Source organism: Polymorphospora sp. NPDC050346 (assembly GCF_040655695.1).
Taxonomy (GTDB): domain Bacteria; phylum Actinomycetota; class Actinomycetes; order Mycobacteriales; family Micromonosporaceae; genus Polymorphospora; species Polymorphospora lycopeni.
Genome location: NZ_JBFAKM010000033.1, coordinates 43229 through 91693, shown reverse-complemented (window position 1 = coordinate 91693; position 48465 = coordinate 43229). Strand labels below are relative to the sequence as shown.

At 73.0% G+C, this 48465-nt stretch carries 38 protein-coding genes and 1 pseudogene; 14 read left to right on the top strand and 25 right to left on the bottom strand.

Annotated features, from left to right (window positions below):
* A partial coding sequence (locus AB0I42_RS28045) for an SseB family protein (RefSeq protein ID WP_357541757.1) occupies positions 1-677 on the bottom strand: 677 nt, incomplete at its 3' end.
* Positions 674-1657: an SMI1/KNR4 family protein gene (locus tag AB0I42_RS28040; RefSeq protein WP_357541755.1), complete on the bottom strand. Its 984-nt coding sequence runs from the start codon at positions 1655-1657 to the stop codon at positions 674-676. The genes AB0I42_RS28040 and AB0I42_RS28045, both read right to left, overlap by 4 nt.
* Before the next feature lie 110 nt (positions 1658-1767).
* Here AB0I42_RS28040 and AB0I42_RS28035 point away from each other — a divergent pair, with 110 nt between their 5' ends.
* Entirely contained in the window at positions 1768-2157 is a 390-nt protein-coding gene (locus AB0I42_RS28035) for a hypothetical protein (RefSeq protein WP_357541753.1), read from the top strand.
* On the opposite strand, the gene AB0I42_RS28030 is transcribed toward AB0I42_RS28035, so the two are convergent.
* Genes AB0I42_RS28030 through AB0I42_RS28020 form a run of 3 tightly spaced genes read right to left on the bottom strand, consistent with a single transcriptional unit; the run spans position 2151 to position 3474 of the window.
* Positions 2151-2708, bottom strand: a complete 558-nt coding sequence (locus AB0I42_RS28030; RefSeq protein ID WP_357541751.1) for a hypothetical protein — start codon at positions 2706-2708, stop codon at positions 2151-2153. The genes AB0I42_RS28035 and AB0I42_RS28030 overlap by 7 nt on opposite strands.
* On the bottom strand, positions 2705-3244 hold the full coding sequence (locus AB0I42_RS28025; RefSeq protein WP_357541749.1) for a hypothetical protein: 540 nt from the start codon (positions 3242-3244) through the stop codon (positions 2705-2707). The genes AB0I42_RS28030 and AB0I42_RS28025 overlap by 4 nt, the downstream gene beginning before the upstream one ends.
* A 5-nt stretch (positions 3245-3249) precedes the next feature.
* Complete coding sequence (locus tag AB0I42_RS28020) at positions 3250-3474, bottom strand: hypothetical protein (protein ID WP_357541747.1); 225 nt, start codon at positions 3472-3474, stop codon at positions 3250-3252.
* Positions 3475-3680: 206 nt separating this feature from the next.
* On the opposite strand from AB0I42_RS28020, the gene AB0I42_RS28015 reads away from it, so the two are divergent.
* Entirely contained in the window at positions 3681-4043 is a 363-nt protein-coding gene (locus AB0I42_RS28015; RefSeq protein ID WP_357541746.1) for a hypothetical protein, read from the top strand.
* Positions 4044-4077: 34 nt separating this feature from the next.
* Here AB0I42_RS28015 and AB0I42_RS28010 read toward each other — a convergent pair whose 3' ends face one another.
* The 7 genes from AB0I42_RS28010 to AB0I42_RS27980 form a co-directional block, all read right to left on the bottom strand.
* On the bottom strand, positions 4078-4809 hold the full coding sequence (locus tag AB0I42_RS28010; RefSeq protein ID WP_357541744.1) for a hypothetical protein: 732 nt from the start codon (positions 4807-4809) through the stop codon (positions 4078-4080).
* A 61-nt stretch (positions 4810-4870) separates the two neighbouring features.
* Positions 4871-5308 carry a hypothetical protein gene (locus tag AB0I42_RS28005; RefSeq protein WP_357541742.1) on the bottom strand — a complete coding sequence of 146 codons (438 nt, stop codon included), beginning with the start codon at positions 5306-5308 and terminating at the stop codon, positions 4871-4873.
* Entirely contained in the window at positions 5305-15399 is a 10095-nt protein-coding gene (locus tag AB0I42_RS28000) for a glycosyltransferase (protein ID WP_357541740.1), read from the bottom strand. The genes AB0I42_RS28005 and AB0I42_RS28000 overlap by 4 nt, the downstream gene beginning before the upstream one ends.
* Before the next feature lie 37 nt (positions 15400-15436).
* Positions 15437-15805, bottom strand: a complete 369-nt coding sequence (locus AB0I42_RS27995) for a hypothetical protein (protein WP_357541738.1) — start codon at positions 15803-15805, stop codon at positions 15437-15439.
* On the bottom strand, positions 15798-16202 hold the full coding sequence (locus AB0I42_RS27990; protein WP_357541736.1) for a YbaB/EbfC family nucleoid-associated protein: 405 nt from the start codon (positions 16200-16202) through the stop codon (positions 15798-15800). Before AB0I42_RS27990 ends, AB0I42_RS27995 begins: the two co-directional genes overlap by 8 nt.
* A gap of 86 nt (positions 16203-16288) precedes the next feature.
* Entirely contained in the window at positions 16289-16600 is a 312-nt protein-coding gene (locus AB0I42_RS27985) for a WXG100 family type VII secretion target (RefSeq protein WP_357541734.1), read from the bottom strand.
* A 46-nt stretch (positions 16601-16646) separates the two neighbouring features.
* Positions 16647-17006 (bottom strand): WXG100 family type VII secretion target, encoded by a 360-nt coding sequence (locus tag AB0I42_RS27980; RefSeq protein WP_246567731.1) that lies wholly within the window; start codon positions 17004-17006, stop codon positions 16647-16649.
* A 297-nt stretch (positions 17007-17303) separates the two neighbouring features.
* On the opposite strand from AB0I42_RS27980, the gene AB0I42_RS27975 reads away from it, so the two are divergent.
* A complete protein-coding gene (locus AB0I42_RS27975) occupies positions 17304-18353 on the top strand; it encodes a hypothetical protein (protein ID WP_357541732.1) in 1050 nt (349 codons plus the stop codon).
* A 30-nt stretch (positions 18354-18383) separates the two neighbouring features.
* Entirely contained in the window at positions 18384-20351 is a 1968-nt protein-coding gene (locus tag AB0I42_RS27970) for a hypothetical protein (RefSeq protein WP_357541730.1), read from the top strand.
* Positions 20352-20424: 73 nt separating this feature from the next.
* Here AB0I42_RS27970 and htpG read toward each other — a convergent pair whose 3' ends face one another.
* A complete protein-coding gene (htpG, locus tag AB0I42_RS27965; protein ID WP_357541728.1) occupies positions 20425-22362 on the bottom strand; it encodes a molecular chaperone HtpG in 1938 nt (645 codons plus the stop codon).
* A gap of 249 nt (positions 22363-22611) precedes the next feature.
* Between htpG and AB0I42_RS27960 the strand changes: the two genes are divergently transcribed.
* On the top strand, positions 22612-23364 hold the full coding sequence (locus AB0I42_RS27960; protein ID WP_357541726.1) for a helix-turn-helix domain-containing protein: 753 nt from the start codon (positions 22612-22614) through the stop codon (positions 23362-23364).
* On the opposite strand, the gene AB0I42_RS27955 is transcribed toward AB0I42_RS27960, so the two are convergent.
* On the bottom strand, positions 23324-23671 hold the full coding sequence (locus AB0I42_RS27955; protein ID WP_357541724.1) for a hypothetical protein: 348 nt from the start codon (positions 23669-23671) through the stop codon (positions 23324-23326). The two genes, AB0I42_RS27960 and AB0I42_RS27955, sit on opposite strands and share 41 nt — an antisense overlap.
* Before the next feature lie 125 nt (positions 23672-23796).
* Between AB0I42_RS27955 and AB0I42_RS27950 the strand changes: the two genes are divergently transcribed.
* Positions 23797-24105, top strand: a complete 309-nt coding sequence (locus tag AB0I42_RS27950; protein WP_357541722.1) for a hypothetical protein — start codon at positions 23797-23799, stop codon at positions 24103-24105.
* 311 nt (positions 24106-24416) lie between these two features.
* On the opposite strand, the gene AB0I42_RS27945 is transcribed toward AB0I42_RS27950, so the two are convergent.
* From AB0I42_RS27945 to AB0I42_RS27930, 4 genes are all read right to left on the bottom strand, one after another.
* The gene (locus AB0I42_RS27945) at positions 24417-29939 is read right to left on the bottom strand and encodes an amino acid adenylation domain-containing protein (protein ID WP_357541720.1); all 5523 of its coding nucleotides are present in this window, start codon (positions 29937-29939) and stop codon (positions 24417-24419) included.
* Entirely contained in the window at positions 29936-33091 is a 3156-nt protein-coding gene (locus AB0I42_RS27940) for an amino acid adenylation domain-containing protein (RefSeq protein ID WP_357541718.1), read from the bottom strand. The genes AB0I42_RS27945 and AB0I42_RS27940 overlap by 4 nt, the downstream gene beginning before the upstream one ends.
* Before the next feature lie 106 nt (positions 33092-33197).
* A complete protein-coding gene (locus AB0I42_RS27935) occupies positions 33198-34613 on the bottom strand; it encodes a condensation domain-containing protein (RefSeq protein ID WP_357541716.1) in 1416 nt (471 codons plus the stop codon).
* Positions 34614-34775: 162 nt separating this feature from the next.
* The gene (locus tag AB0I42_RS27930) at positions 34776-35717 is read right to left on the bottom strand and encodes an EamA family transporter (protein WP_357541714.1); all 942 of its coding nucleotides are present in this window, start codon (positions 35715-35717) and stop codon (positions 34776-34778) included.
* Between the two features lie 38 nt (positions 35718-35755).
* On the opposite strand from AB0I42_RS27930, the gene AB0I42_RS27925 reads away from it, so the two are divergent.
* From AB0I42_RS27925 to AB0I42_RS27905, 5 genes are all read left to right on the top strand, one after another.
* Complete coding sequence (locus AB0I42_RS27925) at positions 35756-36256, top strand: MarR family transcriptional regulator (protein ID WP_357541711.1); 501 nt, start codon at positions 35756-35758, stop codon at positions 36254-36256.
* A 468-nt stretch (positions 36257-36724) separates the two neighbouring features.
* The gene (locus AB0I42_RS27920) at positions 36725-37726 is read left to right on the top strand and encodes an amino acid ABC transporter permease (protein ID WP_357541709.1); all 1002 of its coding nucleotides are present in this window, start codon (positions 36725-36727) and stop codon (positions 37724-37726) included.
* Positions 37727-37743: 17 nt separating this feature from the next.
* Positions 37744-38496 carry an amino acid ABC transporter ATP-binding protein gene (locus AB0I42_RS27915; protein WP_357541763.1) on the top strand — a complete coding sequence of 251 codons (753 nt, stop codon included), beginning with the start codon at positions 37744-37746 and terminating at the stop codon, positions 38494-38496.
* A gap of 29 nt (positions 38497-38525) precedes the next feature.
* Positions 38526-39500 (top strand): ABC transporter substrate-binding protein, encoded by a 975-nt coding sequence (locus tag AB0I42_RS27910; RefSeq protein WP_357541707.1) that lies wholly within the window; start codon positions 38526-38528, stop codon positions 39498-39500.
* Between the two features lies 1 nt (position 39501).
* Positions 39502-40014, top strand: coding sequence for a GNAT family N-acetyltransferase (locus AB0I42_RS27905; RefSeq protein ID WP_357541705.1), 513 nt, complete (start codon positions 39502-39504; stop codon positions 40012-40014).
* 39 nt (positions 40015-40053) lie between these two features.
* Here the strand turns inward: AB0I42_RS27905 and AB0I42_RS27900 are convergent, their stop codons facing one another.
* Positions 40054-40635, bottom strand: coding sequence for a hypothetical protein (locus AB0I42_RS27900; protein WP_357541703.1), 582 nt, complete (start codon positions 40633-40635; stop codon positions 40054-40056).
* A 52-nt stretch (positions 40636-40687) separates the two neighbouring features.
* Here AB0I42_RS27900 and AB0I42_RS27895 point away from each other — a divergent pair, with 52 nt between their 5' ends.
* Positions 40688-41596, top strand: a complete 909-nt coding sequence (locus AB0I42_RS27895; RefSeq protein WP_357541701.1) for an SDR family oxidoreductase — start codon at positions 40688-40690, stop codon at positions 41594-41596.
* 12 nt (positions 41597-41608) lie between these two features.
* Here AB0I42_RS27895 and AB0I42_RS27890 read toward each other — a convergent pair whose 3' ends face one another.
* The gene (locus AB0I42_RS27890) at positions 41609-42211 is read right to left on the bottom strand and encodes a sugar O-acetyltransferase (RefSeq protein WP_357541699.1); all 603 of its coding nucleotides are present in this window, start codon (positions 42209-42211) and stop codon (positions 41609-41611) included.
* Between the two features lie 28 nt (positions 42212-42239).
* The gene (locus AB0I42_RS27885) at positions 42240-43403 is read right to left on the bottom strand and encodes a maltose acetyltransferase domain-containing protein (RefSeq protein WP_357541697.1); all 1164 of its coding nucleotides are present in this window, start codon (positions 43401-43403) and stop codon (positions 42240-42242) included.
* Positions 43404-43484: 81 nt separating this feature from the next.
* On the opposite strand from AB0I42_RS27885, the pseudogene AB0I42_RS27880 reads away from it, so the two are divergent.
* Positions 43485-43766: pseudogene (locus tag AB0I42_RS27880) on the top strand (MerR family transcriptional regulator); the annotation flags it as partial.
* A 186-nt stretch (positions 43767-43952) separates the two neighbouring features.
* Positions 43953-44525: a cob(I)yrinic acid a,c-diamide adenosyltransferase gene (locus AB0I42_RS27875; RefSeq protein ID WP_357541761.1), complete on the top strand. Its 573-nt coding sequence runs from the start codon at positions 43953-43955 to the stop codon at positions 44523-44525.
* Between the two features lie 14 nt (positions 44526-44539).
* Here the strand turns inward: AB0I42_RS27875 and AB0I42_RS27870 are convergent, their stop codons facing one another.
* From AB0I42_RS27870 to AB0I42_RS27855, 4 genes are read right to left on the bottom strand one after another with little or no spacing between them, the layout of a single operon-like run.
* Positions 44540-46009 carry an FGGY family carbohydrate kinase gene (locus AB0I42_RS27870; RefSeq protein ID WP_357541695.1) on the bottom strand — a complete coding sequence of 490 codons (1470 nt, stop codon included), beginning with the start codon at positions 46007-46009 and terminating at the stop codon, positions 44540-44542.
* Positions 45999-46520, bottom strand: a complete 522-nt coding sequence (locus AB0I42_RS27865) for a PPC domain-containing DNA-binding protein (protein WP_357541693.1) — start codon at positions 46518-46520, stop codon at positions 45999-46001. Before AB0I42_RS27865 ends, AB0I42_RS27870 begins: the two co-directional genes overlap by 11 nt.
* A gap of 20 nt (positions 46521-46540) precedes the next feature.
* On the bottom strand, positions 46541-47425 hold the full coding sequence (locus AB0I42_RS27860; RefSeq protein WP_357541691.1) for a carbohydrate ABC transporter permease: 885 nt from the start codon (positions 47423-47425) through the stop codon (positions 46541-46543).
* Between the two features lie 4 nt (positions 47426-47429).
* Positions 47430-48377, bottom strand: a complete 948-nt coding sequence (locus tag AB0I42_RS27855; RefSeq protein WP_357541689.1) for a sugar ABC transporter permease — start codon at positions 48375-48377, stop codon at positions 47430-47432.
* Positions 48378-48465: the final 88 nt, after the last annotated feature.

Genomic DNA, 48465 nt, shown 5'->3' with positions numbered 1-48465 from the left:
GTGGCGATCCGCAACCAGGGCACGGTCGCCTCCACCGGCGGCGCGCACGGCATCACTCTGACCGTGCTCAACGACGCCGGCACGGTCGTCCGCACGCGCCCGGCGGCCGCCCGCAGCAGCGCGTCGGTGTCCGGGGCCGGGCCGGGGGTGCCGGCCGTCGCCGCCCCGAAGTCGGCGAGCAGGCCGTCCGGGGTGTCCAGGCGCCGTTCGACGGAAACGCGGTCGGCGTCGTCCATCTCGGCGAGCGCGTCCTCCTCGGCCACCCCTTGGAGCGCCTCGGCAGCGTCGGGAACGGTCGCCCGGCCGGCCGCGGCCTCCTCGACCGTCTCGACGGCGACGTACGCGTCGAGCGGGGTGCCCGGGTTGACGGCGAGCCGCCACGCCGGCGACGGCCACTTCTCGCGCAGTTCGGCGTAGTCGGTGACGGTGTAGGCGTCGGCGATGCCGGTCACCTGCGGCAGCATCGCCTCCATCGAGGTGAAGACGGGCAGGAAGGTCTGCCCGAAGAGGTCGGCGGTGACGAACGTCTGCGCGCCGGGCTCGTCGCGGGCGATGGCGCTCTGCGGCAGGTAGAGCGTGGTCTCGGCGACGACCCGGAAGAAGCCGGCCCGGTCGTCGGCGGCGAGGGCCCGCGCCATCTCCCGTTCGCTGTCGTTCGCGGGCTGCCATCCGGTCACGCGGCCGGCCCCCCGGTCAGCGGGCCGCGGCGGGCGGGCGGCAACGCCGTCCCGATGCCGGGCGCCGGGTGCGGGGCGGCAGCACCGGCGCGTACATCGGATTCGGCGCGGCCGGTCAGTGTCGCCGGCGGTTCCCGCAGCGCCTGCCAGAAGGTGGTGAAGTCGTCGGCGCAGCGGTGCAGCAGCCGGGCCGGGGGGTCGTCGTCGGTGTCCCGGTGGTCGTCGTCGTCGAGATACCACACCGAGCCGTCCGCCACCCGGAGCGCGATCAGTCCACCCTGGACGTAGCCGATGGCGAGATGACCGGGGAGGAGTTCGGCGTCGAGCGAGTTGACGTAGACCAGGTCGTGCAGCCAGTCCGGCCGGGACACGCCCAGCATCGGCTGGTCGACGACGAACCCGAACCCCGGGTGTACGGCGGGCCGCACCGGCCAGCCACCGTTGGTGCCGGCGAGGAACTCGCGGTAGTCGGCCGGCAACGCGTGCCCGAGGCGCTCCCGCACGACGGCGAGCGCGTCGTCGGCGAGCCGGGCCGACCGGCCGATCCGCGGCGGGCCGCCGGTGGTGCCGGGCACGCCGAGGCCGCGGCGCGGGGCGGTCAGCGTGCTGATCCCGCCCAGGTGCCGGAACGACGCGTGCAGTTCGACCGGAACCAGCGCGACCAGCCGGGTCCGGGCCAGGAAGGCCCAGGTCCAACCGGCCGGCGTGGCCACCGGTCCGTCCGGTGCCGAACCGGCCGGCCACAACGGGTCGCCGGAGCCGGCCAGCACGAGGTTCGCCGTCAGCACCCCGAGCACGCGTGCCTCGTCGAGGCCCATCCCGTCCGGTACGTCGGGCAGCCGCACCACGGCGCGGGCGTACGGCATCCAGTCGGGGAAGCCGTACGGGTCGACCGGCACGCCCGCCCGGTAGCGCACGCGCAGCATCGACGAACCGGGTCGACGGACCTGGAACGCGTGCCGGGTGCCGGCGATGGCCATGTCGTGCGCCTCTCCCCCTGTCGAGAACCTCGACGGCCGCCGGGGCCGGGCTCCGGCGCCGGGACGGCCAGGCCATAGGCTACCGGGCAGGTCGATCAGGGGAGGAAACCGTGCGCCGTGCCACCGCGCTTGTCGCCGTCGTCCTGCTGCTCAGCGGGTGCGGACTGGTCCGGGAGGAGAAGGTGACGCACACGATCGACTACGCGCTGACGCTGGAGGGCGACGGCGCGCTCTGGGGCATCGAGTTCCACTACCGCGACAACGGCAACCGGATCGAAGAACGGGTCTCGCTGCCGGCCTGGGAGCACCGGGTCGTCATGGAAAGCCCGCCGGCGCGGGTGGCCGAGTTGATGGGCCAGCCGGAGCTGCGCGAGTTCATGCGCAATCAGCCGGGGCGGCCGCCCACGCCGCGGACCACCTGCACCATCCACGTCGACGGAGTCAAGGTCGCCGAGCACACCGGCACGGCCGCGCACTGCCAGGTGCTCGTCGGTCAGTGACCGCCGGCCCGGTCCACCTGCCGCAACACGCGGGCGTACGCGTCGCGTACGGCGCGTAGCCGGGCGACCGTGAACCGGCCCGGCTCCCGGTCCCGGACCGCCCGGCCCCGCGCGGTCCAGAAGGCGTCCGGCGGCACCGCCGGGTCCGTACCGGCGAACTTCAGCACCTCGTCGACGGCGGCCAGGGCCTGGGCGAGCCGGGCCCGGGCCGTCGCCCTGGCGGTGGCCGGCAGGGTGCGCGGGTCGGCGGGTACGGCTTGCGCGTAACGGTCGGCGACCCAGAGCCATTCGCCGGCGTCGAGCAGTTGCGACGGGCCGGCGTCGCCGTAGCGGGGCTCGGCCGTCGGCGGCTCGGCCTGCGCGGGCAGCCGGAACAGGAACTCGCGTTCGCGGCCGCAGGCGCAGGCGCCGGCGTAGCGGCTGCCGAGGTCGCCGTCCGGCAGCAAAACCACGCTGCTGGCCCGGTCGAACGCGGTCGCCCCGCAGGCACACGGCCGCAGGTCCATGTAGAGGTGCGCCTCGTGGTTGGTGCGCGCCAGCATCGGCGTCATCGGGGCCCGATCCGGTCCAGCGCGTCCCGGTAGGCGTCCCGGACGATTTCCAGCCGGCGCCGCCGGAACCGGCCCGGCTCCTGACGGTAGACGGTGCGGCCACGCTCGGTACGGAACAGGTCGGCGGGTACGGCGTCGGCGCCCGCCGGCACGAACTTGAGGATCTCGACCATGGCGGCCAGTGCGATACCGGTCGACTCGGCGGCCTCGGCCGGGTCGGCCGCCGCCGCGCCGGCCTCGGCGGTCAGGTCGGCGACCAGCAGCCACTCTCCGGGGTCGAGCAGCTCCGACGGCTGCGACCCACCGAAGTGGACGGTGCCGGGCCGGGTGCCGGCGGCGTGCTCCGGCAGCGCGAAGAGGTATTCGCGCCCGGTGCCGCAGTCGTCGCAGATCCCGGCGTAGCGCCGGGCGGGGATCCCGTCCACGCTGGTCAGGGTGCTGTCCCAGCTGGTGGAGACGCTCAGGCACCGGTCGCACGGGTGCAGGTCGAGGTAGAGGTGCGCCTCGTCGCGGGTGCGGGCCGCCGGCAGGACCACGGCGCTCAGTCCCGGTAGTGGCCGGTCTCGGGGTCGAGCCCCATGACCGCGCGGGACCGGGCCATCAGCTCCCGCTCCGCCTCGGGAGACGGGGTACGGCGACGGGTCGAATCGGCCCCGTCGGGCGTGAAGTCGGCGTCGTCGACCCCGTGCGCGGCCTGCCACCGGTCGTGCACCCGGGCCAGTTCCTGGAGCCGGCGCCGCCGGGCGGGGTCCATCCGTAATGCCATCGGACCTCCCTGTCGACCGCCTCCGCCGGCCCCGAATTCTAGCCGGTCGGGCCGACACCGGGCCGACCGCACCGGGCCGACCGCACCGGCCACACCGAGACGCCCGGCACTCCTGCCACTCCTGCGGCCGTCGACGTGAGCGGGACACTTATTGTCTCAGTTGGGACGTTACGCCGGTCGTGAGCCCGGCGGCAGGAGGGAACCACATGGTCGCCGACGAATCCACCATCACCCTGCTCGACCACCCGATGGACGCCGAAGGCTGGTCGTCCGAGCGGGTGACGTTGCGGCTGACCGGTGACGGTGCGCTGGCGCTGCGCGTGGACACCGGTGGCCGCGCGGTGCAGCTGCAGTTCGGCGACGACGTCTCGCTCTACCGCCGGGAGTACGCGGTCACCGACCTCGACGCGGTGACCCGGGCGCTGCCCCCGGGCGACCCGCTCGACCGGCTACGCCAGGTCCTCGACGTACGCGACGGCGACGAGGGAACCACGGTCATCGACCGCTTCCTGGCCTGGCTGGACCGGCACGGCATCGGCTACGCCGAGACCGAGCGCACCGACCTGTGACGGCCGGGACACCGGTCACCGCGACAGCCCGGCACTAGCCGGTCGGTTCCGGGTCGGGCCGCTCGTGCAGCCAGGGGCGGACCGCCAGGTCGGACTCGACCACCTGGCGGTCCCAGTGCGCGGGCGCATCAGCCGGCAACCGCACCGTCCACCGATAGATGTCGATTCCCGACACCGCGTGGTGGATCACGTAGTTGTGGCTGTGGAACTCGACCGACGGCGGATCCGGACGCACGACCGGCGGCGCGACCAGCCCGGGGTCCACCTCCGGGTAGCGCCGGCGGAACCCGTCCACGTCCCGGATCAGCCAGCCGGCCCGGTAGGCCGTCGTGGCGGCCATCGGCGTCAGGCGCGGCCCGGCGATGTCCGCCGTCGAGCCGAGTTCGGCCAGCAGTTCCGCGTACGACAGCGGGTCGACCGGCCCGCCGAGCCGCCGTTGCAGGTCACGCAGCACGGCCACGTCGTTGAGCAGGAGCGCCTCCTCGCCGGGTGGCACCAGAAGACCATAGGTGATGACGAAGTTGTCCATCATCCGGTCGACGACGACCCGGAAGACCGCCTCGACACCCGGGTGCGCGGCGATGGACCAGTCGGCCCGCCGGGCGTAGTAGGTCCACCCCGTGGTCTGCACGGTGACCAGCTCCGGATGCTCGATGTGCCGCACGACCGTCTCGTCCCGCCGCGCGACGTGTCGCTGGACCGCCGCCGCGATCCGCTCCCCCAGCATCCCCGTGGCCTCCAGCCCGTCGGTCGTGTCGGCGGTCATTGTCGCACCGGCCGGCGTTCCCGCCGCGGACCGCACCTGGTCCGGGCCGCCGGGAAGCCGGTCAGTCCCGGCCGAGCGAGGGGTCGGCGCCGGGGCTGCCCGCCCGCCGCAACTCCTCCTCGAACATCATGTACGTCTCACGCGACAACCCGGCCAGCAACGCCCGCTCCTGAAGCGTGAACGGGCGGTCCTCCCGCTCGACGGCGTCGGTGATCGCCCGCCTCGTCTCGTACAGCGCGTAGACCGGTCCCGTCCCCTGCAGGTATCGGGCCCGGGTCTCCTCGCACAGTTCGACGAACTCCTGCTGCGACACCCGGTCGACCTCGCCACCCCGGGCGAAGAGGACCTTGTCGATCAGGTGGTTGGCCGGCTCCCAATCGCCGGTCTCGATCGACATACGCCACGCCGCCATACCGCCGTCCGGCGTGGAGACCATCTTCAACGGCGCCGCGTAGTACTCGTAGTATCCGGGCAACCGCAGCCCAGGCTGGTACGTCACTCTCCGCCCTCTCCCCGTAGCGCCGTTCGCAGCGCCTCCCAGAATAGGCGCTGCTCCTCGCGGAGGATTCCGTCCCTGATCGCGGTCTCGGCCACGCTCAGTGCCCGCCCCAGTTCCTCGGCCAGGGCGTCCAGATCACGCCTGACCTCGTACAGCGCGTGCTCCCAGGCTGCCACCTCGTCGAGCGAGGTCAGGTGCAGCCGCAACTCCGCCACGTGGCCGTTGGAAACCCGAACCGACATCTGCACGTCCCGGTAGCCGCTGTCCTGAGGATTCTCGAACCGGTCCTTGAACTTGACGATCCTGACCCCCGGCTCGTCGACCAGCCGGGCCAACGCCTGGTAGAGGTCGTCCAACGACCTGAACTCGATCTTCGCGCCGGCCAGGTCGGTCAGCTTCGACACGTCACCGCGATACTCGCGGATCTTGTCTTCGGCCCGTACCCGGTCCTTGGGGCCGCGTCGCCAGCCCGGCTCACCGCCGGTCTCTGCCGCGATCCGAACGACCATCTCGCGCAGCTCGTCCTGGGCGACCGCCGCCTGCTCGTACATCCGGTCGAGGAACGCGGAGCGGTACTCGGCGTCGCCGATCCGCCGGTGGTCGAATCCGGTCTGGTAGCGGCTGCCGAGCACCTCGACGGCCGCGCTGATCGCCCGCTGCTCGGGGGTGAGCGGCGTCGGTTCCGGGACCGGGGTGCCGTCCGCGACGACGGCTTCGGCCCCCCGGGTCCGGATGTCGTCCAGGACCCTTTGCAGCACCTCGATCGCCTGCGGATAGCTCGCCAGGTGCTGCCGGGTCGTCGGTCGGGCGGCCAGCGAGTGGGCCAGTTCCGGCGACGCCCGCAGGATCCGCGCCAGGTCGGAGTGCTCGTCCAGCGCCGGGGCCACCTCGGGCGTGGCGTCGGCCGGCGGGCCGGCATCGGACCGCGGACCCGGCTGGGCCGGCACGGCGGTCTCCCGTACCGGCACCCGGCCAGTGTCATCCGGCCGTGACTCGGCCGTGCCCGGCCGGGTGGCGGCCGTCTCGGGTCCGGCCACGGCCGGCGGCCGGTCGGCGGTACCGTCGGCCATGGTCCGCCGGTCGGCGGTCGGCGCCGACCGGTCCGGGGCCGGCCCGGCACCGTCCGCGACATCCGCCCCACGCGGGCCGGCGCCGTTCGCCGCCCGCTGCTGGGGCGGAGCACCGTCGGCGGCGGGCTCGCCGCGCATCGCCGCGATGAGCCGTTGCGCGGCGTTGCCCGGCGGGAACGTCTCGGCCAGGTAGTCGCGCAGGTCCAGGGCCCGGGCCCGGTGCTCGGACAGGTTCCGCAGCGCCGTGCCGACGTGATCGACCCAGGCCGGCGTCCGCCGCTGGTCGATCTCGTCGAGCACCCGTCGCATCGCGGGCCCGTCCACCACACCGTGCGGGTCCGCGGCGTCGAGCAGCAGTTGCCGCAGCACGTCGACGGTGATGCCGTCGCGTACGGTGGCCGGCTCGCCGAGCCCGGCCGGCACCTGCCCGGGGTCGCCGAAGAAGAGTCCGGCACCGGTGCCCTCGCCGACGACGACCGGTACGCCGGCCCGGGCCGCCTCGCTGGCGACCAGCCCGAAACCCTCGTGGATCGACGGCATCATCACCAGGTCGGCGTCGTAGAGGTCCTGGAGCAGGGCCGCCTGGTCGCGGGTGAACGGCTTGACGACCACCTCGGCACCGGCGAGTTCGGACAGTTGCGCGGCCTGCTCGTCCGCCGCCTTCTGGGTCGGCGCGCCGCGTACGGTCAACCGGACCGGCACGCCCTCCTCGGCCAGCAGCGGCACCAGCCTGGCGGCGAACTCGATGCCCTTGATCGGATCACCGGCCCGCCCCTGCACCGCGATCTCGAAGTGCGTACGGTCCGCCGGACGCGGCGGCGGATCGCCCTCGATACGCGGCATGTCGGAGATGATCCGGTGCACGGTCGGCGGCGGCACCTGTGCCTCCGAGCCGAGCCGGCCCGCCTCCAGCCCGAGCAGCGGGCCGACCCCGGCGGCCACGTCCGCGCCGGACATCAGGATCCGCTCGGTGGCCGCGTGGCCGAGCCCTTCGGCGGGGTTGCCGCGCAGTGCGTCGAGCACCTCCGGCGAGGTGTGCAGCACGTGCACGTAACGGGCGCCGGGATACACCTGCTCGACGAGCAGCCGGGCCACCCCGCCACCGAACCGGGAGTGCCCGACGACGACGTCGACGTGTGCCGGCAGGTTCTGCGGCAGCAGGGTCATCGCGCGGGTGTCCGGCTCGCCCTTGGCGTCGAGCACGCCCCAGACGTGGTCGACGCCGACGACGCGTACGCCGGCGGGTTCGGCCGAGGTGACCGAAAGGTCACCGGAGTCCACCGTGGACACCCGGGCGAAGGTGACGGTGCCGGCGGAGCCGAACGCCTCGGTCAGCTCACGGTTGGCGGTCGGGATGCCGCCACGGCTCGACCACCACTCGGTGCAGACGGTCATCACCCGGGTCGCGCCGTCGGACGGCTCGGCGGCGGCGCTGCGCAGCACCACATCGCGCGGCGAGATCTCCTGCCGCCAGGCGGCCTCGTCGACCCGGGCGACGTTGCCGCCGAGGCGGTGGATCGCGTCGTGCAGGCCGGCGGCCCCGTCCGGGCCGAGCACGTGCACCGGCGGGACGCGGTCGGCGTCGAGGCCGTCGAGCTGGGACCGGATCTCCGTGGCGAGTCGCGGGTCGGCGGTCACGATCAGGTCGGCCCGGGCGAGCACCGCCAGGTGCGCGGCGTCCGGCACGGTGTCGACCACCTGCACGATCCGGGCGTGCGGGTACGCGTCCCGGCGTACGTCGGCGATGCCGGCCGTCTCACCGAAGCCGATCACCACGTCGGCGTCGGCGGGCTGCCCGTCCAGCCGCAGCAGCGGGCTGATCGGCCCGGTGACGCCCGGGATCGGGTCGGCCCCGGACACCCGCGCGCCCGGGCCGAGGTCGCGCGACCCCACCCCCGGCGTACGGACGACGACCCGGTCGCCGCCGGCGCCGAGTTCGGTCGCCAGCCGGGCCGGCAGGTCGCCGCCCCGGCCGCCGTCGTAGGCGATGATCCGCAGGGTACGGGTCGGCGGCGGCCCGCCGTCGGCGCGCAGCGCGGCCCGGCCGGCGTCGCCGAGGTGCGGGCCGATCAGCGCGAAGCGGTCGGCGGCGCCGGGATCGTCGGGGCGCAGCCCGAGGTGGTCGCGCAGCCGGTCCAGTTCGGAACGGGCGTGCGCCGCCGTCGCGGGGTCGTCGAGCAGGTCGGCGAGCACCTCGACCTCGGCCAGTCGGCCCAGGTCGTGCGGGCTGAGGGTGGCGCCGTCGACGTGCTCGCCAGGGCGCAGGACATCCGGCGCCGACAGGTCGAGACCGGCGTCGGCCCGCTGCCGGATCGCCGCGAGTTCGGCGACCTCATGGGCCACGGCGCGGGCGATCGCATGGTCACCGGCCCGGTCGGACAGCTCGATGCGGTATCCGCCGTCCTCGGGCGGGACCCGGCCGGCGGGCAGGTCCACCCCGTCGGCGTCGACCGGCACGCTGCGGGCGACCGCCCGGTCGGGCAGCCGCTCGGCCGGCACGGTGGTCACCTCGATCGGCGTCGTCCGCAGCGGGTGGCCGGCCGGCAGCCGGTGCCGGATCTGGTCGAGGGCGTCGCGGCCGGCCCGGCCGACGGTCTCCGGCTCGGGGGTGTCGCGCAGGTGGCCGTGGAACTGCGAGTCGGGCACCTGCGCGGCGGTGATCGGTCGGACCGGGAGATCGGAGTGCGGTCGTACGGCGGTCTCGGCGGCCGGGTCGCGGGTGAATCGCGGACCGTCGTCGGCGATCGGCTTGACGCCCTTCCAGTCGGCGCCGAGCAGCGCCCGCTTGCCGATCCAGGTGGCGTCCCGGCCGTGCTGGTCGTGCCAGCCGGCCTGGCTGATGTCGAACGGGGTCGGGTAGCCGTCGCTGCCGAACCGGTGCCCGGCGGCCCGGTCGAGGATCTGCTGCCCGGCAGCCCGCTGCCGGTGGGCGTCGGCCGTCATCTCCTCCGGGCCGGTGCCCGGGTAGCGCTGCCGGAGCCGGTCGGCGTCGACGGTGTCGTCGCCGGCCGCCCAGCGGGCGAGCTGGTCCAGGTCGGCGTCGACGTCGCGCAGCTCGGACCGCAGCCGGTCCAGTACGGCGTTGGCCCGGTGCTCGGTGTTCGGCGCCCAGTCGTAGCCGGCCCGGGCCCACGCGTAGCCGCCGACGGTGGAGGCGGCGTGGATCTCGATCCGGTCGACCCCGGAGTAGTGGTACCACTGCTCCAGGTATCGGTTGAACGCACTCGCGAAGCCCCGGCCCTGCGCGCTCTCGTAGAGCTTGAGCGAGACGTGCTCGGCGTAGAGGCTGCCGTCGTGGTCACGGTGGAACGCGCGTACGACCCGGCCGACGACCCCGCGCTCCGGGTCGACGACGTCGGCGCGGATCGTGACGTCGTTGCGGTAGACGCTGACGCTGTGCTCGTCGGTCAGGTCGAACCGCAGCCGCATGCCGGCGAACTCCCGGCCCTCGAACAGGTCGGCGACGGTCTGCCGGATCGTGTCCGCCCACTTCGTCGCCTCGGCGTCGGTCGTCGGCAGGAGTTCGTCGAGCGACGGCGGCCGGTCGTCGCGCCGCCAGGCCGGGTCGGTCCAGACGCCGTCGTTGGTCGCCTCGGTCGACGGCCGCGGATCGGCGCCGAACGGGTCCGGCACCGTCCCGGTTTCGGGTAGCGGGTCCAGCTCCGCCAGCGGATGGCCGAGCCGGGCCAACTCCCGGTCGACGGCGGCGATCTCCTGGCGCAGCCGGGCCTGCTCGTCCGGGTGCCACGACTCGTTCAGCTCGCGCAGCAGGAAACGGCGCTCGCCGAGCCGGGCGCGCGTGTGCGGATCGCCGGCCGGCCGGGTGGCCGGGTCGGTCCCCGGCCCGGTCCGGTACGGGTCGGCGGACGGCCGGGTCGGCGGCTCGGGATGCGGTTCGGTACGGCCGAGGAACCCGCCGATCCGGTTCATGGCCCGGCGCAGCACACCCTGCGGCTGGGCCCGCTCGGCCGTCGCCGTACGTTCCTGCATTGTCTCGGTGATGCTCTGCACCCAGACCCGGGGCAGGTTCTCGGCCGCCACCCGGTTGTTGACCACGGTCCGGTGCGGGTCGTCGGGCGTACCGGCACGCACCGACGTCTCGGCGACGTTCGGCAGGTCCCACCCGACCTCGGGACGGAAGTAGTGCGGCCGGCCGTCGGCGTCCTGCACCCGGACCAGCGGCCCCTCCGGCTGGATCCAGGCGACCGAGCCGGCGAAGTCGTCCGGCGACAGCCGCTGGGTGGCGCCCTGGAGCTCGAACACGGAGACGTCCGGTATGTAGCCGGGACGGCCGTCGGGCACGAACCCGGTGCCCTCGATCGGCGCCGCGGCGTGCGTCGGACCGGGCGAGGTCCGCTCCTCCTGCACCGGCGGGCCGGCCCGATCGCCTCGATCCGGTGGCTCGACCCGGCCGGCGTCGGGTGTGCGGAGCGCGGTGCCGTCGGACCGGGACGCGGTGCCGTCGTCGCGCATCGGCGGCCAGCCCTGGTCGGTCTGCTGACGCTGGATCGCGGCCAGGTCGATGCCGAACTGCTCGACGACCCGGGTGGTCAGCGGTCCGTAGAAGGTCCCCTGGAGCCGTTCCCCCGCGAGCGGATGGGTGCTGTTGGTGATCGCGGTGTCGGCCCGCGCCACCGTCGCCGCCGCGGTCATCTCGGGATAGCGGTCGACGAGGGCCCGGCCGGGGGTGTCGCTCTCGCCGGTCCGGTAGTCGGACCGTACCCGCGCCTCGAGTTCCTCCGGCCGGCTCGCCGCCAGGTTCCGGTAGTCGTCGCTGCGGGGCACCCGGGGATCCGCGGACAGGTCCGCCCCGGCGTGGTGACCGGCGAGGCCGCGCAGGAATGCCTGCTGGACGGTGAAGGCGGCCAGCTCACCGTCGAGCCGGATGTCGGCCAGTGCCCGGGTGGTGACGACGTCGGCGTCCGGCAGCGCGCCGGCCGCCGCCTGCACCGCCGGACCGAGCAGGGCCGAGTTCGGCTGCAGCAGATGCATGCCCTCGTGGACCAGTGTGGCGGCGACCGCGCTGATCGGCCGGGGGCCGTCGGCGGAGTGCGGCGCCACGAAGATCAGCCCGGTCTCGGACATGAAGCCGCCCCGGGCCGACCCGGCGATCCAGCCGCGGAGGTCCTCGTCGAGCAAATGCTCGGGAACAAGGGCGCGGGCCGATTCGGGGTCCTTGGGTACGAGCCGGTCCAGGCTCACGATCGCGTGCTGCTCGAAGCCCGCGCCGAGCACATCACCGATCTTGGCGACCATGATTGCCTGGTCGATGGCGTGGAACCGGTGGGTGGTCGGGTCGACGCTGACCGCCCGGTTCGCCATCTCGACCGAGTTGAGCGGGTCGACGCCGTGCAGGTCGCGCCAGCCGGGATCGGCCAGTTCGCCGTTCCGGTCGAAGTTGCGCCAGTTCGAGTAGCGGTCGCCGTACTCGTCGACCATCCGGCTGAGGTCGCGTACCTCGGTGACCAGGGCCGGCAGGTCGGCCACGCCACGGGTCCGGTCGGCGACCGCCTGCAGGCGGTCGGCCTGGGCGGCGACCGCCTGCAGATCGGCGATCCGCGCGGCGACGACGGATTCGGGGTAGCTGGCGCGCAGCCGCTCGGTGGCCTGGTCGACGAGTTGGTGGACCTGCGCCGGCAGGTCCGCGCCGTAGCGGGTGAGGTGCTCCGGGAAGTTCACGCTCGGCGTGAGCTCCTCCAACCGGGTGACCGACGGATCCGGGCCGTCGCGGTCGACGGAAGGCGGCACCGGCTCCGGGTCGGCCCGGCCGGCCTGGCCGACCGTCTCGTCGGCATCCGTACGGACCGGCTCCGGGGTGGTCAGGCAGGTGGCCTCCTCCTGGAGCCGGCTCAGCGTCTCGGCGATCTCGGCGGCGGACTTCGGCTGGACCGACCCGTCGGGTGTGGTGACCGTGAGGTGCTCGGTGGCCCATCGGACCACCGGCTCCGGCAGTGTGCCGTCGGCCAGGATGGCCCGTACCCGGTCGGAGGTGAGCGGCGGCGGCAGGTCCCGGCCGGCGGGGCCGGCGTCGCGGAAGGTGACCTGGTCCAGCCCGAGCATCGGTACGTCGCCCGGCTGCACGAGGTCGGGAAGCGGCAGCCTGGTGCCGGCCGGGTCGGGTGTGGGTGCCGGCGGCTGGTGCGGCTGAGCCGGCTCCGGCGGCGTCCGATCCAACGGCGTGCGGTCCGGTGGCGTGCGGTCCGGCGCCGGGGCCTGGTCGGTGGCCTCGTCCGGACGGTGGTCCGGCCCCGGTTCGGGGCGTGCGGGCGCCACGGTCGAATCCGGCGCCACGGTGGGATCGGGTGACCCGGTCGGGTCGACCGGCGGGCGTTCCAGGATGCCGTGCAGCTCCTGGTGCAGGGTCCGCCAGCCGGCGGCGAGCTGCCGGTCGACGGCGGCGGCCCGGCCGGCCGGGTCGACCGGCAGGTCACCGGGCAGGACGATGCCGGCCGGACCGGCCTGCGCCCAGCGGCCGTCGACGACCGCCAGGTTGGGCCGGACGACGACCGGCTGCCCCGCCGGCAGCGCCGTGTTGACCTGTATCGCCACCTGGACCGCGAGCCCGTCGGGATAGTGCACGGTCAGGGTGCGGCTGTCCGGGTGCCAGGTGGCCCGGTGCGGCTGGTCGGGTGTGTCCGGTCCACGCCCGTCGAGTAGGCCGCCGATGTGCCCGTCGATGCGGTCGGCGACCACGTCCGGCGCGGGGGTGCCGGGTCCGAACGCCACCGGTTCGGCGGGTACGACCTGGAACGGGTCCCGTTGCGCGTCGGCCGGGATCGCCTCCGGCGCGACGATGGGTCCGGCCGGGCCGTGGTCGGGCGCGTCGGCCGGCCTGGGCGGCCGGTCGCCGGGTCCGTCGGGGGTGGCCGGGGCCGGCGGGGCGGTGTCCACGTGCGGCTCGGGCCCGCGCGGGCCGGGTATAGCCGCGGCGTCGCCCCGGTCGGCGGTCGGTTGCGAAGCACCGCGGTCGGCGCCCGGGTCGGGGCGGTCCGGGGTCGGGTCGGGACCGGAGCGGTCGGCAACCGGGTCGGGGCCGGGTCGGTGAGGGGGCGGGTCGGCGGGTGTCCGGTCGGGAGTCGGGGCGGGGCCCGGCCGGTCGGGGGTCGGGGCGGGGTCGGGGGCAGGCGTCTTCGCGGCCGGCGGCGGACGCTCGATGACGCCGGGGTCCCCGACGGCGGTCCGGGTCGGTTCGGGCACCCGTGGGCCGTCCCCGGTGGCCGGCTGGCGCGGGCCGCCGTCGGGGCCGGGCGGGCGTGGGCCACCGTCGGCGGGGCCGGTCGGGCGCGGTGCGGCGTCACCCGGTCCACGCGGCGCGTCGGCCGGCGGCACCTGCGGCACCCCGGCCGGTACGGATCCGTCGGCCGGTTCCGGCGACGCCGGGGTGAACGTCTCCCGGTCGAGCACGTTGCCCTGCCGGTCGATCGCGCCGGACTCGACCCGTACGCCGTCGGCGTCGACGCGGGCGAACTGCACACCCTTGTCGTTGAACCGCAGTTGGACGCCGGAGTTGCGGTCGACGATGCCGACTTCGCGGGGCAGGGCGAGGGTTTCCTGGCCGATGCGCAGGCCGCCGCTGGGGTGGGCAAGTTCCAGGTGGGTCTGCATGCCGTTGAAGACGCCCTCGATGGCGCCGTCGCGGGCGCCGAGCAGCGCCTGGTCGCGTACCTCCGACCAGCTTCCGCCGGCGAGCAGCGCGGTGCCGCCGCCGATGAGGCCGCCCGCGGTGGTGCCGCCGACGACCTGGCCGGGCAGTCCGCCGAACATGGCCGCGCCGAAGAGGCCGCCCTGGACGGTGCCGGTGACGATCTGGCCGACGTCGAGTTCGGTACGGGTGCCCTGTGCGATCTGCATCAGCTGACCGACCATGTTGCCGCCGCCCATGAAGCCGGCGCCGATCGCGACCCGGGCGCCGACGTACTTGGCGAGTTCGCGGGTGAACGAGACCTCGGCGATCTCGCGGGCGACGTACTGGTTCAGGCTCTGCCGGGAGATCTGTTCGAACGTCTCGTTGACGGCGAGCCGCGCGCCGGTCTGGGCGGCGACGGTCTGCGCGCCGAACCTGGTCAGGAGCTGCTGCTCGAACTCCTTGACCAGTTGTGCCCGGGTGGCGAGCAGCCCCCGGCCGGCCAGGACCCGGGCCTGGTTGCCGAGCTGGCGCTGGAGTTCGCGTTGTACGGCCCGGTTGGTCGCCTGGCGCAGCCACTGGCCGGCCATCCGGTCGGCGACGGTACGGGCGATGACATGGCGTGGCAGCGTGTTGCGGACCAGGGTGGCGCCGGTCTGCCGGGCGACGGTGGTCAGCGCGGTCCGCAGCGGGGGCAGCGAGGCGGCCGCCCGCGGGATCGCGGTGACGACCCGGGGCAGCGTCGTACGCGCGAACGTCGGCACGGTCACCCGCAGCACGCTCGGCGAGACGGCCCGTACGACGGTCGGCACGGCGCGGGCGACGGCGAGGTTGACGGCCCGGATCGCGGCCCGGATCGTGATCGCGCTGATCGCGGAGCGGACCACGGCGGCGGCTGCGGCGAGCGCGCCACGGAAGGTGGCGATCGCGCCGGCGGCGCCGCCCAGCGACAGCCCGCCGGTGGGGATCGCCGCGACGATGAGCATGATCAGCGAGACGATGAGCATGATCAGGCCGAGCAGGGCCATGAACTTCATCAGCTCGATCTGGAGGCCGAAGCTCTGCACGCCCTGCTGCATCGAGCCGAGGGTGCCGACCATCTGCCCCAGTGACTGGAGGTAGTCGGCCCAGGCCCGGTGGAACTCCATGGCGGCACCGTCGCCGGCCCAGTTCTGCAGGATGCCGTCGGCGGCGTGCAGCGCGGTCTCGTACGACTCGGCCAGCGACTCGGCGGCGGCTCCCCAGGCGTCGGCGAGTTCGTAGACGTCGACCGCGCTGGACTTGGGGATCTTGCCGATCAGGACCTCGCCGACCATCGTGTCGATCCCGGGAATCCACTCGATGAGGTCGGCGATCATGTCCATCGCCTCGGCGAAGAACCGGTCGTTATCCGACACCCGGTCCCCCGCGGTGCCCGTCTGGCCGTCCCACCCGTCAGACGCTGGTCGATCCGGCGATGTCGCCGGCGTTGCCGTCGTCGCCCGCGCTGTAGCTCCACATCGCGTTGGTCACGAAGTCACCGAGCGCGACCATCGCCTTGCCGAGTTCGGGGGCGGACGCCTTGATCGCGTCGTTCGCGGGCAGGCTGTTGCCGTCGGACGCCTCGACGGACTTGTGGTAGTGCTCGAGGAACGCGTCGGTGAACTCGTCGCGTGGGAAGGTCTCCGGGCCGCCCTCGAGGTTGGTGATGGTCGACATCGCGGTGGTCATCGTGCTGTCCAACTGCTCGCCGGAGACCTTGATGTTGTTGGCCAGGCCGATGATGTCGGCGATGCTCGACCGGATGTCGACGTAGTTACTCATCGTCGTCCTTCGTCAGGCGCACGTCGGCGTCATGGCTGCCGATGATCCGGGTCAGGCCGGTGCCGTCGGCGCCCGCGACGTCGCGCAGGTCGCGGGGTACGACGTCGTCGAGGATCGCCCGGCTCTGCGCGGCGGCGTCCTCGACGGCGAGCCTGGTGGTGGCGAGGATCGCCGTGGACAGGGCCTTGGAGTCGGGCCGGCGCAGCACCCGCGGGTCGATGTCGAGTTCGAGCAGGTGGCCGCGGGGTCCGACGACGACCCTGATCATGCCGTCGTCGGACCACGCCGTGCCGGTGACCCGCAGCATCCGCTTCTGGGTTTCGTCCATGCCGGACATCGTGCGCCGGAGGTCCTTGAGCATCCCCTCCAGCGCGCCCCAGTTGGGCCTGTCGGTCACCGCCCCTCCCCAGGGTCAGTAGCGTGCGGCCAGCGGTGACCGGGCGCCCACGGTCGGTACCGTGGGCCGACGCCGGTCACCGACGGTCACATTCCGGCGGCGATCTGCCGGTCGATCGCCTGCATCCGGTCGGCCGAGGCGCCGAGCTTGACGCCGACCCGCGACAGCGCCTCCTTGACCTCGGACGCGCCCTGGTTCCACTGCCGCCGCGCCTCGTCGCAGGCCTCGCCCGCGGGGCCCTGCCAGTCGGCGGCGAAGAGCTGGGTGAACTGCGTGTAGAGATCCTGCAGCGATCCGTCCATCGCACCCTGGTAGGTGCCGATCGCGGTCGCCACGTCGGTGATCTGGCCGAAGTTGTAGGTGATGGTGCCGTCGGCACCGTAGCTCGGACCACTCATCGTGTCGTGCCTTCCCCAGTCGAATAGCCGAAGTATGGAGCGGGTCTCAGCCCCGCAGGACGCTCATCACGGTGCTGCTGCCGGTCTCGGCCGCGGCGGCCCGGATGTCGGCGGCCGCCTCCTCGTCGTTGACGCCGTAGAGCGTCGAGGCGTTGCTCATCTTCCCGGAGAGCTCGTCGAGCGCGTTCAGGATCTTCTTCAGACCCTCGTTGAGCTGGACCGACACGTCCTGCAGGGCGGCGTTCGCCGAACCGCGCATGCCGGCTCCGCCGAGCCCTTCGATCCGCCCGACGAGCTGCGCCATGCCGGTCGCCAAGCTCTCCCGGGTCTCCTGGCACTTCTGCGCCATCGCGTCGAGCTGCGCCTGGGTGGCCTGGACCTGGCCCATTCCCGGAGTCGCCGTCATCGTGGTGTCACCCCGCTCCTTTTCACCCGGCTCCCCTGGCGGAGCCAGCCTGTATCGACATATCGGTGCGTCTGGCAGAGATCCGAACGTAGCGTCCTTCGTCCGATCGATCCACCCTGGGTAGCGTACGAGAGGCGGCCAACACGCCGGGTAGGGTGGCTTGCCGGCCGGCACTAGACTCGTTCCGGATCATGGATACCGGTCGGGGACGATCCGGCCGAGGCGCCGGACACCATCGGGCGCGCCGGACGATCGGGCGCCGGACCATCGGGCGCGCCGGACCATTGGGGAGGGTCGGTGGCAGAGGACGGGGGCGGCGGCGTCCACAATCCGTACGGGGAGCAGACCCGGGCCAACACCTCGCGGACCTGGCTCGACGGCCAGGAGCCGCTCGACGTCGACATCGACGGCCTGGTCGACTACGGCAAGGACATGAAGACCATCGAGGAGAACCTCAACGGTCTCACCCCCCGGCTGAACCTTCTCGGCTCGCTGCCGGCGACCGCGTGGACCGGCAACGTCCTGCCCGAGGGCGCGTACGCGATGTCGCAGATGACGGCCAACTACGGTGAACTGCAGCAATACCTGCTGTTCCTCGGCACCGCGCTGAACAACATCGGGATGGCCGCCCAGACCGTGGCCGACGCCTACTCCTCGACCGACGGCTGGTCGGCCGCCTCACTCGACTCGGTGCTGTTCGCGTTCGGCGACTCGCGCGCCGAACGCCCGGCCGGCCTGCCGCCGTGGGTCACCGGCGAGACCTGGTTCGACGCCTACAGCCAGGCCATCCAGGAGGGCACCGGCCAATACACCGCCGGCGAGTCGTTCAACGGCCCGACCGAGATCACCCACAACCCGGACGGCAGCACCACGACCAGCACGGTCGGCTCGGCGGGCACCACCCGCTCGATCACCGAGTTCAACATCCCCGGTGGCGGCACGATGACCACGATCGTCGTCACCGGCGCCAACGGCGAGGTGATCAGCCGCAGTTCGAGCCGGACGAGCGGCTACGCGACCTCCGACGGCTACGTCACGACCCAGACGTCGTACGACGGGAACGGCAACGTGACCGGCAGCGAGACCACCACCAGCCGCTACGGGAGCGACGGCAGCCAGTCGACCACGGTCACCCGGAGCAACGCCGACGGGGCGGTGACCTCGACGAACACCGACTCCACCACCGCCGCCGGGGTGCAGACCATCACCAGCACCGACGGCCAGGGCAACGAGACCCAGCGGGTCGTCATCGGCGAGCAGACCGAGGGTGTCGAGGGCACTCCGGAGTCGCCGGGCGCCGAGGCGCTGGAGGAGATTCAGGACCGCAACTACCTGCCGAGCTGGTAGCGGCACCACCGCGATCCGAGGGGAGACGTCATGGCCGAATACTGGGGCGCCCGGGCCATCTACAGCTCCGGCGGACCCAACGGTGAGGGCACCCGCTACCACCAGCCGGAATCCAACCCCAACCTGTCGTTCACCCCGCCGGCGGGCGACGGCGGCGCCACCATCGAGGTCGTCTACCAGCAGCTCATGGGGCAGCACCCGGAGGACATCTCGGCCCTGGCCGACCAGTGGCACAACGCGTACGCCCTGCTCGCCAGCATCCGTGAGCAACTGCTCACGCAGAGCCGGACGCTGTACGACGAGACGTGGAAGTCGGCCGAGGCCCGCGACGCGTTCATGAAGATGGGGCCGGGTACCACCCTGGCCTACCTCGACGAGTGGATGGACGCCGCGCTCAACAACGAGACCGCGCTGCGCGCCCAGGTCGGCATCGCCCGCCAGTCCCGGACCGACGTGGAAAATCTCTGGAACGAGTACGAGGCGGCGATCGACGACGCGAAGACCGCCAGCGGCGGCACCGCCTTCATGGAGGGCTTCAAGACCGGCATCACCCTCGGCATCTACGACGGGGACGCCGGGCTGAAGGCCGCCGAGTCCGAGGCCGTCAACGAGACCCAGCAGGAATACAACCGCAAGGCGCAGCAGCTCGCCTACCGGGTCGCCGGCGAATACTTCGACACGTTCAGCAAGATGAGCGGCGGGCACGGTCCACCGTTCATGCCGCCGAACGCGGTGATGAACGTCGTCGGGCACCCGCCCTGGCGTACGCCCGGGGGTGGCCCGAACCTGGGTGCTCCGCCGCCGCCCGGGGTGCCGCGCATCACCGTCACCCCGCCGGTCGCGCCACCCGCACCGGTGGTGCCGACCGCACTTACCAACAATCCGACGCGGCCGGCACCGCCCCGGGCGCCCGACCCCAGCCGGGTCACCGATCCACGGGCCGTGCCGACCCGGCCCGACGTGGGCCGGCCGGTCGCACCGGTCATGCCGGCGGTGTCACCGCCGGTCGCCCCGAACCGCACCCCGCCGGCCATGCCGGCACTGCGACCGCCGGCCGCACCCGGGCTGCCGAACGGGCCTAGCGGCAATCCCGGCGGAAACCCGGGCCAGCTCCCGGGCAGCGGTCCGGCGCCCGGCACCGCCCCGGCGGGCGTACCACGGCCGGGTGCGGCGCCACCCGCGTTGCCGCCCAATCCGGCCAGCATGCGCAACGGCGTCCTCCAGGGCCGCGGCCCGGGTGGCATCCCGCAACCGCCGGCGCAGCCGGCGCTCACGTCGCCGGCCGCCCGCACGCCGGGGGCGGTCCCGCCGGGTGGCCGGCTACCCGGTCGCGGCGGCGGCGCCCAGGACGGCACCCAGCTTCGGCAGCAGCCGGGCCGGGACAGCCCGTTCGGCCGCCCGCCGGCCGGGCTCGCGCCGCCGGTCCTGCGCCAGACGCCGACGGCGCAGCCGACGCGCGGCGACCGGATCGGCGGTCCGAACACCCCGGCCCGGCCCGGCACCACCCCGCCGGTTCTCGGGCGTCCGGCGGCGGGCGCCACCCCGCCGCCCGCCACCGGTGACCGGCGCAAGGCGACCGCGCGGGACCGGCGCCGGTCGAACCCGGACGCACAGTGGGTCGGCACCGAGGAGGCCCGGGCCGACACGTCCGCGCCGGTCCTCGACGCGCCCGCGCTGCCGCCGTCCGGCTCGGCGGTGTCCCGGCTCGAAGAGGTACCGAGCTCGCTGCGTCGTGCCCCGACCGGTTCGGCCTTCCCGGCCGGCGGCAACCGCGGCGGCACCGTACCGCCGGAGCTGGCCACCCGGCGGACCAGCGCCGATGGGCAGCCGGTCGACGCCGCCCGCGCCCCGGCCGCCGGTGCCGACGGGGAGCGCCGGATCCTGACCGACGAGGACGTGTTCGTGGTCGAGACGCCCGGTGGCGGCGTGCTCGGCAAGGGCCGGGAGGACACGACGACGTACCGGGCGGAACCGAAGACCGCGCTCGGCGGCGGCTGACCGGCCGGTCAGCCAGACGCCGGGCGCGGCCGTGCTGCCCGGGCCGGGCCCGGCGCCGGGCCCGGGCGACGGGTCAGAGCGCCGTGGTCAGGCGCTCGGAGAGCACGCGGATGAAGCGGGCCGGGTCGCTCAGCTCGCCGCCCTCGGCGAGCAGTGCCATGCCGTAGAGCAGTTCGGCGGTCTGCGCGAGGGTGGCCTCGTCCTTGCCCTCGGCGCGGGCCGTACGCAGGCCGGTCACCAGCGGGTGGCTGGGGTTGAGTTCGAGGATCCGCTTGATCCGCGGCACCTCCTGCCCCATCGCCCGGTACATCTTCTCCAGGGTCGGCGTGACGTCGTGCTCGTCACTGACCACGCAGGACGGCGAGGTGGTGAGGCGGGACGAGAGCCGAACCTCCTTGACGTCGTCCTCCAGCGTCGTGGTCATCCACGACAGCAGGTCGGCGAACTCCTCCTTGCGCTGCTCACGCTCGGCCTCGGCGGCCTTCTTCTCCTCGTCGGTGTCGAGGTCGACCTGCCCCTTGGCGATCGACTGGAACCGCTTGCCGTCGAATTCCGGCACCGACTCCACCCACAGCTCGTCGATCGGGTCGGTGAGCAGCAGCACCTCGTAGCCCTTGGCCCGGAACGCCTCCATGTGCGGAGAGTTCTCGATGACCGACCGCGACTCCCCCGTCACGTAGTAGATGTGCTCCTGGCCGTCCTTCATCCGCTCGACGTACTGCCGCAGCGTGGTCGGCTTGTCGGCGTCGTGGGTCGAGGCGACCGAGGTGATCTCCAGGATCGCGTCCCGGTTGTCGACGTCGCTGAGCAGGCCCTCCTTGACAGCCCGGCCGAACTCCCGCCAGAACGTGTCGTAGCGCTCGGCGTCGGAGGTCAGCAGGTCCTTGATCGACGACAGCACCTTCTTGACCAGGCGGCGCCGCATGAGCTGCACCTGCCGGTCCTGCTGCAGGGTTTCCCGCGACACGTTCAGCGACAGGTCCTGGGCGTCGACGACACCCTTGACGAAGCGCAGGTATTCGGGGACCAGCGGCTCGCAGTCGTCCATGATGAACACACGCTTGACGTAGAGCTGGACGCCGCGCTTCGCCTCGCGGGTGAAGAGGTCGAGCGGCGCGTGCGACGGGATGAACAGCAGCGCCTGGTATTCGAAGGTGCCCTCGGCCCGCAGGTGGATGATGTCGAGCGGGTCGGTCCAGTCGTGGCTGACGTGCTTGTAGAACTCGTGGTATTCGGACTTCTCGACCTCGTCCTTCGGACGGGCCCAGAGCGCCTTCATCGAGTTGACCGTCTCGGTCGCCGGGGCGGTGATCTCGCCCTCGGCCTCGGTGTCGGTCTCACCGGCCGGCGGCTGGTCGACCGGCATCCGGATCGGCCACGCGATGAAGTCCGAGTGCTGCTTGACCAGCTGCCGGATCTTCCAGGGCTTCGTGTAGTCGAAGAGCTGGTCCTCCTCGTCGGCCGGCTTGAGGTGCAGGGTGACCGTCGTACCCTGCGGCGCGTCGTCGACCTGCTCGATCGTGTACGTCCCCTCGCCGGTCGACTCCCAGCGCGTCGCCTGCTGCTCGCCGGCCTTGCGGGTCAGCAGGGTGACCTTGTCGGCGACCATGAAGCTGGAGTAGAAACCGACCCCGAACTGCCCGATCAGGTCCTTCGACGCGGCGGCGTCCTTGGTGTCCTTCAGCTTGCGCAGGAACTCGGCGGTGCCGGACTTGGCGATCGTGCCGACCAGGCTGACCACGTCGTCACGCGACATGCCGATCCCGTTGTCACGGATGGCGAGCGTACGCCGCTCGGCATCGATCTCGATGTCGATGTGCAGGTCGGAGGTGTCGACCTGGAGTTCCTTGTCGAGCAGGGCCTGTAGCCGCAGCTTGTCCAGCGCGTCGGACGCGTTGGAGATCAGTTCCCGCAGGAAGGTGTCCTTGTTCGAATAGATCGAATGGACCATCAGGTGCAGGAGCTGGCGTGCCTCAGCTTGAAACTCAAGAGTCTCGGTCTGGGTACTCATCGAATCCTTCTCCGGCGGCGATTTTCGACAGGAGATGCTACCCCAGCAGCCCTCCTGCCCCACCGTCGTGCGTACCGGTGGAGGACCTTCCGGCGCCGACGGCGGACGCCGACCCGGTCGGGATCGCGACAGCCGCCGGTTCCGGCTGCCGGAACCGGCGTTTTGGCCGGTGAACGGCGTATCAGGCAGAGTTGGACCGGCTTCGCGACCAGCCATCCGACGTAGCCGACCGATAGGTCTGGAGCGGTCATGTCCAGCCTGCCCACCCCACCCGCCGACGCCCGCACCGAGGTCGCCGAACGCCTCGTCACCCTGATGGAACTCGTCGCCACCGGCGGAACGCCGCACACGCTGGCGAACCTGGTCCACCGGGCGGGTCTGCCGAAGACCACCACCTACCGGCTGCTGCGTACGCTCCAGCGCCTCGACGTCGTCCAGCGGCACGGCACCCGCTACCTGGCCGGGCCCCGACTGCTCCGCCTGGTCACCACCGTCACCGCCGACGAGCAGGAACTGCGTCGGGTCCTGATGCCGTACCTGCTCGAACTTGCCTACGACACCGACCAGGTCGTTCGGCTGCTCGTCCTGCGCGGCGACGAGGCGGTCGCCGTCGAACGGCTGTTCACCCGGAGGTACGCCGCCGTCATGCGCGGCTACCCCGACCGGTCCCCCGCCCCGGACAGCGTCGGTGGCCAACTCCTGCTGTCCGGTGCGCCGGACCCGGTCGGGTCGGGTGGTCGTGGCCCGGCCGCCGCCCCTGGCCCGGACGTGGGTGGCGGGCCGGCCGGGCTGGAGGTGGTCGCCGTTCCGGTGCTCGGTCCGGCCGGCCGGCCGGTCGCCGTCATCGAGATCGCCGGCTTCCCGGACCACTTCCTGCGGCCGCGACTGGCCACGGCCGCCCGCCGGGCCGCGAACAACGCCGCCCAGATCCTGCGCCGGCGCCCGCCCCGTCAGTTGCCGGCTACGTCCAGCGCCGCCGTTCCTTCTCGACCTCGTCCATGAACCCGGCCGGCACGGCACCGGTCGCCCGGAGCATCCGCCGCTGCTCCTGGGTCATCCGGCGGGCGACCTCGTCGACCGCACCGGCGTAGTCGGCCATCGTGTCGTTCATCCGCTCGTGGCGTTCGTCGTCACTGACGACGGTGACGCGGCCGCTGTCGGGGCCGCTGTAGGCGAGGTTCTGCAGCGAGTCCCGGTGCGTCAGCGCGTCGATCCAGCCGAGGATGCCCCGACGCTTGGACCGGCGCGCCACCTCGGCGCGTACCGCCAGCCATGCCAACCGCTCGTCGGTGAGCCGGTAATTCTCCACGCCGGAGATGATCGCACCGGGCCGGGCCCACACGCTGCCCGCGATTCCCCTGCGGGGCACGACGAACGGTCGGATCGCCCCGCCGTTTCGGCCGACCGGCAACGGGTACGGACGCCGGCCGCCGGGTGCTGCACGACCTGCTGGCCGACATGAACCTGAGACAGCGGTTCGTCATCGTCGAGCGGCTCGACCGGGAGCCGGCCGGACACCACTACCTGCAGGTCTATCTCAACGACGACCTCAGCTACCAGGTGGAGTACCGGGAGGGCGGCGCCGACCGGCACTTCCAGGCGCAGGTACCGAGGCAGCCCGACGTCATCGGCGTGGAGCCGGTCGCGCGGATCCTCGCCGACTGGGCTTCCGACCGGCCAGGGTGGCGGGACGCGTTGCCGTGGGTTCCGTGGCCGTCAGCAGCGTCCGGGCCGCAGGCGTGACGCCATCAGCTTGGTGACGGGCACCGGTCGGTGTTTCGCTCCACAGCGAACTCGCTGTGGATACGCCGAATTCGCTGTGGAGACCAACAGTGGTACCCCCGCCGCCGCGGCAGTCTCCACCCCGGCCCGCCCGTGACGAGCCGGATGAGCCACGAGTTCGATGCCGCGCTGGCCGCGGTCGGACCACGGCTACGCGAGCTACGCCGCCGCCGCGGGGTCACCCTCACCGCGCTGTCGGAGACCACCGACTTCGACACCCACCTCCCGCGAACGCTGCAACGTCAGGGCCCGCTACCGGCCCGGGAGATCGGTCATACCTTGACCGGCTGGCGCGACTCGGCCGCCGTCACCGGCTCGCCGCCTGCGTCGGCGGCGGTCCGCTCGGCAAAGGTCTGCAGGCCGACCAGGTCGTCCGGTGTCGCGTCGGCGACCTCGTCGTCGAAGCGGGCCAGGCTTCGGATCCGCATCGACACCGCGACGACGACGGCGACGCAGAGCCCGAGTACGACGTACAGCAGGCCGGTGCCCCGCCCCTCCCCGACGCCGAGGACCAGGCCTGCGGTGCCGGCGAGCGGACCGCCCTCCTGGAGCAGCGGCTCGAAGATCGGGACGAGGCCCGGGGCGAGCACGGCCTGGCCGAGCGGCATCGTGGACAGCGCGATGACCATGTTGAGGGCGATGACCCGGGCGTGCAGGCGCTGCGGCACCTTGGTCTGGATGATGGTCAGCCAGATGCCGTTGATCACCGACAGCGACAGTGACATGCCGAGCGCGCCGGCGGCGACCACGGCGATGCTGGGTCGCAGGCCGGTGAGCAGGCCGGCTCCGGCGAAGACGAACGTCATCAGGAGCATGCCGCGCATCCGGCGGTGGCTCGGGCCGCCCCAGATCGCCATGATGCCGCCGCCGAGCAGGGCGCCGGCGCCACCGGCGAGCGAGACGCGGGCCACCGACTCCAGCGGGGCGAAGGCGAGCACGAGCGGCGACAGCAGCAGGAACATCGGGGCGAGGAAGAGGTTGAAGGCGGCGAAGAAGAGCACCATGGCGCGGAAGTTGCGGTGCCGTACGGTGTAGCGCAGCCCGCCGGTGATCTCGGCGAGCAGGCTCTCCCGGCGCCGCCGGGCCATCGTGCTCGGGAACCGGACGATGAGCAGGACGGTCGTCACGAACGCGTAGCTGACCAGGTCGATCAGCAGGATGCCGCCGAGCCCGATGCTGGCGATGAGGCCGACGGCGACCAGCGGCACGAGGAACTGTGCGACACCGCCGGCGAGTTGCACCATGCCGTTGGCGTGGCCGAGGTATCGCTTGGGGACGAGCTGCGGTACGGCCGACAGGTAGGCCAGGCGCTGGAAGGTCAATGCGACCGACAGCCAGCCGACGAAGGTGTAGATGTGCCAGGGCACCAGGTTGTCGGTCCAGTAGAGGGCGGCGAAGGTGGTGATGGCGGCGAGCGCGGCGATGTCGCCGGCGAGCATGGCCAGCCGGCGGTCGCTGCGGTCGATGATCGCGCCGGCGATCGGGGCGACGAGGATGCCGGGCACCTGACCGAGTACGGCGAACAGCGCGAACCGGATCAGCGAGCCGGTCTCCAGGTAGGTCCACAGTGGTACGGCGAAGCCGGTGAGCGCCGAGCCGGTGGCCGAGACGATCTGGCCGGTGGCGACGGTGAGGAAGCGGCGCATTCCGGGCTGCCGTCCGGTGTCGGCCGGTGCGGCGGCGGTGCGGGAGACGTCGGCCAGTTCCCAGGAGGCGGCCGGCGCGGGTGCGGCCGGCGCGGGCCGCTCGACGGTGCCGGCCGGACCGGCGGCCAGTTCCCGGTCGACGCCGGTGAGGATGCGGGCGAGTTCGCCGGCCCGGAACTTGGCGAAGTAGTGGCCGGCCTCGGCGAGCACGACCAGGGCGGTCGTGCCGGAGAGGAAGTGCCACTCGCGGAAGCGTTCCTCGTGGTATTCGGTGCCGGGGTCGCGGTCGCCGACCACCGAGATGATCGGTGCCCGCAGCGGGGTCACCCGCTTGTGCAGCAGGTCGGTGAAGTAGTCCTCGGCGGCCTCGGCGTCGTGCCGCATGGCCCGGATCAGGAACCGTCGCTGTTCCTCGTCGAGGGCGCCGAGGTCGGCGCCCATGCCCTGCAACCAGTTGGCGTAGACCCGGTCGCCGCGGAACCGTTCCCGCAGCCGTAGCTTGGAGAGCCAGCCGGTGAGGCCGCCGACCGGCCGGGCGAACGGGAAGATGCCACCGAGGTAGACGGCGTCGAGTTCGCGGCCGGCCTCCTCCAGCCGGCGGGCGATCTCGACGGCGAGGGCGCCGCCGGGGCCGCAGTGGCCGTAGACGACGAGTGGTCCGGTGACGGTGGCCAGGATCTCGTCGACGCACTTCTGCGCGGTGACGGTGACCGGTTCGATCTCCTCGGCGAGGCCGATGTCGTGGCCGGGTACGGCGACGGCGTAGAGGCTGTGCCCGTCGGGCAGCGCGTCGGCGAGCGGCTGGTAGACGACGGCGTTGGCGCCGCCGTACGGGACGCAGACGTAGGAGCGCAGCCGGGGGCCGGTGGGGCGGCGGGTCAGTTCGTGCAGCAGCCGGCCGGTCGTCGAGGTGTCCTCGCCGGTGGCGAGGGCGGCGAGGGCGCGTACGGTGCGGCAGCGGAAGACGTCCATGACGCTGATCGGCCGGTCGGCGGTCAGCGTGCGGCGCAGCCGGGCGACGACCTGGGTGGCGAGCAGGGAGTGGCCGCCGAGGTCGAAGAAGTCGTCGAGGGCGCCGACCCGTTCGACGCGCAGGACCTCGGCCCAGATCTCGGCGATCGCGGTCTCGACCGGCCCGTCCGGCTCGACGTGTTCGACGGTGGAGACGGCGACGGCCGGCTCGGGCAGGGCCTTCCGGTCGACCTTGCCGTGTTCCTGCAGCGGCAACCGGTCCAGCCAGACGAACAGGTTGGGGATCATGTATTCCGGCAGCGTCTCGGCGAGCAGCCGGCGCAGGGTGGCGGGGTCGGTGTCGGGCCGGTCGGGTTCGCGCTGGAGGTAGCCGACGAGCCGGTCGCCGCGCAGCGTCGCGACGGCGGCGCCGACGCCGGGGCAGCCGGTCAGGGCGGCTTCGACGTCGCCGAGTTCGACCCGGTAGCCGCGCACCTTGACCTGCCCGTCGCGGCGGCCGAGGAATTCGAGCTGGCCGTCGGGGCGCCAGCGGCCGAGGTCGCCGGTGGCGTACATGCGGGCGCCGGGGTCGGCGGCGTACGGGTCGGCGACGAACCGGGTGGCGGTCAGCCCGGGCTGGTTGAGGTAGCCGCGGGCGAGCCGGTCGCCGCCGAGGTGGATTTCGCCGGTGGCGCCGACCGGGACGGGGCGCAGGCGGTCGTCGAGGACGTAGACCCGGGCGTGTGGCAGCGGGGTGCCGATCGGGGTGGCACCGGTCCCGTCGGCGTCGGCGGGAACGGGGTAGGTGGTGACGCCGACGGTGGCCTCGGTCGGGCCGTAGTGGTTGACGACCCAGGCGTCGCCGGTGGCGAGGGAGGCGGCCCAGTCGAGCCGGGACGCCTCGCCGCCGAGGATCAGCGCGCGGGCCGGGACCAGGTCGGCCGGCGGCACCTCGACGGCGAGGGCGGCGAGGTGCGACGGGGTCATCTTCAGGTAGTCGACGCGGTGTTCCCGCAGGTAGGTGGCGAGTTCGTCGCCGGTGCAGCGGCGCGGCACGAGGTGGACGGCGCCGCCGGTCGCCAGGCCGAGGTAGAAGACGGTGACGGCGAAGTCGAACGACAGCGACTGGGGCAGGGCCCAGTTGGCGCCGGGTACGGCTGCGAAGCGTTCGGCGACGTCGGCGAGGTAGTTGCGGACCTGCCGGTGGGCGACGCCGACGCCCTTGGGCCGGCCGGTGGAGCCGGAGGTGTAGATGACGTATGCGAGGTCGTCGGGGCCGGCGACCGGTCCGGGGTGGGTCGCCGGCCGGGCGGCGATCTGGTCGCGTACCCGGTCGAGGGCGACGGTGGGTGCGGCGCCGAACAGGTCGGTGAGTTCGGCGGTGGTGAGGACCAGGGCGGGCCGGGCGTCGTCGACCATGGCGGCGAGGCGGGCCGGGGGCAGTTCGGCGTCGAGCGGTACGTAGGCGGCACCGGCACGCAGCACGCCGAGCAGCGCCGAGGCCAGTTCGGCTGACTGTTCGAGGCAGACGCCGACGAGCGCGCCGCGCCCGACGCCCCGGCCGCGCAGCCAGTTGGCGAGCCGGTTGGCAGCGGCGTCGAGGTCGCGGTAGCTGGTGGTCGTGCCGGCGGCGACGATCGCCGGGGCGTCGGGGGTCGCGGTGACGTGCGGGCTGACGACGTCGGCGAGGGTGCCGGCGACGGCGGGTGCGGGCGGCGGGGTGCCGAGGGCGAGCACGGCCGACCGCCGCTCGGCGCTCATCAGGTCCAGTTCGGACAGGAGCGCGTCGGGGTGGCGGGCGGCGTGGGTCAGCAGCCGTACGTACTGGGTGGCGAGCCGGGCGATCGTGGATTCGTCGAACAGGTCGGTGCGGTAGCCGAAGACGGCCCACATGCCGTCGTAGCGTTCATCGACGTAGAGCGAGAGGTCGTGCTTGGTGCTGGTGATCTGCAGGCCGTAGCGCAGCGCGGTGAGGCCGTCCGGCCAGGTGCCGGCCGGCCCCTCGGAGTTGTGCATGCCGAAGAGGACCTGGAAGATCGGGGACCGGCTGGTGTCGCGTTCGACGTTGAGGTCCTGGACCAGCCGTTCGAACGGCAACTCCTGGTGGCTGAGGGCCTCCAGGACCCGGTCACGGGTCTGGTCGAGCAGGTCGGCGAAGGTCGTCGTGGCGCCGATGCCGGCCCGCAGCGACAGCATGTTGACGAAGAGCCCGACCAGGTTCTCCAACTCGGGGCGGATCCGGCCGGCGACCGGTGAGCCGACCGCGAAGTCGCGCTGCCCGGTGGCCCGGTGCAGGAGGGTGTGCAGGCCGGCGAGCAGGGTCATGAACAGGGTCGCCTGGTGTTCGCGGCCGAGGTGGCGCAGCGCCTCGATCAGCTCGTCCGGGAAGCGGACCTTGAGGCCGGCGCCGTCGATGCCCATCTCCGGCGGGCGGGGCCGGTCGGTCGGCAGGTCAAGCGGCGGTACGCCGGACAGTGTCCGCCGCCAGTAGGCGAGGTCCGCCTCGCCGGCCGGGCCGTCGAGGCGTTCGCGCTGCCAGGCGGCGTAGTCGGCGTAGCCGATGGGTAGCGGTGGTGGCGCCGGGGAGCGGCCGAGCCGGGCGGCGTAGAGGGCGGCCCAGTCGCCGAGCAGGACCGGACGCGACCAGCCGTCGCTGATCGCGTGGTGCATGGCGATGTGCAGCACGTGGTCGTCGGGGCCGATCTCGACGACCATGGCCCGCAGCAGCGGGGCCCGGGTCAGGTCGAACGGGCCGGCGTCCCCGGTGGTCAGGGTCCGGGCCCAGCCGAGCACGTCGGGTCCGGCGGCCGGGTCGTGCGGCACGAACCGGAACGGGATCTCCACGGTCGGTGCGATGTGGACGGTCGGCAGGCCGGTGTCGGAGACCGGGAAGCTGGTGCGCAGGCTCTCGTGGCGGTCGGCGAGGTCGCCGAGGGCGGCCCGCAGGGCGTCGAGGTGCAGCCGGCCCTGGAGCCGGACGGCGGCCCGCATCACGTACGCGGTCGTGTCCGGGTTGAGCTGCTCCATGAACCAGAGCCGCTCCTGCCCGAACGAGACGGCGGGCGGGTCGCCGTCCGGCCGGCGCGGGATCGCCGCCGGCGCCGTGGCGGTGGCCGCCGCCGCCCGGCGCAGCCGCTGGGCGATCAGGGCCCGGCGTTGCTCGGACAGGCCGCCCGGCCGGGGTGCGGTGACGGTCACCGGGCCACCCCGCCGTCGAGCAGGCTTTCGACCTCGTCGTCGGAGAGCTGTTCGACGTCGGCGACGAGAAGTTCCTCGACGGCGGCGGCGAACGTCTCGGCGGTGGAGTGCAGGAACAGCACCCGGATCGGCACCTCCAGGCCGAGGGCGGCCCCGAGCCGGGCGACGACCCGGGTCGCCAGCAGCGAGTGGCCGCCGATGTCGAAGAAGTCGTCGAGGACGCCGACCTGCTCGCGGCCGAGCACCTCGCCCCAGGTGGCGGTGACCATCTCCTCCAGTTCGGTACGGGGTGCGACGTACTCGCGTACCTCGAGGTCGCCGGCCTCGGCGGCGGGCAGGTTACGGCGGTCGATCTTGCCGGCGGTGTTCAGCGGCATGGCGTCGAGCACGACGATCTGGCCGGGAACCATGTAGGCGGGCAGTTCCTCGGCCAGGTGGGCGCGCAGCTGCCGGCTGGACGGTTCGGCGCCCGGGGCGGCGGTGACGTAGCCGACCAGCCGGGCGTCGTGCCCCTCCCCCGCGGTGAGGACGGCGGCCAGGTGCACGTCGGGGTGTCCGCTGAGCCGGGCCTCGACCTCGCCGAGTTCGATGCGGTGGCCACGGATCTTCACCTGGTGGTCGACCCGGCCGAGGAACTCCAGCTTGCCGCCGCGCAGCCAGCGGACCCGGTCGCCGGTGCGGTAGAGGCGGGCGCCGGGTGGCCCGTACGGGTCCGGGACGAACCGTTGCGCGGTCAGTTCCGGCCGGCCCCGGTAGCCGAGCGCGACGCCGGCGCCGCCGATCAGCAGTTCGCCGGGTACGCCGACCGGCACCGGCCGCAGTGCGGCGTCGACGACGTAGAGCTGGGTGTTGGCCAGCGGGCCGCCGAGGGTGATCTCCGAGGCGGCGTCGGCGATCTCGCCGGCCGTGGACCAGATCGTCGTCTCGGTCGGGCCGTACACGTTGACCAGGCGGCGCACCCGGGGCCGCAGCTCGCGGGCGAGCCGGGGTGGCAGCGCCTCGCCCCCGGTCAGTGCGGTCACCGTCGGCGTGTTGAAGCCGGCGTCGAGCAGCATCCGCCAGCCGGACGGGGTGGCCTGCACGTGGGTGACCGCGTTGTCGTGGGCGATCCGGACGACGGCGACGCCGTCCCGGAGGCTGTCCTCGGGCACGAGGACCAGCCGGGCACCGGTGACCAGCGGCAGGTAGAGCTCCAGGCCGCTGATGTCGAACGACAGCGAGGTGATCCCGAGCCACACGTCGGACGGGCCGCTGCCGAGGGTGTCACGCATCGACAGCAGCAGGTTGGTCAGCGCGGCGTGCGACACCTCGACGCCCTTGGGCCGGCCGGTGGAGCCGGAGGTGTGCAGGACGTAGGCCAGCCCCTGCGGGTCGTACCGGGGTTCGACGGCGTCGGCCGGCTCGCCCGCGGCCGGGTCGTCGGCGAGGTCGACGACGTGGGCGTACCCGGCGGGGTCGAGGTCGGGAGTCACGCCGCGCCGGGTGACCAGGTGGGTGGCGCCGGCGTCGGCACGCAGCCAGGACAGCCGGGCGGCCGGCAGGTTCGGGTCGAGCGGCAGGTAGGCGGCGCCACAGCGCCAGACGGCCAGCAGGGTGGCGACCAGGTCGGGGCCGCGGTCCAGGCAGATGCCGACGACGGTGCCCGGCCCGGCGCCGAGCCCGGCCAGGTGCCGGGTGATCCGGTTGGCCCGGGCGTCGAGGTCGCCGTACGTCTGGTCGTCGACGGCCGGCGCGTCCGGGTGCGCGGCCGCCCGGGCGGCGAACAGGCCCGGTACGGTGCCGCTGTAGCGGCGGCGTGGCCCCTGGCCCCAGGCGAGGACCTGGCGCTGCCCGGCGACGTCGTCCATCGGCAGTTCGGACAGCCGCGCGTCCGGGGTGGCGATCATGGCGCGGAGCAGCACCTCGTAGCGTTGCAGGAAGGCGCGCACGGTGTCCGGGGTGAACAGGCCGGTGTCGTAGCGCAGCGACAGGGCCAGCATTCCCGGGCCGATCCAGGCGTCGAGCACCAGGTCGAACAGGACCTGGGTGATGCCGATCGAGAACGGCGCGCCCTTGATGCCGGGCAGGATGTCCATCTCCGGACTGTCCTGGGTGTGCAGGATGAACATCGTCTCGAACAGCGGCGTGCGGCTGACGTCGCGGGCCACGTCGAGTTCGCCGACCAGCCGTTCGAAGAGGATCTGCTGGTGCGCGTACGCCTCCAGGGCGGTGGTGCGGGTGCGGCGCAGCAGTTCGGCGACGGTGGGGTCGCCGGACAGGTCGCCGCGCATGACCAGGGTGTGCACGAAGCAGCCGACGAGCGGTTCGAGTTCGGTGCGGGACCGGCCGGCGCTGGCCGAGCCGACGCTGACGTCGCTCTGTCCGGCGTGCCGGCCGAGCAGCAGCTGCCAGGCGGTGAGCAGCACCATGTACGGGGTGCAGCGCTGGCTGCGGGCCAGCCGCTGCACCTGACCGGCCAGGTCGCCGGCGATCCGGTGGTGCACCCGTTCGGTGCGCGGGGTCTTGAACAGCGGCCGGGGCAGGTCGGTCGGCAGGGTCAGGGCGGGTGCGTCGGCGAGCCGTTCCCGCCAGTAGGCGAGGTCCTGTTCGGTCTTGCCGGGCGGCTGGTCGGCCTGCTCGCGTACGTAGTCGCCCCAGCCGACCGGCAGCGGGGTGAACGCCGGCTCGGTGCCGGTGAGCAGGGCGCCGTAGGCGATGCCGAGGTCGGCGATCAGGATCGCCTGGGAGGCGCCGTCGAAGACGACGTGGTGGACGACGATGACCAGCAGGTGGTCGTCGGCGGCGAACCTGAGCAGCGCGGCCCGGATCAGCGGCCCGGCGGCCAGGTCGAACCGGGTGTCGAAGTAGTCCCAGCCGATCTCGCGGGCGCGATCCTCGCGCAGCTGCTCGGGCTCGGCGGACAGGTCGACGCGTTCGAGGTCGAACTCGCCGGGGTCGGCGATCAGCTGCACCGGGGCGCCGTCGCGCTCGACGAACGTGGCCCGCAGCGCCTCGTGCCGGGTGGTGACCACGGCCAGGGCCCGGGCGAGCAGGTCCGGGTCGAGCGGGCCGTGCAGGCGGCGGGCGAAGGCGACGTTGTTGGGCTGACCCGGATCGAACCGGTCGAGGAACCACAGTCGTTCCTGCGCTGGCGACAGCGGCAGCTCGATCATCGTTCGCCACACTCCTCGGGTGACTTCTGGCCGGTGGGTGTCCGGCCGGGACGGGCCGGGGTGACCGCCGCGGTGGGTGCCGGTCGCGGTCGGGTGGTGGCCGGCGCTAGAGCCATGGCCACGGCACGTCGTGGAAGGCCGCCTCGACCAGCAGCCGGTCCAGGTCGCGCAGGAAGCGCTCGGCCCGGTCGGGCGGCAGGTGGGCGGTGTCGGCGGTCAGCGCGAGGCCGAGGCCGCCCGGCCGGTCGACGATCTCGATCCGGGTCCGCCAGGTGAACGCGTCGAACGACTCGGTCCAGTCGAACGACGACCCGGCCAGCGCGGCACGGACCCGGGCCGGGTCGGTGTCGTGGCCGAAGAGGTCGGCGTCGGTGGTGAGCCGGATGTCGTTGAGGTAGCAGTGCGCGTTGATACCGGTGGCGTACGGGTAGCCGGCCGCCTCGAACGCGGTGCGCATGTCGGCCGGGTCGTAGTACGCCGACCGGTAGGCGTTCATCGCCGACGACCAGACCCGGGGCAGCAGGTCGGCGAAGGCGGGCCGGTCGGTCAGGTCGACGACGACCATGCCGAGCTGGTTGAGTTTGGCGATCGCCTCGTCGTAGCCGGGCAGCGACCGGTTGCTGACCATGGTGTAGACGCCCACGACGTCGTTGCCGGACCACTTCGCCAGGACCAGCGAGGTGGCGGCGAGGATGACCGTCGAGCTGGTGACCTGATGCCGGTTGGCGATCATCCGTACGGCGGTGTCGGCGGCCGCCGAGACCAGCACGCCGCGCCGGAACCGGGGCGAGTGCGGCGGGCCGACCGGGGGCAGGGTCTCCCGCGGCAGGCGGCCGTAGCCGGCGACCCAGTGCGTGACCGCCCGCTCGCCGCGCCGGCGGTGTGCGGTGTCGTGCTCGCGGTGGGCGACGTCGACCGACTGCAACCCGGCCGGGGTGTCGATCGATCCGCGTAGCAGCAGCAGCCGCAGGTCGCGCAGGACCAGTTCGGCGGCCCGGAAGTCCACCGTGGTGTGACTGAAGACGATCACGACCTGGCGGACCCGCCCGGCGACCAGGACCAGCGCGATCCGCTGCGGCATCTCCTCGGCGTGGTCGAACGCGGTCGACGCCAGTGTGGCGGCGGTCTCGTCGGCGACCCGGGCGACGTCGGCGGCGCGGACGTCGGCCGGGACGCCGTCGGCGGTGGTGTCAGCGGGCACCAGCAGCACCGGTTGGCTGCCCCGGTCGGCGACGACCTGGCGCAGCTCGCCGTCGACCGTACGCAGCCGGGTACGCAGCGAGCTGTGCCGGGTGAGCAGGGCACCGACGGCCCGCAGCACGTCCGCCGGGGCACGGCGGGGCACGGCCACCACCCGACGCAGGTTGATCTTCGGCTGGTAGTCGGGCTTGCGCAGGATGGCCATCCAGAGCGCCCGCTGTCCCCAGGTGATCGGCGCGGAGGCGGTCGGGGTGGCGGCGAAGTCGACAGCGGTCCACCCGTGCGTGGTCGGGCCGGTCGGCAGAACCGTACCCTCGATCATCGATACCGCCGATCTTGAATGGACCGTCGACTGTGGTCGGTGCACCGCGACGCACGGCCCGGATGTTTCGACAAGTATCTGTTTGCCGGGACCGGTCTTGACCATCCGCAAGAAAGCGCATTCCAATGTCCGTTCGGCCGATCCGATCGACCTTGCGAAGGGTCACGCTGTCGGTGCCGACCGGCGGCGCCGACCGCCGGACGCCGGGGTCCCGGGACCGACCCGCCGGCCACGCCCCGGCCGGCCGGTCAGCCGGGCCGCCACCGCCGGCTGCCCGAGGACGATCCCGACCAGCACGAGCGCGATGCCGCCGGCCTGCCGGGCGGTGAGCGTCTCGGCGGCGAGCAGGGTGCCGAGCAGCACCCCGGTCACCGGGTTCAGCAGGCCGATCAGCCCCACCGCGGCGGCGCTGAGGTGCCGCAGACCGGCGAACCAGGCGACGAAGGCGAGCGCGGTGGCGATCACCGTCACGTATCCGAAGGCGAGGACCGCCGCGCCGTCGAGGTCCGGCGGCGCCCCTTCCACGGCGACCGCGACCGGCAGCAGGACGGCGCCGCCGGCCACGAGTTGCCACGAGGTCGACGCCAGCACGTCGACCTGGCCGCCCCACCGTTTGGCCAGGACGTAGCCGAACGACGACATCACCATCGCCGCCACCGAGGCCAGTACGCCGACGGGGTCGACGGTCGACGTACCGGCGAACAGCATGAGACCGACTCCCGCGATCCCCATTCCGGCGCCGGCCAGGGCGAGCAGGTGCGGGCGTTCGGCGAGCAACGCCCAGGCGATCATCATCATGGCGACCGGCGAGGTGGCCATGACGGTCGACGCGACGCTGGTCGGCAACACCTGTGCGGCCAGGTACACCAGGGCGAAGAAGGCACCCATGTTCAGGGTGCCGAGCACCGCCGACCGCCACCACCACGAGCCGCTCGGCAGCTTCCGGCGTACGGCGAGCAGCAGCAGGCCGGCCGGCAGGGCCCGGATCACCGCCCCGTAGAGCGGCTGGTCGGCGGGCAGGAACTGGTGGGTGACGTAGTAGGTCGTGCCCCAGGCCACCGGCGCGATCGCGGTCACCAGGCTCCACCGGAAATTACCTTCCATGGAAGCAATATAGCTTCCACGGAAGGTACACTGCGACCATGAGTGATCAGCGCCTCGACCACGTCGCCCGGATCCAGCGGGAGTGGGCCCGGGAGCGGCCCGACGTCGACGTGGCGCCGCAGGGTGTCATCGGACGCCTGCACCGGCTCGCCGCCCACCTGACCGAGGAACTCTGCGTCGTCTACCACCGGCACGGCCTCGGCGAGGGCGAGTTCGACGTGCTCGCCGCCCTGCGCCGGGCCGGTGAACCGTACGAGCGGGCCCCCGGCGAACTCGCCCGGTTCACGATGGTCACCACCGGGGCGATGACCAAGCGCATCGACCGACTCGAACGCGACGGCCTGGTCACCCGGCGCCGCAGCGGCAGCGACGGCCGTGGCCGGGTGGTCGCGCTGACCCCGGCCGGCCGGCGTCTGATCGACGAGGCGTTCACCGAGCACATGCGCAACGAGCGCCGCCTGCTCGACACCCTCACCCCGCAGGAGGCGGCCCACCTGGAGGCGCTGCTGACCACCTGGCTCGGACGCGTCGAGCGGTAGCCCGGGCGCCCCGGAAAGCGCATTTCCGCGCCGACAATTACCCCGACCTGCACATTTAACGATGTTCCCATTCCAGCAATCGCCGTAACAGTTCCATCTCCCACTCACCCCATGGAATATAGGAGCACATTCACCCCGCCCAGCACTGTCACCAAATAGTTGGCTGCTCCGGATACCAAATCTGAGACACCCATTGACACGGCCCACGTAATTGACAAACATCGAGCCCATGAAGCGCGCGGCAGAGTTTCTCGTCGCCCGGCTCGTCATCGACCTCGTGCGATACGCCGGCGGGCGGTGTCCGCGCTGACCGTCGGCGACAGGGCAGTCCGCCGACGCCGCGCCTGAGCCACCGGCGCAAGCGCCGCCCACCCACCACCTCTCCCCTGCCCCGACGGGTCCGGCGCCGCATCGCGCCGTCTCGTGCCGCCCGACCACCGGCCGGCCGGGGCCTTCCTGGAGGCCACGATGACCGCGCCCGCACCCACGATCGACCGGCCAGGGCCACCCGAGGCACAGCCCGGGGAGAAGCCGCTGAAGGTGGTGCCGGCCCGCCACCCGTGGCGCTGGGCGGCGACCGCCGTGACGCTGGTGCTGGTCGCCATGGCCGGCAACGCGCTCGTCACGAATCCGGCCTGGGACTGGCACTTCGTCGGCCAGTACCTCTTCTACGAGACCGTCCTGCGGTCGGTGGGGGTGACCCTGCGACTGACCGTGCTCGGCATCGTGCTCGGATTCCTGCTCGGCACCGTGATCGCCCTGATGCGGCTGTCCGCGAGCCCGCTGCTGACCACCGTCGCCTGGGGCTACGTGTGGCTGTTCCGCTCCGTACCGCTGATCCTGCAACTCCTCTTCTGGTTCAACCTGGCACTGCTGTACGACCAGATCTCGTTCGGGATCCCGTTCGGCCCGTCGTTCTTCGCCGTCGGCACCATGGACCTGATCGGGCCGATGACCGCCGCGACCCTGGGGCTGGCCCTGCACCAGGCGGCCTACGCGGCCGAGATCGTCCGGTCCGGGTTCCTCTCGGTCGACCAGGGGCAACTGGAGGCGGCCGCCGCGCTCGGCATCCCCCGCGGCCGTCAGGTCCGGCGGATCCTGCTGCCGCAGGCGATGCGGAGCATCGTGCCCAACGCCGGCAACGAGATCATCGGCATGGTCAAGGGGACCTCGGTCGTCTACATCATGGCCATCCCGGAACTCTTCTACCAGGTGCAGGTGATCTACGCCCGCAACGGCCGGGTCATCGCGCTGCTGCTGGTCGCGGCGATCTGGTACCTCCTGCTGACCACCGTCCTGTCGATCGTGCAGTACCACGTCGAGCGGCACTACGCCCGCGGCGCGGTACGGACGCTCCCGCCCACGCCGCTGCAACGGGTCCGCCGGTTCGCCGGCAACGTCGCGGCGGCCCGGCGGCAACGCCGCGCCGGCCGTGAGCAGTTCGCGACGGACCTGGCCGGTGAGCGGTGAGCGCCCCGCCGCGGCCGATGGTCGAACTGCGCGGCATCCACAAGAGCTTCGGCCCGCTGGAGGTGCTGCGCGGAATCGACCTACGGGTCCGGGCCGGCGAGGTCGTCGTCGTCCTCGGCCCGTCCGGATCCGGCAAGTCCACGCTGTTGCGCTGCGTGAACCACCTCGAGAAGGTCAACCGCGGCTCGGTACGCATCGACGGCGAACTGATCGGATACCGCCGTACCGGCAACCGGCTGCGGGAACTGAAGGAACGGGAGATCCTGCGCCAGCGCACCCACATCGGGTTCGTCTTCCAGAACTTCAACCTCTTCCCGCACCTGACCGCGTTGGAGAACGTCGCCGAGGCACCGGTGGCGGCGCAGGGCCGGCCCCGGCGGGAGGTGCTCGAACTCGCCGCCGAACTGCTCGACCGGGTCGGCCTGGCCGACCGGGCCGACGCCTACCCGCGCCGGCTGTCCGGCGGGCAGCAGCAGCGGGTCGCGATCGCCCGCGCCCTCGCCCTGCGCCCGAAGGTGCTCCTCTTCGACGAGCCGACCTCGGCCCTGGACCCGGAACTGGTCGGCGAGGTCCTGGAAGTGATGAAGGACCTGGCCCGGGCCGGCACCACGATGGTCGTCGTCACGCACGAGATCGGCTTCGCCCGCGAGGTCGCCGACACCGTCGTCTTCATGGACGGCGGCGTGATCGTCGAGCAGGGCCCGCCCGACGAGGTGCTCGACCGGCCGAAGCACGAACGGACCCGCTCGTTCCTGGCGAAGGTCCTGTGACCCACCGATCCCCTCTCCAAGGAGTCCGCATGCCCCGCACCCGACCACGCCGGTCCCTGGCCGGCACGCTGGCCATGGCCACCCTGCTGGCGCTCGCCGCCTGCGGCACCCCGGACGACGAGCCGGTGGCCACCGCCGGGGACCGGCCGGGCTCGACCGTGATCAACACCAGTCCGGAACAGAACCGGGTACGCAGCGCGAAGGTCGACGCCGCCGCGGCCAAGGTGCCCGCGGCCATCGCGGCGGACGGCAAACTCAGCGTCGGGATCAGCGCCGGGCAGACGCCGCCGCTGTTCTTCCGGGCCGACGACGACCGCACCCTGATCGGGGTCGAGCCGGACATCGCCCAACTCGTCGCCGACGTACTGGGGCTGGAACTGGACCTTCGCCCCACCTCCTGGGACAACATCTTCCTGGCGGTGCGCTCCGGGCAGAACGAGGTCGGCTTCTCCAACATCACGGTCACCGAGGAGCGCAAGGACCTCTACGACTTCGCCACCTACCGGGTCGACTCGCTCGGCTGGGAGGTCCGTGTCGACGGCGGCATCGACCGGATCGAGAAGCCGGCCGACATCGCCGGGCTGAACGTCTCGGTCGGCTCCGGCACCAACCAGGAGGAGGTCCTGTTGCGCTGGGACGAGCAGAACAGGGCCGCCGGCCTCGCCCCGGTGAAGATCACCTACTACCAGAACTCGGCCGACTACCAGCTCGCCCTGCTGTCCGGCCGGATCGACGCGTTCTTCGGGCCGAACCCGTCGGTCGCCTACCACGCGGCCGTCAGCGGAAGGACCAAGGTCGTCGGCATCGTTCCCGGCGGCGGCGAGGTGCCGGCCCAGATCGCGGCGATGACGCAGAAGGGCAACGGGTTCGTCGAGGCGCTGGACGCCGCCCTCGACGCGGTCATCCAGGACGGCACGTACGCGAAGGTGCTGGCCCGGTGGGGGCTCGGCGGCGAGGCGATCCCGGCCGCCGAGATCAATCCGCCCGGGCTGCCGCGGAGCTGACGTGACGGCCCGGGGACTGACCATCCGCTACACCAGCCCGAACGACCCGGCGGCCCGGCCGCTGCTCGACGAGCTGACCCACGAATACCGCAGCCGGTACGGCCCCAACGAGGAGATGACGCGGTACCCGGCCGGCGACTTCGCCCCGCCGCACGGCGCGTTCCTGCTGCTGGTCAAGACGGACGGCACGGCCGTGGCCGGTGGCGCCTTCCGCCGGCACGACCGCGAGACCGCCGAGATCAAGCGGGTGTGGACCGACTCGGGACACCGCCGCCAGGGCCTGGCCCGCCAGGTGATGCGCGAGCTGGAGGCGGAGGCGGTCCGCCGCGGCTACCGCCGGATCTGGCTCACCACCGGCTCCCGCCAGCCGGAGGCCGAGGCCCTTTACCTGCACCTGGGCTACCAACCGCGGTACGACGTCGACGCCGACCGGGCGACCCTGCCGTACCTGCCGTTCGAAACCCACCTACCGCTGTCCACATCGGAGCTGTTCGGACCGGAGCTGAGCCGGTGACCCCGCGCCGCCGGTGGCCCGCCGAACGTGCGCGACGGGCTACCGGCGGTCCGCCCCGGCCTCCGACGGCGACAGGACGGATCGCAGGAGCTGTTCGAGCCGGGGCCGTACGTGTTCGCCGGCCCGCCCCTGCCCGGCAAAGCCCCACCAGGCGAGTTCGCCCTGCCACAACGACACCAGCAGCCGCCCGACCCCCTGGTCCGCACCGGCGTGGCCGGCGACGGCCGCATCGACCACGGCCGCCAGGCGGTGCAGCCAGGCGAGCCCGCGGGCCCTGGTCTCCGGCCGGCGGAGGTCTTCGCGTAACAGCACGAGCCCGTCCACATAGCGATCGGTGTCGTAGTCCTCGCTGAGTTCGACCAGCAGGTCGACGGCCCCGGCCGGGCCGGGTGCCATGGCGGCGACGGCCCCCTCGGTCCGCGCCTCCAGGCGGTCCCAGGCCCGGCCGAGCGCGGCCGTGACCATGGCCTCCTTCGTCCCGAAGCGCTGGACGAGGGTGGCGGGGGAAAGCCCGGACGTGGCCGCGACGGTCGCGAACGACGGCGCCCCGCCATCGCGTTCGATGAGGCCGAGGACGTCGTCCAGGACCCGTTCGTCGGGGACTGATTTGCGGCGTGGCATGACGCCAGTATATAAACGAACGGTCGTTTACAAAACAGCGGGGAGGCACCACATGACCGACTCTCAGATCGTCGCCCTGGTGGCGGGCGGCACCCGCGGGGCCGGGCGCGGCATCGCCGTCGAACTGGGCGCGGTCGGCGCGCGGGTGTACGTGACCGGGCGCACCACCGCCGCCCAACGGTCGGAGTACGGCCGCGCGGAGACGATCGAGGAGACGGCCGCCCTCGTCGACGAGGCGGGCGGGGTCGGCATTCCGGTCCGGGTCGACCATCTCGTCCCGGCCGAGGTCGCCGCGCTGGTCGACCGGATCCGCACCGAGTCCGGCCGGCTCGACGTACTGGTCAACGACATCTGGGGCGGCGAATACCTGACGGAGTGGAACACCCCGGTCTGGAAGCACGATCTCGACAAGGGGCTGCGCCAGCTGCGGCTCGCGATCGACACCCACCTGATCACCGCGCACCACGCGCTGCCGCTGCTCATCGAGCGGCCCGGCGGCCTGCTCGTCGAGATGACCGACGGCACCGCCGAGTACAACGCCGCCAACTACCGGCTGTCGCCGTTCTACGACCTCGCCAAGACCGCGGTCGGCCGGCTCGGCTGGGTGCACGCCAAGGACCTCGCCCCGTACGGCGCCACCGCCGTCGCGCTGACCCCCGGCTGGATGCGGTCGGAGATCATGCTCGACATGTTCGGCGTCGCCGAGGAAAACTGGCGGGACGCCCTCGACCGGGAACCGCACTTCGCCATCTCGGAGACGCCCCGGTTCGTCGGCCGCGCCGTCGCCGCCCTCGCCACCGACCCCGACCGGGCCCGGTGGAACGGGCAGTCGCTGTCCAGCGGTGGGCTCGCCGGCGCGTACGGCTTCACCGACCTCGACGGCTCCCGGCCGGACTGCTGGCGGTACATCGTCGAGGTCCAGGACGCCGGGAAACCCGCCGACGTCACCGGCTACCGCTGACCGCCGCCCGCGTCAGCCCGCCCGCGTCGGGTCGGCGACCGGGGCGTCCGGGTCGATCTCGCGTACGACCCGGGCCGGGTTGCCGACCGCGACGACGCTGGCGGGCAGGTCCCGGGTGACGACCGCCCCCGCGCCGACCACGGTGTTCTCGCCGATCGTCACCCCGGGCAGCACGATGGCCCCGCTGCCGAGCCAGACGTTGTCGCCGATGGTGATCGGCTTGGCCGCCTCCCACTTCTCCCGGCGCGGCGTCGGCTCGACCGGATGGGTGGGCGTCAGGAGCTGGACGTTCGCCCCGATCTGGACGTCGTCGCCGATGGTGATCGCGGCGACGTCGAGCGCGATCAGTCCGAAGTTGGCGAAGCAGCGGGCCCCGATGCGGATGTGCCGCCCGTAGTCGACCCGCAGCGGTGGCCGGATCGCGGTCCCCTCGCCGATCTCCCCCAGCAGCTCGGTCAGCAGCCGGCGCTGTTCGTCGGACCGCCGCGCCGGGGTCGCGTTGTACGCCTCCGTCAGCTCGGCCGCGCGGTGGAGGAGTTCCGCCAGCTCGGGGTCGTCGGCGAGGTAGAGGTCGCCGGCGAGCATCCGCTCCCGCATGGACCGACCGTCAGTCATGCGTACGATCGTACACACCGCCGCCTGTTCACGGCCGGAAACCGGTCCGGTCCGCGTCGGTGATCTCGCGGAGCACCCGGGCCGGGTTGCCGGCGGCGACCACGCCGGCCGGGACGGACTTCGTGACCACGCTGCCGGAGCCGACGATCGAGCCGGCGCCGATGGTCACGCCCTGGTTGACCGTGACGTCGCCGCCGATCCACACCCGGTCGCCGATCACGACCGGCTTGGCGTAGCAGGCACCGGCGGCGCGTTCGGCCGCGTCGATCGCGTGGTTGGAGGTGTAGATGCCGACCCGTGGCCCGAACAGCACGTCGTCGCCGATGGTGATGCCGCCGCCGTCGAGCAGGACGCAGTCGAAGTTGGCGTAGAAGTTGTCGCCGACGCGGATGTTGAACCCGAACTCGCAGCGGAACGTCGGCTCGAAGTGACAGTCGCGGCCGACGGCGGCCAGCAACCGGCGCAGGATCCGTTCGCGGTCGGCCGGCGGCCGGCCGAAGCTGGCGTTGTACTCGTCGGTCAGCAGCACCGTCCGCTGCCTGGCCTCGACCAGTTCCCGCGCGGTGTCGTCGTACATCCGGCCGGCGAGCATCCGGGTCCGGAGTGCCTCGAGCCCCGCCGGCTCCGCCCCGTTCGGCCGCTGCGCCGCAGGTGCGGCCGTGATCCGCGCGATGGCGTCGACGGTCAGCGCGCGGTCGGCCGGGGTGGTGTCCAGCGCCCGGTGGATGGTCAGCCCCTCGACGAGCGCGTCCAGCTGCCGGGCCGTCGCCGGGTCGAAGTGGCGTTCCAGGATCTCGCGGCTGCGCCCCATCCAGGCCCGGGTCAGCTCCCGGTAGGCGGGCTCGCGGGCGGCGAGGGTGTACAACTCGTGGGTCAGCACCAGTTCGCGGGGGTTGCCCGGGTCGTCGTGGTGGACGAAGTCGGCGACGGCCGCCCGCGCCTCGTCGGCGTCACGGGCCGCGGCCAGCCGCTCCTCGAAGCGGGCGCTGACCGTGCCGGCGAACCGCGTGAACGCCTCGCGGAGCAGTTCGCCCATCCCCTCGAAGTGGTAGGTCATCGAGCCGAGCGGGACGTCGGCCCGCCGGGCGACCTTGCGGTGCGAGATGCCGGCGACCCCCTCCTCGGCGATCAGGGCGAGCGCGGCGTCGATGATGCGGTCCCGGCGTTCCGGATCCACCCGTCGTGTCCCCATGCCGGTCAGCCTAGGCGGCCCGGTCCGCGCCGCCCGGACCGTCGATGCGTACGAACGTACGTGTCGGCGGCCGGTCCGCCGATGAACCTGAGCGGCATGTCCGATTCCACCGTTGAACCTGACGTTGCGTCATGTCGTAACTTTCGGCGCATGAGCCGACCGGAACGCCTGTGGTCGGTCGGTGCGCTCGCCCGCGCCGCCGGCGTCACCGTCCGCACCCTGCACCACTACGACCGGACCGGGCTGGTGCCGTGCTCGGGACGCACCAGCAGCGGGCACCGGCGCTACACCGGGGACGACGTCACCCGCCTCTACCGGGTGCTGGCGCTACGCGGGCTCGGCCTGCCGCTGCCCGAGATCGGGGCGGTGCTCGCCGCCGACGACCCGGACTCGCTGCTCACCACCGCCCGGCTGCACCGGGAGCGGATCAGGGAGCAGCTCGCGCACACCCGGCGGCTGCACGGCCGGCTCGACGACGTGATCGACCAGCTCGAGCACGACCAGGCCCCGACCACCGACGACCTGCTCGACACCCTGGAGACGATGGCCATGTCCGTACATCTCACCCGCATCTACACCCGCACCGGCGACGACGGCCGGACCCACCTCGCCGACCTGACCCGGGTGCCGAAGACCGACCCCCGGGTCGAGGCCGGCGGGGCCGTCGACGAACTGACCGCCGCCGTCGGCGTCGCCCTCGCCGCGCCGGGCGACCGGCCCGAGGGGTACGCCGGCTGGCTGCGCCAGGTCCAGAACGACCTGTTCGACATCGGCGCCGACGTCAGCCGCCCCGGCGGCGGGCCGGCGCCGGACGACGGACCCCGGGTCGACGGCTCGTACGTCGCCTGGCTGGAGGAGATCTGCGACCGGGTCAACGTCGATCTGCCCGCGCTGCGGTCGTTCGTGCTGCCCGGCGGCACGCCGCTGTCGGCGCAGCTGCACGTGTGCCGGACCGTCTGCCGGCGCGCGGAGCGCCGGGCGCTGGCCGTGCCAGACGTGAACCCGGAGGTGACCCGGTATCTCAACCGCCTCTCCGACCTGCTGTTCATCCTCGCCCGGGCCGCCGCCGAGGGGGCGCCGGAAGTGCTCTGGCAGCCCGGCCGCCGGCCCGGCGCCGCCTGACGCCGGCCGGCCGTTCACCCCAGCGCGTGGACGATGTCCCGGGTCGCCGGATACAGGTCGCGGTAGGCCGTGTAACCGCGCCGGTAGGTGTCGGCGGTGCCCGGATCGGGTTCGACCCGGCCGGCCCACCGGGTCCAGTCCGCGTCCCGGCCGACCAGCCCGACCGCGAGCCCGGCGAGGTACGCGTCGCCGTAGCTGGCCCCGATCGTCTGCTCGGGGACGAGCTGCGGCCGGCCGGTGACGTCGGAGACGATCCGGGTCCACAGCGACCGGGCGCCGCCGCCGACCGCGATGACCCGGTCCGGCGGCGCCAGCGGTCCGGCCATCTCGTCCAGATGGTGCCGCACCGCGTACGCGGTCCCCTCCAGCACCGCCCGGTAGAGGTGCCCGCGCCCGTGGTCGAGGGTCAGCCCGGCGACGACACCGCGCGCCCGCTCGTCGAACAGCGGGGTGCGTTCCCCGGCGAAGTACGGCAGCACCACCAGCCCGTCGGCGCCGGCGGGCACGGCGGCGGCCTCGGCGGTCAGCCGTTCGTAGTCGGTGCCACCGGTCAGCCCGCGCAGCCACTCGACCACCGCGCCGGAGGTGGCCATCCCGCCGGCGACGCAGAAGCTGCCCGGGAAGACCCCGGTCGTCGCCCACATCCTCGGGTGGACGACCGGCGCGGGCACCACCCGGGTGAGGAACATCGTGGTGCCGTACATCAGCATCAGGTCGCCGGGCCGGGTGGCGCCGACGCTGACCGACTCGGCCCAGGCGTCGACGGTGCCGGCGGTGACCGGGATGCCGGCGGGCAGGCCGGTGGCGGCGGCCGCGGCGGCGGTCACCGTGCCGGCGGTCTCGGCCGGCCAGAGCAGCCGGGGCAGTTCCAGCCCGGGCGCGATCTCCGTGGCCAGGTCGTCGAGCCACGCCTGCGCGTGCAGGTCGTAGAGCGGGTCGCTCTGGCTCGCCGAGTGGTGGTCGAGGACGTACTCGCCGGTGAGCCGGTGGACCAGGAACGAGCTGGCCATGAAGAACCGGCGGGTACGCGACCAGACGTCGGGCTCGTGCCGCCGGATCCAGGCCAGTTTGGGGCCGACGGCCTGGCTGGTCAGCCGGTTGCCGCCGCGCCGGACGATCTCGTCGGCGCCGATCGCGTCGGTCAGCTCGGCGATCTCGGCGGTGGCCCGGGTGTCGACGCCGTACAGGATCGCCGGGCGCAGCGGCCGCCCGTCGGCGGTCGCCGGCAGGACGCACGGGCCGATGCCGCTGACCGCCACGGCGGCGACCGGTCCGGGCGCCGCCGCGAGCAGGTCCGCGACGACGGCGACGAAGTCGGCCCACCAGACCGCCTCCGGATCGTGCTCGACCCGGCCCGGCCGGGGCCGCGACACGCCGTGCGGGCGGGTCGCGGTGGCCAGCACCGTGCCGGCCGGGTCGGTGAGCACGCCCTTGCTGCTCGACGTGCCGATGTCGACGCCGAGCAGGCAGGGGTCACCGGCCATCGGCGGGTCCGGCGTCGCAGCCGTGCAGGCGGATCTGCGGCAGGCCGGTGACCTCCCGGTCGTACTCGCGGTCGATGCGGATGTCGGTCAGCTCCTGGAGGAAGACCTCGCCCTGGCTCCAGATGGTGGCCCGGAAGACGTGGCCGCCGCGTACGTTGCCGCCGGCCTCGGAGAACAGGGCGTGGCAGTGCGCCCAGAGCTTGCCGTCGAGGGTGGTGACGTTGCCCTGGATGGACAGGATCTCCATCGGGCGCTGGAGCACGACGGTGTCGATCTCGTCGGCGAACTCGTGCTCGCGGTGGATCGGCAGGGTGGTGATGTCGCGCGGGTTGCGCAGGTAGACCTCCTGGATGGTGCCGATCACCGAGAGGATGACGGCGGTGTGCACGCCATGGTCGCGGCAGACCTGCTCGATCGAGTCGGTCAGCTGGGCGCCCGGCTTGATGCTCGCGGCGATCACCCGGCCGTTGCCGGCGGCGCGGCTGACGACGCTGGGTACGGTGCTGGTCATGGTGCCTCCCGAGGTGCTGTTCACTTGACGCTGCCCATGGTCATTCCGGTGACGATGTGCCGCTGCGCGGCGAGGGTGAGGACGAAGACGGGCAGCATGATGATCGAGGCGTAGGCCATCATCGGCCCCCAGTCCAGGGACGCCTCGTGGACGAAGTTGAAGACGGCGACCGGCAGGGTGCGGCTGTCGCCGTCGGAGAGGATGAGCGCCATCTTGAAGTCGTTCCAGGAGAAGATGAACGCGAGGATTCCGGCGGTGAGCATGCCGGGCCGGGTCAGCGGCACGGCGATCCGCCAGAACGTCTCCAGCTTCCCGCACCCGTCGACCTGCGCCGCGTCGTAGACCTCCTCGGGCAGGGCGGCGAAGAAGTTCACCATGATGAAGACGGTGAGCGGGAACGTGATGATGACGTGCGACAGGATCAGCGCCGGGTAGGTGCCGACCATCCGCAGCGCGGTGAACGCGACGAAGAACGGCACCAGGTAGGCGACGCCGGGCAGCAGCCGGGCGGTCAGCAGCGACAGCGACAGCTTCGTCTGCCGGTAGCGGGCGATGCTGTACGCCGCCGGCACCCCGATCGCCAGCCCGAGCAGGCTGGAGCAGGCGGCGACGACCAGGCTGTTCGTCATGTAGCGGCCGAACGGGGTGCGGGTCAGTGCCTCCCGGTAGTTGTCCAGGGTGGGCGTGAAGTCGAACCACTTCGGCGGGATCGTGTAGATGTCGACCTGCTGCTTGAACGACGAGGTCAGCATCCAGAAGAACACGAACAGGGCCGGGGCGAGCGCGACGGTGACGGCGACGGCGAGCCCGATCCGGCCGAGGATCGAGCCCCGGCGCCGGGGTTTGGCCGCCGGCCGGGCCGCCGGCTTCGCGGTCGGTCGGTGCGGGGTCAGGGTCTGGGACATCGGTTCACCCCTGGTCGGTACGGGCCCGGAGGCGGGTGAAGACGATCGCGACGACGAAGACCAGCAGGGTCAGCCAGACCAGCAGCATCGACCCGTACCCGAAGTGCAGGTACGACAGGCCCTGCTTGAAGGCGTACAGGTTGAGGGTCTCCGACGCGGTGCCGGGACCGCCGTCGGTGATGACTTTGATGATGTCGAACGTCTTGATGGCGTCGATGAGCCGGAAGAGGGCGGCGACGAGGATGACCGGGCTCAGCAGCGGCAGCGTGACGCTGACGAAGGTGCGGATCGGCCCGGCGCCGTCGACCTTGGCCGCCTCGAACGGTTCCTGCGGCAGGGCGGCCAGCCCGGCCAGCACGATCAGCATCACCAGTGGCGTCCACATCCAGGTGTCCACGATGGCCAGTGCCGGGATGACGAGGTTGGCGTCGCTGATCCACAGCAGGGTCGGCCCGCCGACGGACTGCACGATGTAGTTGAGGATGCCGATGGTCGGGTCGAACATCATCTTCCAGACGAGGGCGACGGCGGCCGGCGTCGCGATCATCGGGAACATGAAGAAGGTACGGGCCATCCCCCGGCCGGGGAACCGCTGGTGGAACAGCAGCGCCGCCCCGACACCGATGACGACCTGCAGGCCGACCGAGAGCGTGACGAAGTAGACGGTCCGCCAGATGCTCCCCCAGAACTGGCCGTCGGTCAGCGACCGGGTCAGGTTGTCCAGGCCGACGAACTCCGGTGGGCGCAGCCCGCCGGACCACTCGTGGAAGCTGAGGTAGATGGTGTAGCCGATCGGGAACGCCAGCATCGCCACGACGACGATCAGGGCCGGCGCCGGCAGGATGTAGCGGTCGTAGCGGTCCAGGACGTCGAGCAACTTACGGCGTCGGGCCGGCTGCGGGGCCGGGGCCCCGCGCGGGGGCCGCGGTGGGCTTTCGGTGAGCTGGGCCATCGGGACCAGGTCCTCCCTTGCGGGGTCCGCGGCCGGTGGCTCGCGCCGCCCGCCCCGGCGGGGGGATAACGCCTAGGGGGGGGGAGGC

Coding starts and splice junctions, on each gene's coding strand:
- AB0I42_RS28040 (WP_357541755.1), bottom strand. CDS start 1,657: ATGGCCATCGCCGGCACCCGGCACGCGTTCCAGGTCCGTCGACCCGGT.
- AB0I42_RS28030 (WP_357541751.1), bottom strand. CDS start 2,708: ATGACGCCGATGCTGGCGCGCACCAACCACGAGGCGCACCTCTACATG.
- AB0I42_RS28020 (WP_357541747.1), bottom strand. CDS start 3,474: ATGGCATTACGGATGGACCCCGCCCGGCGGCGCCGGCTCCAGGAACTG.
- AB0I42_RS28015 (WP_357541746.1), top strand. CDS start 3,681: ATGGTCGCCGACGAATCCACCATCACCCTGCTCGACCACCCGATGGAC.
- AB0I42_RS28010 (WP_357541744.1), bottom strand. CDS start 4,809: ATGACCGCCGACACGACCGACGGGCTGGAGGCCACGGGGATGCTGGGG.
- AB0I42_RS27995 (WP_357541738.1), bottom strand. CDS start 15,805: ATGAGTAACTACGTCGACATCCGGTCGAGCATCGCCGACATCATCGGC.
- AB0I42_RS27985 (WP_357541734.1), bottom strand. CDS start 16,600: ATGAGTGGTCCGAGCTACGGTGCCGACGGCACCATCACCTACAACTTC.
- AB0I42_RS27980 (WP_246567731.1), bottom strand. CDS start 17,006: ATGACGGCGACTCCGGGAATGGGCCAGGTCCAGGCCACCCAGGCGCAG.
- AB0I42_RS27970 (WP_357541730.1), top strand. CDS start 18,384: ATGGCCGAATACTGGGGCGCCCGGGCCATCTACAGCTCCGGCGGACCC.
- htpG (WP_357541728.1), bottom strand. CDS start 22,362: ATGAGTACCCAGACCGAGACTCTTGAGTTTCAAGCTGAGGCACGCCAG.
- AB0I42_RS27960 (WP_357541726.1), top strand. CDS start 22,612: ATGTCCAGCCTGCCCACCCCACCCGCCGACGCCCGCACCGAGGTCGCC.
- AB0I42_RS27940 (WP_357541718.1), bottom strand. CDS start 33,091: ATGATCGAGCTGCCGCTGTCGCCAGCGCAGGAACGACTGTGGTTCCTC.
- AB0I42_RS27935 (WP_357541716.1), bottom strand. CDS start 34,613: ATGATCGAGGGTACGGTTCTGCCGACCGGCCCGACCACGCACGGGTGG.
- AB0I42_RS27930 (WP_357541714.1), bottom strand. CDS start 35,717: ATGGAAGGTAATTTCCGGTGGAGCCTGGTGACCGCGATCGCGCCGGTG.
- AB0I42_RS27925 (WP_357541711.1), top strand. CDS start 35,756: ATGAGTGATCAGCGCCTCGACCACGTCGCCCGGATCCAGCGGGAGTGG.
- AB0I42_RS27920 (WP_357541709.1), top strand. CDS start 36,725: ATGACCGCGCCCGCACCCACGATCGACCGGCCAGGGCCACCCGAGGCA.
- AB0I42_RS27915 (WP_357541763.1), top strand. CDS start 37,744: ATGGTCGAACTGCGCGGCATCCACAAGAGCTTCGGCCCGCTGGAGGTG.
- AB0I42_RS27910 (WP_357541707.1), top strand. CDS start 38,526: ATGCCCCGCACCCGACCACGCCGGTCCCTGGCCGGCACGCTGGCCATG.
- AB0I42_RS27900 (WP_357541703.1), bottom strand. CDS start 40,635: ATGCCACGCCGCAAATCAGTCCCCGACGAACGGGTCCTGGACGACGTC.
- AB0I42_RS27895 (WP_357541701.1), top strand. CDS start 40,688: ATGACCGACTCTCAGATCGTCGCCCTGGTGGCGGGCGGCACCCGCGGG.
- AB0I42_RS27890 (WP_357541699.1), bottom strand. CDS start 42,211: ATGACTGACGGTCGGTCCATGCGGGAGCGGATGCTCGCCGGCGACCTC.
- AB0I42_RS27885 (WP_357541697.1), bottom strand. CDS start 43,403: ATGGGGACACGACGGGTGGATCCGGAACGCCGGGACCGCATCATCGAC.
- AB0I42_RS27875 (WP_357541761.1), top strand. CDS start 43,953: ATGTCCGTACATCTCACCCGCATCTACACCCGCACCGGCGACGACGGC.
- AB0I42_RS27870 (WP_357541695.1), bottom strand. CDS start 46,009: ATGGCCGGTGACCCCTGCCTGCTCGGCGTCGACATCGGCACGTCGAGC.
- AB0I42_RS27865 (WP_357541693.1), bottom strand. CDS start 46,520: ATGACCAGCACCGTACCCAGCGTCGTCAGCCGCGCCGCCGGCAACGGC.
- AB0I42_RS27860 (WP_357541691.1), bottom strand. CDS start 47,425: ATGTCCCAGACCCTGACCCCGCACCGACCGACCGCGAAGCCGGCGGCC.
- AB0I42_RS27855 (WP_357541689.1), bottom strand. CDS start 48,377: ATGGCCCAGCTCACCGAAAGCCCACCGCGGCCCCCGCGCGGGGCCCCG.